At 65.7% G+C, this 57,671-nt stretch carries 51 protein-coding genes and 4 pseudogenes (1 of these 55 running past the window's edge); 22 read left to right on the top strand and 33 right to left on the bottom strand.

All coding sequences use genetic code 11. The features are described 5' to 3' along the window. The 7 genes and pseudogenes from WS69_RS18455 to WS69_RS33500 all read left to right on the top strand — a co-directional run. Positions 1–422, top strand: partial view of a M24 family metallopeptidase gene (locus tag WS69_RS18455; RefSeq protein WP_059472166.1) — the final stretch only. Its footprint begins 466 nt before the window's first position; the window shows 422 of its 888 coding nt (coding positions 467–888); its start codon lies beyond the left edge, outside the window; it ends in the stop codon at positions 420–422. Positions 423–472: 50 nt separating this feature from the next. Beyond that, a complete protein-coding gene (locus WS69_RS18450; protein ID WP_059472165.1) occupies positions 473–2,263 on the top strand; it encodes an SDR family oxidoreductase in 1,791 nt (596 codons plus the stop codon). A gap of 35 nt (positions 2,264–2,298) precedes the next feature. Beyond that, positions 2,299–3,207: a metal-dependent hydrolase gene (locus tag WS69_RS18445; RefSeq protein WP_059472164.1), complete on the top strand. Its 909-nt coding sequence runs from the start codon at positions 2,299–2,301 to the stop codon at positions 3,205–3,207. A gap of 583 nt (positions 3,208–3,790) precedes the next feature. Further along, positions 3,791–4,246 (top strand): annotated as a pseudogene (locus tag WS69_RS18440) (isocitrate lyase/phosphoenolpyruvate mutase family protein); the annotation flags it as partial. Next, positions 4,216–4,415 (top strand): annotated as a pseudogene (locus tag WS69_RS31455) (TauD/TfdA family dioxygenase); the annotation flags it as partial. The pseudogenes WS69_RS18440 and WS69_RS31455, both read left to right, overlap by 31 nt. A 656-nt stretch (positions 4,416–5,071) precedes the next feature. Further along, the gene (locus tag WS69_RS18435; protein ID WP_059472163.1) at positions 5,072–5,458 is read left to right on the top strand and encodes a DUF2917 domain-containing protein; all 387 of its coding nucleotides are present in this window, start codon (positions 5,072–5,074) and stop codon (positions 5,456–5,458) included. Between the two features lie 191 nt (positions 5,459–5,649). After that, complete coding sequence (locus WS69_RS33500) at positions 5,650–5,976, top strand: hypothetical protein (protein ID WP_156438230.1); 327 nt, start codon at positions 5,650–5,652, stop codon at positions 5,974–5,976. A 191-nt stretch (positions 5,977–6,167) separates the two neighbouring features. Here the strand turns inward: WS69_RS33500 and WS69_RS18425 are convergent, their stop codons facing one another. The 3 genes from WS69_RS18425 to WS69_RS18415 form a co-directional block, all read right to left on the bottom strand. Further along, entirely contained in the window at positions 6,168–6,452 is a 285-nt protein-coding gene (locus WS69_RS18425) for a hypothetical protein (RefSeq protein WP_059472161.1), read from the bottom strand. Between the two features lie 201 nt (positions 6,453–6,653). Continuing rightward, positions 6,654–6,866, bottom strand: coding sequence for a hypothetical protein (locus WS69_RS33495; RefSeq protein WP_156438229.1), 213 nt, complete (start codon positions 6,864–6,866; stop codon positions 6,654–6,656). Between the two features lie 453 nt (positions 6,867–7,319). Next, positions 7,320–7,802: an NlpC/P60 family protein gene (locus WS69_RS18415; protein ID WP_059472159.1), complete on the bottom strand. Its 483-nt coding sequence runs from the start codon at positions 7,800–7,802 to the stop codon at positions 7,320–7,322. A 372-nt stretch (positions 7,803–8,174) separates the two neighbouring features. On the opposite strand from WS69_RS18415, the gene WS69_RS18410 reads away from it, so the two are divergent. After that, entirely contained in the window at positions 8,175–9,476 is a 1,302-nt protein-coding gene (locus WS69_RS18410; protein WP_059472158.1) for an NCS2 family permease, read from the top strand. A gap of 792 nt (positions 9,477–10,268) precedes the next feature. On the opposite strand, the gene WS69_RS18405 is transcribed toward WS69_RS18410, so the two are convergent. The 3 genes from WS69_RS18405 to WS69_RS18400 form a co-directional block, all read right to left on the bottom strand. After that, a complete protein-coding gene (locus tag WS69_RS18405) occupies positions 10,269–10,556 on the bottom strand; it encodes a DUF1488 domain-containing protein (RefSeq protein WP_010108324.1) in 288 nt (95 codons plus the stop codon). A 176-nt stretch (positions 10,557–10,732) separates the two neighbouring features. Continuing rightward, positions 10,733–11,053: a hypothetical protein gene (locus WS69_RS34885; protein ID WP_156438227.1), complete on the bottom strand. Its 321-nt coding sequence runs from the start codon at positions 11,051–11,053 to the stop codon at positions 10,733–10,735. An 89-nt stretch (positions 11,054–11,142) separates the two neighbouring features. Further along, a complete protein-coding gene (locus WS69_RS18400; RefSeq protein WP_059472157.1) occupies positions 11,143–11,337 on the bottom strand; it encodes a DUF2964 domain-containing protein in 195 nt (64 codons plus the stop codon). 269 nt (positions 11,338–11,606) lie between these two features. On the opposite strand from WS69_RS18400, the gene WS69_RS18395 reads away from it, so the two are divergent. Further along, positions 11,607–13,559 (top strand): sigma-54-dependent Fis family transcriptional regulator, encoded by a 1,953-nt coding sequence (locus WS69_RS18395; protein WP_059472156.1) that lies wholly within the window; start codon positions 11,607–11,609, stop codon positions 13,557–13,559. Positions 13,560–13,706: 147 nt separating this feature from the next. Then, a complete protein-coding gene (locus tag WS69_RS18390; protein WP_059472155.1) occupies positions 13,707–14,003 on the top strand; it encodes a 2Fe-2S iron-sulfur cluster-binding protein in 297 nt (98 codons plus the stop codon). Positions 14,004–14,180: 177 nt separating this feature from the next. Here the strand turns inward: WS69_RS18390 and WS69_RS34880 are convergent. Beyond that, a pseudogene (locus tag WS69_RS34880) lies at positions 14,181–14,459 on the bottom strand (TonB-dependent siderophore receptor); the annotation flags it as partial. Between WS69_RS34880 and WS69_RS18385 the strand changes: the two are divergent. Continuing rightward, the gene (locus WS69_RS18385) at positions 14,440–14,595 is read left to right on the top strand and encodes a hypothetical protein (protein ID WP_231747163.1); all 156 of its coding nucleotides are present in this window, start codon (positions 14,440–14,442) and stop codon (positions 14,593–14,595) included. The pseudogene WS69_RS34880 and the gene WS69_RS18385 overlap by 20 nt on opposite strands. 60 nt (positions 14,596–14,655) lie before the next feature. On the opposite strand, the gene WS69_RS33485 is transcribed toward WS69_RS18385, so the two are convergent. The 7 genes from WS69_RS33485 to WS69_RS18350 form a co-directional block, all read right to left on the bottom strand. Continuing rightward, a complete protein-coding gene (locus WS69_RS33485; protein WP_156438226.1) occupies positions 14,656–14,841 on the bottom strand; it encodes a hypothetical protein in 186 nt (61 codons plus the stop codon). 37 nt (positions 14,842–14,878) lie between these two features. After that, on the bottom strand, positions 14,879–16,126 hold the full coding sequence (locus WS69_RS18375; RefSeq protein WP_059472152.1) for a peptidoglycan DD-metalloendopeptidase family protein: 1,248 nt from the start codon (positions 16,124–16,126) through the stop codon (positions 14,879–14,881). 729 nt (positions 16,127–16,855) lie between these two features. Further along, positions 16,856–17,557, bottom strand: coding sequence for an ABC transporter ATP-binding protein (locus WS69_RS18370; protein WP_059472151.1), 702 nt, complete (start codon positions 17,555–17,557; stop codon positions 16,856–16,858). Beyond that, complete coding sequence (livG, locus tag WS69_RS18365) at positions 17,557–18,330, bottom strand: high-affinity branched-chain amino acid ABC transporter ATP-binding protein LivG (protein ID WP_059472150.1); 774 nt, start codon at positions 18,328–18,330, stop codon at positions 17,557–17,559. Before livG ends, WS69_RS18370 begins: the two co-directional genes overlap by 1 nt. Beyond that, the gene (locus tag WS69_RS18360; protein WP_059472149.1) at positions 18,327–19,598 is read right to left on the bottom strand and encodes a high-affinity branched-chain amino acid ABC transporter permease LivM; all 1,272 of its coding nucleotides are present in this window, start codon (positions 19,596–19,598) and stop codon (positions 18,327–18,329) included. Before WS69_RS18360 ends, livG begins: the two co-directional genes overlap by 4 nt. Before the next feature lie 8 nt (positions 19,599–19,606). Further along, positions 19,607–20,533, bottom strand: a complete 927-nt coding sequence (livH, locus tag WS69_RS18355; protein WP_059472148.1) for a high-affinity branched-chain amino acid ABC transporter permease LivH — start codon at positions 20,531–20,533, stop codon at positions 19,607–19,609. Between the two features lie 195 nt (positions 20,534–20,728). Continuing rightward, the gene (locus WS69_RS18350; protein ID WP_059472147.1) at positions 20,729–21,844 is read right to left on the bottom strand and encodes a branched-chain amino acid ABC transporter substrate-binding protein; all 1,116 of its coding nucleotides are present in this window, start codon (positions 21,842–21,844) and stop codon (positions 20,729–20,731) included. Positions 21,845–22,710: 866 nt separating this feature from the next. Between WS69_RS18350 and WS69_RS18345 the strand changes: the two genes are divergently transcribed. From WS69_RS18345 to WS69_RS18325, 5 genes are all read left to right on the top strand, one after another. Further along, positions 22,711–23,955, top strand: coding sequence for an NAD(P)/FAD-dependent oxidoreductase (locus WS69_RS18345; RefSeq protein ID WP_059472146.1), 1,245 nt, complete (start codon positions 22,711–22,713; stop codon positions 23,953–23,955). Between the two features lie 44 nt (positions 23,956–23,999). After that, positions 24,000–24,572 carry a hypothetical protein gene (locus WS69_RS34875; RefSeq protein ID WP_059472145.1) on the top strand — a complete coding sequence of 191 codons (573 nt, stop codon included), beginning with the start codon at positions 24,000–24,002 and terminating at the stop codon, positions 24,570–24,572. A gap of 497 nt (positions 24,573–25,069) precedes the next feature. Then, entirely contained in the window at positions 25,070–25,360 is a 291-nt protein-coding gene (locus WS69_RS18335; protein ID WP_015603862.1) for a DUF3331 domain-containing protein, read from the top strand. 246 nt (positions 25,361–25,606) lie between these two features. Further along, the gene (locus tag WS69_RS18330) at positions 25,607–26,593 is read left to right on the top strand and encodes an oxidoreductase (RefSeq protein WP_059472173.1); all 987 of its coding nucleotides are present in this window, start codon (positions 25,607–25,609) and stop codon (positions 26,591–26,593) included. A 232-nt stretch (positions 26,594–26,825) separates the two neighbouring features. Beyond that, positions 26,826–27,137 (top strand): DUF4148 domain-containing protein, encoded by a 312-nt coding sequence (locus WS69_RS18325; RefSeq protein WP_059472144.1) that lies wholly within the window; start codon positions 26,826–26,828, stop codon positions 27,135–27,137. A 559-nt stretch (positions 27,138–27,696) separates the two neighbouring features. Here WS69_RS18325 and WS69_RS18320 read toward each other — a convergent pair. From WS69_RS18320 to WS69_RS18300, 5 genes are all read right to left on the bottom strand, one after another. Next, on the bottom strand, positions 27,697–28,641 hold the full coding sequence (locus WS69_RS18320) for an alpha/beta hydrolase (protein ID WP_059472143.1): 945 nt from the start codon (positions 28,639–28,641) through the stop codon (positions 27,697–27,699). A gap of 35 nt (positions 28,642–28,676) precedes the next feature. Next, positions 28,677–29,174, bottom strand: a complete 498-nt coding sequence (locus tag WS69_RS18315) for a thioesterase family protein (RefSeq protein WP_059472172.1) — start codon at positions 29,172–29,174, stop codon at positions 28,677–28,679. A 2-nt stretch (positions 29,175–29,176) separates the two neighbouring features. Further along, entirely contained in the window at positions 29,177–30,142 is a 966-nt protein-coding gene (locus tag WS69_RS18310; protein ID WP_059472142.1) for an L-carnitine dehydrogenase, read from the bottom strand. Positions 30,143–30,257: 115 nt separating this feature from the next. Continuing rightward, on the bottom strand, positions 30,258–31,187 hold the full coding sequence (locus WS69_RS18305) for a 3-keto-5-aminohexanoate cleavage protein (protein ID WP_059472141.1): 930 nt from the start codon (positions 31,185–31,187) through the stop codon (positions 30,258–30,260). A gap of 72 nt (positions 31,188–31,259) precedes the next feature. Then, positions 31,260–32,210: a choline ABC transporter substrate-binding protein gene (locus WS69_RS18300; protein ID WP_059472140.1), complete on the bottom strand. Its 951-nt coding sequence runs from the start codon at positions 32,208–32,210 to the stop codon at positions 31,260–31,262. A 267-nt stretch (positions 32,211–32,477) separates the two neighbouring features. Between WS69_RS18300 and WS69_RS18295 the strand changes: the two genes are divergently transcribed. The 3 genes from WS69_RS18295 to WS69_RS18285 all read left to right on the top strand — a co-directional run bounded on the left by WS69_RS18295 (position 32,478) and on the right by WS69_RS18285 (position 36,922). Further along, positions 32,478–33,422: a GlxA family transcriptional regulator gene (locus WS69_RS18295; protein ID WP_059472139.1), complete on the top strand. Its 945-nt coding sequence runs from the start codon at positions 32,478–32,480 to the stop codon at positions 33,420–33,422. Between the two features lie 465 nt (positions 33,423–33,887). Further along, a complete protein-coding gene (locus WS69_RS18290; RefSeq protein WP_059472138.1) occupies positions 33,888–35,591 on the top strand; it encodes a M36 family metallopeptidase in 1,704 nt (567 codons plus the stop codon). Between the two features lie 104 nt (positions 35,592–35,695). Next, positions 35,696–36,922 carry a M28 family metallopeptidase gene (locus WS69_RS18285; RefSeq protein WP_059472137.1) on the top strand — a complete coding sequence of 409 codons (1,227 nt, stop codon included), beginning with the start codon at positions 35,696–35,698 and terminating at the stop codon, positions 36,920–36,922. A 60-nt stretch (positions 36,923–36,982) separates the two neighbouring features. Here the strand turns inward: WS69_RS18285 and WS69_RS18280 are convergent, their stop codons facing one another. After that, a complete protein-coding gene (locus WS69_RS18280; protein WP_059472136.1) occupies positions 36,983–38,125 on the bottom strand; it encodes a porin in 1,143 nt (380 codons plus the stop codon). A 472-nt stretch (positions 38,126–38,597) separates the two neighbouring features. Between WS69_RS18280 and purU the strand changes: the two genes are divergently transcribed. Next, a complete protein-coding gene (purU, locus tag WS69_RS18275; RefSeq protein ID WP_059472135.1) occupies positions 38,598–39,473 on the top strand; it encodes a formyltetrahydrofolate deformylase in 876 nt (291 codons plus the stop codon). An 86-nt stretch (positions 39,474–39,559) separates the two neighbouring features. Here the strand turns inward: purU and WS69_RS18270 are convergent, their stop codons facing one another. From WS69_RS18270 to WS69_RS18220, 11 genes are all read right to left on the bottom strand, one after another. Beyond that, positions 39,560–41,215: an APC family permease gene (locus tag WS69_RS18270; RefSeq protein WP_059472134.1), complete on the bottom strand. Its 1,656-nt coding sequence runs from the start codon at positions 41,213–41,215 to the stop codon at positions 39,560–39,562. A gap of 179 nt (positions 41,216–41,394) precedes the next feature. After that, positions 41,395–42,258 (bottom strand): glycine betaine ABC transporter substrate-binding protein, encoded by an 864-nt coding sequence (locus WS69_RS18265; RefSeq protein WP_059472133.1) that lies wholly within the window; start codon positions 42,256–42,258, stop codon positions 41,395–41,397. A gap of 109 nt (positions 42,259–42,367) precedes the next feature. Further along, positions 42,368–43,528, bottom strand: coding sequence for a hybrid-cluster NAD(P)-dependent oxidoreductase (locus tag WS69_RS18260; RefSeq protein WP_059472132.1), 1,161 nt, complete (start codon positions 43,526–43,528; stop codon positions 42,368–42,370). Between the two features lie 19 nt (positions 43,529–43,547). Next, entirely contained in the window at positions 43,548–44,816 is a 1,269-nt protein-coding gene (locus WS69_RS18255; RefSeq protein ID WP_108034029.1) for an aromatic ring-hydroxylating oxygenase subunit alpha, read from the bottom strand. Between the two features lie 24 nt (positions 44,817–44,840). Further along, positions 44,841–45,626 (bottom strand): drug:proton antiporter, encoded by a 786-nt coding sequence (locus tag WS69_RS18250; protein ID WP_059472131.1) that lies wholly within the window; start codon positions 45,624–45,626, stop codon positions 44,841–44,843. After that, positions 45,623–46,795, bottom strand: coding sequence for an electron transfer flavoprotein subunit alpha/FixB family protein (locus WS69_RS18245; protein ID WP_059472130.1), 1,173 nt, complete (start codon positions 46,793–46,795; stop codon positions 45,623–45,625). The genes WS69_RS18250 and WS69_RS18245 overlap by 4 nt, the downstream gene beginning before the upstream one ends. Positions 46,796–46,799: 4 nt before the next feature. Further along, entirely contained in the window at positions 46,800–48,725 is a 1,926-nt protein-coding gene (locus tag WS69_RS18240; RefSeq protein WP_059472129.1) for a (Fe-S)-binding protein, read from the bottom strand. 2 nt (positions 48,726–48,727) lie between these two features. Next, positions 48,728–50,791 (bottom strand): NADH:flavin oxidoreductase, encoded by a 2,064-nt coding sequence (locus tag WS69_RS18235; protein WP_059472128.1) that lies wholly within the window; start codon positions 50,789–50,791, stop codon positions 48,728–48,730. Positions 50,792–50,846: 55 nt separating this feature from the next. After that, positions 50,847–51,380, bottom strand: a complete 534-nt coding sequence (locus WS69_RS18230) for a DUF5943 domain-containing protein (RefSeq protein ID WP_059472127.1) — start codon at positions 51,378–51,380, stop codon at positions 50,847–50,849. A gap of 123 nt (positions 51,381–51,503) precedes the next feature. Then, a complete protein-coding gene (locus tag WS69_RS18225; RefSeq protein ID WP_059472126.1) occupies positions 51,504–52,475 on the bottom strand; it encodes a dipeptidase in 972 nt (323 codons plus the stop codon). 54 nt (positions 52,476–52,529) lie between these two features. Then, positions 52,530–53,804, bottom strand: coding sequence for a serine hydroxymethyltransferase (locus WS69_RS18220; protein WP_059472125.1), 1,275 nt, complete (start codon positions 53,802–53,804; stop codon positions 52,530–52,532). A gap of 434 nt (positions 53,805–54,238) precedes the next feature. Here WS69_RS18220 and WS69_RS18215 point away from each other — a divergent pair, with 434 nt between their 5' ends. Continuing rightward, the gene (locus tag WS69_RS18215; protein ID WP_059472124.1) at positions 54,239–55,264 is read left to right on the top strand and encodes a GlxA family transcriptional regulator; all 1,026 of its coding nucleotides are present in this window, start codon (positions 54,239–54,241) and stop codon (positions 55,262–55,264) included. A 138-nt stretch (positions 55,265–55,402) separates the two neighbouring features. On the opposite strand, the gene fdhA is transcribed toward WS69_RS18215, so the two are convergent. Together fdhA and WS69_RS31435 are read right to left on the bottom strand one after the other, a co-directional pair. Then, positions 55,403–56,602, bottom strand: a complete 1,200-nt coding sequence (gene fdhA / locus WS69_RS18210) for a formaldehyde dehydrogenase, glutathione-independent (RefSeq protein ID WP_059472123.1) — start codon at positions 56,600–56,602, stop codon at positions 55,403–55,405. 284 nt (positions 56,603–56,886) lie between these two features. Further along, a pseudogene (locus WS69_RS31435) lies at positions 56,887–57,057 on the bottom strand (LacI family transcriptional regulator); the annotation flags it as partial. A gap of 177 nt (positions 57,058–57,234) precedes the next feature. On the opposite strand from WS69_RS31435, the gene WS69_RS35685 reads away from it, so the two are divergent. Further along, the gene (locus WS69_RS35685) at positions 57,235–57,462 is read left to right on the top strand and encodes a hypothetical protein (RefSeq protein ID WP_059472122.1); all 228 of its coding nucleotides are present in this window, start codon (positions 57,235–57,237) and stop codon (positions 57,460–57,462) included. Positions 57,463–57,671 lie beyond the last annotated feature (209 nt).

The following is a 57,671-nucleotide window of genomic DNA, read 5'->3' as shown; positions in this document are numbered from 1 at the left end:
AAGTCGCGCAGGAAGTCGACGCGCTGTGCCGCCGCCAGGGCGTCGAGCCGCGCCACAAGGCGTATCCGTTCAAGGTGCTCGCGCATCGCGTCGCGAAGCTGCACAAGCTGTCGAAGCCGCGCTTCGTCGCGCGCTTCGGCCTTAACTCGACGCGCAACCTGCTGCTCGAGCAGACGCGCGCGGGCAAGGAGCAGGGCTGGTCGCCGCTGTGGTCGATCGACGCACGCTCCGATCACGCGCCGACGCCCGGCCTCTGGGCGGTCGAGCCGCATCTCGGCTTCGCCGGCGTCGGCGCGAAGTTCGAGGAGCTGCTCGTCATCACTGACGACGACGCGTACTGGCTCGACGACGACCTGCCGCACGTGCGCCGCTGGCACGCGCGGCAGGCAAGCAAGCCGCTCGCGCGCGAACAGGCCGCGTGACGGCTCTCGCCGCGCGTATTCCCTCTCCGCCAACACAACAAGACACCACGATGCAGCCCCTCTCCGACGAAGCGCCGCTCGCGCTGTTCGAATCGGTCCACACCGAAACCGCCGTCCCGGCCGGCGACGTCACGCTCGCCGCGAAGACCTGGGGCGACGCGTCGCGCCCCGCCGTCGTGCTCGTGCACGGCTATCCGGACAACAGCAGCGTCTGGCGCCGTGTCGCGCCGCTGCTCGCGAAGTCGTACTACGTGATCGCTTACGACGCGCGCGGCGCGGGCCTGTCGACGAAGCCCACGCGCACGGCCGACTATCGGCTCGAACGGCTCGTCGACGATTTCGCAGCGGTGATCGACGCGCTCGCGCCGAACCGCGCAGTCCACGTGATCGGCCACGACTGGGGCTCGATCCAGGGCTGGGAGTTCGTCACCGAGCCGCGGCTCGCGGGACGCATCCTGTCATACACGTCGTGCTCCGGGCCGAATCTCGACCACGTCGGCTACTGGCTGCGCCAGCAACTCGCGCGCCCGTCGCCCGCTTCGGTGAAACGCCTCGGCGGCCAGCTCGTGCGCTCGTGGTATGTGTACCTGTTCCATCTGCCGTTCATCCCCGAGTTGAGCTGGCGCCTGTGGCTCGGCCGCGCGTGGCCCGCGCTGATGCGCAGGCTCGAGCGCACCGACGTCGGCCCGCGCCCGACGCAGACCGACGACGGCGTGCACGGCGTGCGCCTGTATCGCGCGAACTTCATCCGCCGCGTGTTCGCGCCGCGCGAGCGCTATGCGCACGCGCCCGTGCAGGTCGTCGTGCCGCTGCGCGACAAGTTCGTGAGCCCGGCGCTGTCGGCCGACATCGCGCGCTGGGTGCCGACCTACTACCGCCGCGAAGTCGCCCAGCGGCACTGGCTGCCGATATCGGACCCCGAACGCTTCGCCGCGCTCGCAAAGGAGCTGATCGAAGCGGTCGAGACGGGCACGGCGCCGCCCGCGCTCGCGCATGCGCGCCGCGCGAGCGGCGCCCGCCCGTTCATCGGCAAGCGCGTCGTGATCACCGGCGCGGGCAGCGGAATCGGCCGCTGCGCGACCGTCGAATTCGCGAAGCAAGGCGCGTCGATCGTCGCCGTCGACATCGACGAGCAAGCGGCCGAGCGCACCGCGCGCCTCGTGCGCCTGCTCGGCGCGGAAGCGCACGTGCGGCGCGTCGACGTCGGCTCGGCCGACGACATGGAAGCACTCGCGAACTGGGTCGGCAACGAGCTGGGCGGCGCCGACGTCGTCGTCAACAACGCGGGCATCGGCATGGCGGGCGGCATCCTCGACACGTCCGCCGCGCACTGGGAGCGCATCCTGCGCGTGAACCTGTGGGGCGTGATACACGGCTCGCGCCTGTTCGCGAAGCAGATGGCCGCGCGCGGCGCGGGCGGCCACATCGTCAACACCGCGTCGGCGGCCGCGTTCAGCCCGTCGCGCGACCTGCCCGCATACGCGACGACGAAAGCCGCTGTGCTGATGCTGAGCGAGTGCATGCGCGCCGAGCTCGCCGACCACGGCATCGGCGTGACGGCCGTCTGCCCCGGCTTCGCCGAGACGGGGATCATGGCGTCGACCCAATACGCGGGCGCGAAGAGCGCGCAGGACGAAGCACGGCTGCGCAAGCGCGCGACGAAGCTCTATCAGATGCGCGGCCTGAAACCGGAAACCGTCGCGAAGGCGATGGTCGATGCCGTGTTGCAAAACAAACCGGTCGTCGCGATAGGCGCGGAAGCGCATGCGATGCGTTTCGTGGGGCGCTTCATGCCGTGGCTCGGCCGGATGATCGCCCGCGTCAGCATGGCGTCGCACTGAGTGGCGAAACAGCCCCGACCTTGGAGGAGACACCGATGAACGCCCCCGAAAATCACTACCTGATCAAGGCGCGCCACGTCAAATTCGATTTCGCCAAGACACCGATCCAATGGATCGAAGGCGATCCGGAAAGCACGCACATCATCAACACGCTGAACCTGCTGTTCCCGGAAGGCGAGCTCTGGTTCTGCCGCGTGTACAACAAGGCGCTGCCGCTCATCACCGATCCCACGCTGTACGCCGACGCCGAAGGCTTCCTGCGTCAGGAAGCGGTGCATTCGCGCTCGCACGGCGGCGTGCTCAAGCATTACTACGAGCGGCACGGGATCGACACGAAGCCGTTCACGCGGCGGCTCAACTGGCTCTTCACGAAAGCGCTGGGCGAACGCCCGTTCGGCCTGAAGATCGGCCACACGCGCTTCTGGCTGCGCCAGCAGCTCGCGGTGATCGCGTCGCTCGAGCACTTCTTCGGCTATCTCGGCAACTGGGTGCTGCACGCGCGCGGGCTCGACGACGGCCGCGCCGATCCGACGGTCGTCGACCTGCTGCGCTGGCACGGCGCGGAGGAGGTCGAGCACCGGACCGTCGCGTTCGACATCTATCGGCATCTGGGCGGCAACTATGTGGAGCGCGCGTTCCACATGACGATCGTGGTCCTGATCCTGCTCTACTTCATCATGACGGGCGCGAAGTACATGTACGAGCGCGATCCGAGCACCGGCCGCTATCCGGGCTTCGTGCTCTCGTGGTGGCGCGGTTCGCGGCGCAACCATCTGCCGTCGTTCTGGAAGACGATCGGCGCGGCGCTCCGCTACTACCGGCCGAGCTATACGCCGCACGACGAAGGCTCCACCGAGGTCGCGCTCGAATATCTCGCGCGCTCCCCGGCCGCGCAGGCCGCCGCGCACGGCGGCAACTGGGGTTCGGAAAAGGCCGCGTCCTGATATGACCGCGGATGAAGGTTCCGCGCAGCCTGCGCGGGACCGTTCGGTTCACTTGCCGGGTGCTTCTGCTTCGTTCGGTTCGCCGAATCGCTCGCTTCGCTTCATGTCGGCGGCTTCGCCCGAGCCGTTCGCCGCACGGCTCGAACGGGCAGCCGGTTCGCTGTCTCCCGCCCTTCCATTTTTCCGACTTCCGGCGCATCGCGCCGCCGGCTCGGCATCCATTCGCCCCGCGCGATCGTGACCCGCATAAGAAACGGTTTCCGCATCGAACCATGCGCCGCCGTTCGAGAAAACGGAATCACGACGCGCTTGTTTTCATCGTGGTGCGACTGCACGCCCGGTGCACGGACGCGTGACTTTATTTCACGGAAGCCGGTTCGATATTGCCATCCAATCTTAATGAACTCTAACCACAAGAAAATAATTTAAATTATCCCCTCAAGAAAAGGAGAAAATCGTATCGACAATATAATTAATAAGCCAGCCGATTACCAGCGGCCAACGACATCGATCATTGAAGGAAAAACTGGCGTAGGGCCGGGCACTGCGCTTCATCGAAAGCCACAGCCCGATTTCCGCAACGATCAGTGAAAAGATTTATGTGGCGGACAAGGGCCCGCAATCCGAGTTCGACGGCTTCTGGTCCAGCTCACCGACCGATTCGACGCTGCGCGGTCGGCCCGACATCGAAATCCTCGACATCGCAAGCCGACTGTCGAACGTCCAGCACATTTTCGATGCCACGACCAAACCGCTCATCATCGATGGCAACACGGGCGGCAAGCCCGAGCATTTCGCATTGAATGTCCAATCGCTGGAACGATCCGTCGTATCGACCGTGATTATCGAAGACAAAACAGGATTGAAGAAAAATTCGCTGCTCGGCAACGACGCGATTCAGCATCAGGAATCGATCGACGAATTTGGCGAGAAAGTCCGCGCCGGCAAAGCGGCGCAGACTACCGACGATGTTCATATCATCGCCCGCATCGAAAACCTGATTCTCGAACGCAGCGACCGTATCTGTACCTCGGCCGCCGGCTGAACGCCGCCGTGGTCGGCTTGCCCGTCGACGAATCAGAAGCCTTCCTCGACGAACTGTGGCACCACACGCGGCTCGACGGCATCACGTGGACACGCATTGGGAAGTCGGCGACATCCTTATCTGGTTCTGGAACAATCGTTGCACGATGCATCGGCGCGACGCGATGATTCGAACCGTGGGCTGCGAACCGTTCGGCACAGAGCGGCGTTTTCGACGGGCAATTTGCTTCTCGTACCAGCAACGGCGTAGCGTTGCCGATCCGGCTACGATCGGCTGCCTTGTTGTCGCATCGATCCGAACAGCTCGCCATGCGCCTGCGTCTTCGATCCCGCGAAAGAAGCACACGCGATCGCCTCGTGCCGCCGAAATCTGTCGCCAATCTTCGGCCGACCTCGACCGGCGCCGATGCGACTCCAATGGCCGGCCTGAATGCGCTGCAAGCCGCCCTGCCGCTACGCAACGAATTCATTGCGGCGCCCTGAGGACTGCGCGTCGCACCGGCTCCGATCTCCGTGCAGGAAACCGGTCGCGCATGCATCGCTGCGCCGGCGGACGTCGCATCCACGGTAACCGCGTTTGTCTCAAGATTTTCGTTGACAAGCCAACGAAGGATCACCAAACTCATCGGCATGGATACGCGCAAGCACATCGTCGCAGCAGTTGCCCACCCGCCAGTGAATGCCCGTTGTGGCACATCACCGGGGGCGCTCGTGCGTTAGCTATCCACAACATCGGATGTCAAGAGGCCCCCGCCGGAAACGGTTGGGGCCTTTTTCATTGCGCTGCGCTCCTTCCGCCGGCTCTATTCAGGAGGAGAGGATGGACCAGGCAAACCGGTTGTTATTTCGTCCCGATCCGACGCTGTACGACGGATACGACGCGATCCAGTTACCGCGCATGACGCTTCACTTCGCGCTCGAGCCGAGCGCGATGATGACGTGGCTTGCGCGCAGCCATACCGAGATCCGCGTGCTGAGCTCGCGCGTGTGGCTCACGCGCTCGCGCAGCGTCGACGACTATTGGATGCAGCCCGGCGACGTCCTGCACGTGCCGCGCGGCGAGCGTATCTGGCTCGGCACCGACGGACCGTCGACGGCCGAGATCTCGCTCACGACTGCGTACGTGCGTCGGCGCGGCTGGATCGGCGGCGTACTCGGCGGGCTGCTCGACGCAGTCGCCGATCTGACCAGCCCGCGTCCGCGATGAAGCGCCGTGCGAGCGGATGGACGAGCATGTCGCGCCGGCTCGACGCGACAATTGCGCTCGCAGGCGCTTGGCCGTCAGTTGCTCCGATCGTCGCGCGGAGCAGCTGGCGCTGTGTGCAATCAGTAATGAAGTGCGTTATCGCCTGATCTGCATTTCGTGAAGTCGTCTCGACCTCAATCATCAGGATGACTATGCATATCGATGAAGCGAGCGCCGACATTTACAGGCGAGCACGGTTTCGGATCCGCACGATCGATGCCGGCAAGGCGCGTTGCGATGTCGGCGATCGCTCGCGCTCGCCGATCCCTTCTGATGGACGATGTGGCGTCGTCGAACGCACGGTGTCGACGTGTCGGGATGCAACCGGCCGAGATCTGCCGGCACGGGAAACGATCGCGATTGCAGTTCGTCCAGCCACCTCTTGTGGGACGGCCATGGTCGCGAACATCACGACGCCCAGCGACATCGCGACTACGTGCGATCGTCGCCAAGACGCGCCGACGCTGACGGGAAAATAATGAACGTCGCGTGGATCGGTTCCGCGCCTTCCCGGAACGGATCCACGCAACGCATGGGTTGAACGGCTACGCCGCCCGGATCGATGTGCGACGCAGCCGAAACGACGAGGACATGCGCGCGGCAAAGCGCACGCCGATGAAACCGCGACAGCCGGCCTGCGCCGCGCATCGCGAACCGCTCTTGCAACGCGTTACGTGCTCGCTGCGAGACGCGGACCCGACGCGCCGCGCACGGTCGCCGACGGCTCGTCGACGGTCTTTTGCACTTGCGCGCTCACCCACGGATCGATGCCCTGCTTCTGCACCTCTTCGAGAAACGAAACACGCGTGCGCCAATAGTCGGCCTGCAGCTTCGCGTCGATGACCCGCTGTTCGGCGGTGAACAACTCCATCCGTGCGGTCACGAGCATCGATGCGGCGCTCTTCTCGGGAGTGGGGGCGTGACGCAACGCCCATCGGCTGATCCAGTTCAACATGCTTGCCTCCGAATTGACGGACGAAATCACATGGTGCGCCACCCAACCATCAAAGCCCTGCCCCAGCACGCACCACTTCAGTTGCCACTGCGAAATGCGTCGACGCTCGCGCCCCCTCCCGGCATCCGGCGACACTCAGCGCGAGCATTGTCTCTATCCTAGATAGAGAATCGCGTTAAGGCGATGACGACTTGCATTCTTTTACACAACCCGCCTTATTGCAACACCTTTCAACCCGACAATATCCTGTTGATCATAAAGAAAAATATTCATCCCAATATGAATGGAAACGCTTATCTCCAAAATAGACACATATGTCGTCTGAATTGGACGGATTTCCGGATAGCCGTCGGTCGGCGGCGTATGTGCGGCGACGAAGCATCCTGTCGGCAAGCATGTATTTTTTCTTCTCATGCGATCCGCTCCGACATATTGCGGTCACGAAGCTGCCGAATTTGCTTTCCATGCAATCGGCACAGCGCCGCGCGAGCTCGGTGACGCGATTGCACGATTCGCATGCGTTCGTTCGAACATGATGCCGCACCGGCATGCACGACGATGGGGCGCCGCAACGCGAGCAATTGCTCGCCGTTACCGTAAGCGCGCGCACAACGCGGCATGCAGTCGGCCACAACGGGAAAACCCGGTCGTGCGTGTACCGAGCGTCGCGCAAATCCATTGCTTTCGAAGAAATTACGATCGGCGCCTCGAACGAGGCTCGCGACGATTAGCACACGAAGTCGTCATTTCTGCGCGCGATTCGTCGACGAGAAGCGAAACGCGCCGCCGCGACCGATGACGCTCATCGCAGTCACGGCATCGCCCGCAACGCGCGCGACGCTCATCGGCGGACTGCGATTCAGCCCGTCAGCCCGGCCCGCATTCGTCCGGCCACCGATACGCGAGCAGCCGCGAACGCGCATATGGGAGCTCGCGCACCGCGCCGCGTTGATTGCCGCCGAACAGATACATGTGCTCGTCGTCGTGCCGCAGATAAAAGGCGACATGCCCTTTCCAACTCGTCGGATGGGCGCGCGTCAATACGACGATGCACCCATAGGCTGGCTCGCTCAGCGCGCGGCCCCATTCGAGCCACGATCGCGCGAGCGCGGAGCCCGTTCCCGAAATCCCGACGCGCGCGAGACACCAGTTGATGAACGACGAACACCACGAGACCTTGTCGTCGTAGCCCACGAGATTCGTGCAGCCGTTGTACTCGACGATGCGCGGATTGCTCTCGCCGGGACCGAAGCGCCGCACGCCCGATTCCGCGAGCGCAACCGGCATCCATGCGGGATGGCCGGTGCCAGCGTTCTGTTCGCCGCGCGCGGGCGCGACGCCTTCTTGCATTCGAGCGATCAAGGTCAAGCTGTACTCTCCAGTCCGTGAACGGACGGCGCGTCGATGCTGGCGACGACGACGTTCGTTCGTCGACGCCATCCGCGCCGCGCGCGACATGCGAAAGCGGCAAGCGGCCATTTTAACGATCCTCGGACGAGCGCGCCGGCCTGCTCGAAGCCTCGACGTCCGCGCAGCGCGAATCGCCGCGAGCGCAACGACGAAGCGCGACCAATCTCCGCAAATATATCGTCCCGCCTATGTCCGCTATTACAATCCGCCGATAGCCACTCAATAGTGGCTGGTTACAGTACGTCCGCCTCGCGGGCAACACAACTCACAAAGCATTCAGCAACACGACTACTCGACCGGAGAATCGCCCACATGGAATCGCTCAAACGGTATTTCGGCTTCGCGGAAGCCGGAACCGACTTCCGCACCGAAATACTCGCGGGCGTCACCACGTTCCTGACGATGGCCTACATCATCTTCGTGAACCCCGCGATCCTCGGTGACGCGGGCATGCCGAAGGAATCCGTTTTCGTCGCGACCTGCCTCGTCGCCGCGCTCGCGTCGCTCATCATGGGCCTGTACGCGAACTACCCGATCGCCTGCGCGCCCGGCATGGGCCTCAACGCATATTTCGCCTACACCGTCGTCAAGGGCATGGGCTTCACGTGGCAGGCCGCGCTCGGCGCGGTGTTCATCTCCGGCTGTCTGTTCCTGCTCGTCACGCTGTTCCGCGTGCGCGAAGTGATCGTCAACGGGATTCCAAAGTCGCTGCGAATCGCGATTACGGCGGGCATCGGGCTCTTCCTCGGAATCATCTCGCTGAAGACGGCAGGCGTGATCGTCGGCAGCCCAGCGACGCTCGTCACGCTCGGCGACCTGCACAAGCCGACGACGATCCTCGCGATCGTCGGCTTCTTCGCGATCGTCACGCTCGATTACCTGCGCGTGCGCGGCGCGATCCTGATCGGCATCATCGGCGTGACGGTCCTGTCGTTCTTTTTCGGCGGCAACCAGTTTCACGGGATCTTCTCCGCGCCGCCGTCGATCGACGCGACGCTGTTCAAGCTCGACATCGGCGCCGCGCTGTCGACCGGCATCGTCAACGTGATCCTCGTGTTTTTCCTCGTCGAGCTGTTCGACGCGACGGGTACGCTGATGGGCGTCGCGAATCGCGCGGGGCTCCTCGTCCAGGGCAAGATGCATCGCTTGAACAAGGCGCTCCTCGCCGACAGCACCGCGATCGTCGCGGGCTCGCTGCTCGGCACGTCGTCGACGACCGCGTACATCGAGAGCGCATCCGGCGTGCAGGCGGGCGGACGCACCGGCGTCACCGCGATCACGGTCGCCGCGCTGTTCATCGCGTGCCTCTTCATCGCGCCGCTCGCGGGCGTCGTGCCCGGCTACGCAACCGCGCCGGCGCTGCTGTACGTATCGTGCCTGATGCTGCGCGACATGGTCGACGTGCAGTGGGACGACGCGACGGAAGCCGTGCCCGCGGCGCTCACCGCACTGCTGATGCCGTTCACGTACTCGATCGCGAACGGCGTCGCGTTCGGTTTCATCGCGTATGGCGGCCTCAAGCTGCTGACGGGCCACGCGAAGCGGGTGAAGCCGGTCGTCTGGATCATCGCGGCGGTCTTCCTGTTTCGCTACTTCTACCTCGGCGCCGAATAAGCGGCACGTTGCGCGGCGACGCGGCCGCGTCACATGATGTCATCGGCCGGCGACGCAAGATCGCAGAAGCCGTCGCAACGAAGGCGATCGTCGAACGGGAACGCCTCGCTCGGGCATGAACCCCTCACACGACAAACCGCCGGCGCGACTGCAACCCGCCGCCGAATCGTCCGCCCTATCCCGAGCCGCAAAACCACCATCGCGCGGCGATCGTCTTCACCCGTCGACCGAATGCGCACGCGCTTACGCATTCGCGACATTGCCGCGTGCAACAGCCAAGCCCGACGGATTCACAGCCGCGGAAAGAAGATCCGGCTGACGAGATTCCCCGAAATCGATTCTGCCGTAGTCGATTGACTCGACAGTCATAAAGCCACTCCCGGCTTTTGCCGATTCGGTCGTACCGGGATCGTCCGAAGTCAATGCGTTCGGAACGCTCCGAATGGAGTCGCGTGCGCTATGGATCGACTCGGCAATGGATGGCTCGACTGGCGAAATAAAACCGAAAGAATCCGTCACGACAGCGCAAGATTGTGGAAGACGCGGCGGTCAAGCACGTATGTTCGTAGCGACAATCGCTCACGCTGCCCGACCGTTCGACGCGCCTTCCCATGAACGCCGTCCGCTCGTTCGATGAGTCCGATGAACGAACCAGAGAGTCACATGAACCGGCGCACCCGACGTCCAACGCCAACGCGTACCGCAAGCATGCCGAACGAAATCGGACCGCCGACGCCAGCACAAAAAACAAGCGCTACCCCCAGGCAGCGCTCGTTCGCGACACAGCGCACTTTAGCGCCAGTTCGCCTCGTAAAATCGGACGTATCCGCTTCTCAGCACCACGCACTGCGCACGGGTTTCGGAGAGTAGCCGCCGTGCCGCGGCCTCGATACGGGGCCGGTGCGTGTCGAATGCGCCCACCATGTCCTCGAAACGCGGCGAAGCCGCGCCGAAATGGTCCTCGAGCGCTTCGGCGGTGATATGGCATTGAACCGGCTCGCCGTCGACCATCGCCATGAACGCGATCGTCAATTCGCGCCCCGAATATTCGGGGGCATCGTTCGTGAACTGGATCTGCATCGGAACCGCCTTTGCCGTAGCTCGAGAATGCAAGAAACCGCGTGCCGCCGGAAGCATTTGCCGACCGGAAGCGCGCGGGCTGGCCGGAGAGAATGTCTCGCGGCGAACGGCTCGCGCTCGCCTGATGCTCCGGTTGAATTCACTTTAGACGCTTTCCGGCACGACTCAAGATTTCGTCAAAAAACCCTGCGCGCGCGCATGCTGCGGCGCATTCTTCTGCCAATCAATGGGGGGACGGCTTGACTGCGCAGCAAAGCGGGCGATAAATCGTCATGCGAATCGAGCGCTGGATTCGACTGCGATTCGCCATGCCGCGCCGATCGCAAACGAGCCGAGTCGGCAGCCGTGTCGGCGTTCTGGCGCGAGGTTCGACGCTCGACCGGTTGCGCACAGATCCGCCATATCGTCGGAGGATTGGCGTCGTGCTCGCCGATGCTCGCGTCGCCGTCGAATCGCCCTCTGCGCCGACCGCGCGGCCGCATCTCGAACATGTCCAAGAGCGTCTGTCGCGCCGCCCAAGCAGCGAGCCGATCGGACCCCGCCACGCCGCGGACGCTCTCGCCGTCGCCGCGCCCGGGCCGCCCGCCTACTTCTGCTCATCCTTCGGCCATACGTTCAGCGCGACCACACAGGTCGTCACGCCGAGCGCGATCGCCGCCACGCCGTATCGCAGTGCGGCATCCTGGTCGAACAACAATCCGTGAATCGCCACGGCGATGCCGGCCAGCGAGACGAACGTCGCGATCGCCGCCAGCACCACTCTCAGTTCCGTCCGAACCATGATGATTTCCCCCGAACGGATGCATGTCGCGGCGCATGCCGAATGGCGGGGACCACACGTGTGTTCGGCGTCGGTCCCGGCGAGGCGCGGCGCGTGCGCGCCTTGTTTCCATCATTGCAGGCAGGGGCCCAAAAGCAAGGGAAATTCGATTTGCGGTCGCGCATCGCTCACGGCGCTTGTATGATGAGACGTGCCCGCGCCGCCACGTGAACCGCTGCGCCGGTCGAGCGGAGAACACACTCCGTCGGCGGGCCCCATGGAGACAAGTCATGCCGCAATCTTCCGTGCTGCCTGCCGCAGCGAGCCGTGTCGACCTGCTCGCGCAAGCGCATGCCCGCTCGCTATCGGTCGGCCTGCGCGCGTCCGAGCTGCCGGACTTCTCGCCGCTGTCGCGCACCGCGCTGCGCGAGCTGATCGGCGGCAGCCAGTCGCTGTACACGCACGCGCGTCCGGTGATGGACACGCTGCATACGCAGATTGCCGACACGCAAAGCCTCGTGCTCCTGACCGATCGCGACGGCGTGGTCCTGCACAGCATCGGCGACGACGATTTCGTCGAGAAGGCGAACCGGGTCGCGCTCTGCCCCGGCGTGTCGTGGGCGGAGGACGCGCGCGGCACCAATGCGATCGGCACCGCGCTGATCGCGGGCCAGGCGCTCGCCGTCCACGGCGCCGAGCATTTCCTGCGCGCGAACCACGTGCTCACCTGCTCGTGCGCGCCGATCGTCGATCCGTTCGGACGCATCCTCGGCGCGCTCGACGTGAGCGGCGATCCGCGCGGCTTCAGCCCGCATACGCTCGCGCTCGTGAAGATGTCCGCGCAGTTGATCGAGAACCATCTGTTTGCGAACCAGTGCGCCGACGCGCTGCGCGTGCGCTTCCATGCGCACGACGAATTCGTCGATTCGCTGTTCGCAGGCCTCGTTGCATTCAGCCCGAGCGGCGCGCTGATCGCCGCGAACCGCAGCGCGCAATTCCAGCTCGGCGCAAGCCTCGACGCACTGCAGCAGCGCGGCTGCGACGAACTGTTCGGCATGTCGTTCGGAAAGCTCGCGCAGCATGCGGCGCGCGAACCGCTCGCGTGCTTCACGCTGACACTCGCGACCGGCGTGCGGGTGCGCGCGCGCTGCGAATTCGCGGACGCGCAGCGCACGGCCGTCCCGGTGACCGGGCGCGCCTCGCCGTCCCGCATCGCCGAAGCGTCGCGCGAAGTCAATTCCGACGCGATCACGTTCGCGACGCTCGATACGGGCGACGCGCGGATGGCCGCCGTGCTGCAACGCGTCAGCAAGGTGCGCGGCCGCGACCTGCCGGTGCTCGTGCTCGGCGAGACGGGCACCGGCAAGGAATGGCTCGCGCGGGCGCTGCACCATGCGTCGCCGCGCCGCGACGGCCCGTTCGTCGCCGTCAACTGCGCGGCGCTGCCCGATTCGCTGATCGAGGCGGAGCTGTTCGGCTACGAAGACGGCGCGTTCACCGGCGCGCGCAAGCGCGGCAGCCCCGGCAAGATCGCGCAAGCGGACGGCGGCACGCTGTTTCTCGATGAAATCGGCGACATGCCGCTCGCGCAACAGGTGCGGCTGATGCGCGTGCTGCAGGAACGCGCGGTAATGCCGCTCGGCGGCGCACGGCCGGTGCCGGTCGACCTTCGGATCGTCTGCGCGACGCACCGCGACCTGCGCGCCATGATCGCGGCCGGCACGTTCCGCGAGGATCTGTTCTACCGGATCAACGGCCTCGCGGTGACGCTGCCGCCGCTTGCCGAGCGCTCCGACCTCGAAACGCTCGTCGCACGCGTGCTCGCACGGCTCGCGCGCACCGAGCCGATGCCGGCGGGCGTGTCGCCGGCGGTGCTGGCCACGTTTACGCGCTGCCGGTGGCCGGGCAATCTGCGTCAATTGACCAACGTGCTACGCACGGCGGGGATGCTCGCCGAAAGCGAAACGCAGATCGGCGTCGAGCATCTGCCCGACGATTTCTGGCTGGACTGCCCGGCGCTCGAGCAGGAAGCCGCGGCGCCGCACGCGGACGCAACCGCGACCGCCGCGTCCGTATCGACTGCGGCAACCGCGGCATCGCCGACGCTGCAGGACCATCAGGCCGCGCTGATCGACGGCGCGCTCGACCGGCATCGCGGCAACGTGTCGGCGGCCGCACGCGAACTCGGGCTCGCGCGCAACACCGTCTATCGGCATCTACGCAGGCGGCGGCCGAGCGCCTGAGCCGCCACAACCGGCGGTGCGCGCGCGATATCCGGCCCCCACGCGCGATGGCCACACCCGCAAGCGCGCCGGCGGGCGAAGTGCGCGGCCGCATCGGGTATCCTTGCGGCTCCTCGCTGGCGACGCCGCCTCTCCACCCACGATCGCATGAACGAATCAGAAGAACGTTCGCACCGAGTGCGCGTCGAGCCGCTCGGAGTCGGTTTCGACGCGCCCGAATCTCTGTCGCTGCTCGAAGCGGCAGGCTTCGCCGGCGTGTCGCTGCCGCGCTCTTGCCGCAACGGCACGTGCCGGACCTGCCTGTGCCGCCTGCGCGAAGGCTCGATAGCCTACCGGATCGACTGGCCAGGCGTGAGCGCCGAAGAGAAAGCGGAAGGCTACATCCTGCCGTGCGTCGCGATCGCGCAATCCGATCTCGTCATCGAGGTGCCGGACGCCGAATGAGCGAACGCGCGCGGCCGTCGCGGCGCAAACGCCCGCAGCCGACCGCGCGTGCCGCCCCCACCGCCCACGCGCCGTGCGCGCCGCCTGGCATCCGCATCGCCCGGTAGCCGGCCGAATTACGGAAAACGGTAACGAGTCAGGCGTCACGCCATCGCGTCGCCCGCCGGCCAATCCGTGCGCGCCGAGCGTAACGAGCGTCACATCTATTTCGGCGATGCCTTGAATCGAGCACGTATTCCGCTTGGCCCGGTCATCGAAGAAGCGGCGATCTTCATGCGCGGCGACGAGCCGCCCCCGCACCGTGCCCATTGGATTGAGCGGCTCGCCGATGTGCCGGCCTCCGCGCGATGGCGCCCCGCCGCCGACGCTTGCCGTCGCGCTCGCGGCACGGCGACTTCGTCGTCGCGCCGCGTTCGGCGCGGATCGCCGGACGCACGTGCCGGCTGCTTGCGGGCTGCGAATCGCCGCGAACTCGAAGCCGGAACGCGTGAACCAGGAGACGAACCTCGAGCCGTCGGGCACGCACATGCAGGCGGCGATCGAGCCGCGCGACGCCGCCGACGACCTCCGCAAGCTCGCGTCGATTCCGTAGGCAGTGCGCTGATCCGCACGAACGCGGCCCGCCCACGATAAGCCGCAAGCCACGGATCGCTCAAAAAGAGACCGGGCGATGCCGGTCCGGGTCGTCGTAGCGCGGCCGCAGCCTGGCTGCGCGTCCGCCGGCCCGGCCGATTTCGATCACATAGTCGCGAGGCACGATCTGCCGTGCATCGTGCGTGCTTCGCTCGGCAATCGACACCACCACGCTCTCGCCGCGAATCGTGCGGATGCGGTCCAAGTCCAGCGCGGCCGCAAGCGGCAACCGGTCGACGGCATCAATTGATGCAAGCCGACACGACCGGATCGTTACTCCCCGTATTGACGAATCCGTCCGACACCCATTGATTCGAGCCGAGCCGGTACCAGAGCCGCGTCGCGCCCCAGTTACCCTGCACCGTATCGCCGTACGCGTAGCATGCGAGCTGGACCGTCGCGCCGTTCGCCACGGTGCCGACGACCGATGCGGACAGCGACGGCGCACTGCGCAGATTCACGGGCCCCGGCGCCTGCACGGTCGCCTTCGCGGGCGGCGACGGCTCGACCGGCCCGCCGCTGTCTTCCGAACCATAATTGGTGAGGGACGCCTGCACGGACACGCGGCGCTGATTGCGGATCGCATAGCCCGAATACGCATTGCCGCCCTCGAAAAACTGCCAGCCGCCGATCGTCTTGCCGTTCACCGGCACGTCGCTGCCGCCCTGGCTCAGCGCAAAATGCACGTGCGCGCCTGTCGTCTGGCCGCCGCACGGCAAAGCGTTGCCGATTCGGCCGAGGTATTCGCCCTGACGCACGCGCGTGCCGCTGCCGGCCCGAGTCAGCTGGACCATGTGGTAATACGTGGTCGCATAGCCGTTGTCGTGGACGAGCTTGACGATCGCGCTGCCGTTGCGCTCGCAGCTCTTGTAGAGAACGCCGTCGCGAGCGGCGAGCACCTGGCCGTTGCCGCCGGAGAAATCGAGCGAGTTGAACGGACGGCTGTCGCCGCTCCAGCCGTGCGCGCCGCCTGTCCAGTACCAAGCGGCGCCTTGCTGCCACGGCAGCGCGAGCCCCGTCTGCCCCGGCGCGGCGTTCGGCTTCGGCGCGGTCGCCGCGCGGCCCGCGTTGAGGTGGGCCCGTTCCTCGTTGGCGAGCAGTTTCGCCGGCGCCGCGGCGGCAAGCGCATAGAACGTGTCGCTGCCTTCGATGCCGACGACCCATCGTTCTTTCACGCGCTGCGCGAGAAAGAGCTTCGTGACGGGATCGGCCGGCGTGCCGTCCGGGACGACTTGCGTCACGGTGCCGAGCACCCATCCGGCCTCCGGATCCGACTTGATCGATTCGACTACGTCGTCGCGCGCCGCCGCCGGCGCCGCCGGACCTCGCTTGCTAAGGCGCGACGAGAATGCATGTTGGACTGCATGCTGCAGGTCTGGTGCATCGACGGGCGCCGCAAGCGCGGCGCCGGACAGGCCGGCCGCCATCAGCGGTGCGGCAATGAAACGCTTGATCGAATCGGATGCACTACGCCAGACCATCGGGTTCATAAGAACGCCTCCCTAATCAATGAACGTCATCGCTTCGACGGGCAGGATCGACTGCGCTCCGAAGCGGCGTCGTCGATCGACATGACCGCAGCGATCCCACGGTGAACCTTGGCAGCTCGATTCGCATTCCTTAGCAGCTTGACCAAGCCGACAAAGTTCTTACGCCTCGTGAATCATAGTGATTTTTTTGTAAAAGTAAACCTTACTGGCGATAAAGCAGATAGATCGGCATATGTATTTATCGCATTGATTTATCGATATTAGCCCACGAAACGTTCACTAAAAGCTGGATTGTTTCAACGGCTAGCCCAGGAATTTTCCCAGGCCGAATAGAGATATAAAGGAGGAGTCCAAACAATATCGAGACAGCACGGCTTCACTCGCTCAGACTTGTCACTCGCGGCCTTTGACACTGTAAATTCCAGCGTTCTTCGCGACTTTCCTTCGAATTCTCCGCAAAATGCGCGGCGGCCACAGGGGGGCGATACAACTGCGGATGGAGCCTGATCAGCGCGACATCGGCTGCATTCGCACGCAGCCTGATAAAGTGCCATTCGAAATAAACGAATATGGCAATTGCATGAACTCGCGCGAATGGCGAGTTATGTGGGCTGAAGCACATTTACATGTGCTCGATGAATTCGAACGAATACGCAATATTCTGCTTTTCGGAGATGCGCATTCGTCCGTTTCTCGTTCCGCAGGCATCACGCTCGCAGAAACGCCGCATTACCCACCGAGATACGCGCTCCGGATCCGGTCGTTCTCCAGCAGGTTCGCGCCGGTGTCGGCGAGCACGACCCGCCCCGTTTCGAGCACATAGCCGCGATCGGCAACCTGCAGCGCCTTGTGCGCGTTCTGCTCGACGAGGAAAACCGTGACGCCTTCGCCGCGAATCGTCCGGATGATGTCGAAGATCTGCGCGATCACGAGCGGCGCGAGGCCGAGCGTCGGCTCGTCGAGCAGCAAGAGGCGCGGCCGGCTCATCAGCGCGCGGCCGATCGCGAGCATCTGCTGCTCGCCGCCCGACATCGTGCCCGCCCGCTGCGCTGCTCGCTCCTTCAGCCGCGGAAACAGGCGATACACGTGCTCGACGCCTTCGTCGATCTCATGACGGTTCGCGAAGAAGCCGCCCATCTTCAGATTCTCGAGCACGGTCAGGCTCGGGAACACGCGGCGCCCTTCCGGCGAGATCGCGAGCCCTTGGCGCATGATCTCGTGCGTCGGCATCGCGGTAATGTCGTCGCCCTCGAACAGCACACGCCCGCTCGACGCGCGCGGCGTGCCGCACACGGTCATCATCAGCGTCGTCTTGCCCGCGCCGTTGCTGCCGATCAGCGTGACGATCTCGCCCTTCTTCACCTCGATCGACACGCCCGACAGCGCCTCGATCGCGCCGTAATGCGTGTGGACCTTCTCCAGCTTCAGCATCACTCCTCTCCCAGATAGGCCTTGATCACGCGCGGATCGTTGCGCACTTCGTCGGGCTTGCCGATCATGATCGGCCGGCCGTGCTCCATCACCAGAATGCGATCCGAGACGCCCATCACGAGACTCATGTCGTGCTCGATCAGCAGCACCGCGACGCCGAACTCGCGGCGCAGACGGTCGATCAGCTGCTGCAGCTCGACCTTCTCCTGCGGATTGAGGCCCGCAGCCGGCTCGTCGAGCATCAGAAGGCGCGGGTTCGTGATCATGCAGCGCGCGATCTCGAGGCGGCGCTGATGCCCGTACGAAAGCGTGCCCGCGGGCCGGTTCGCGACCGCCGTCAGATTCATCCGATCGAGCCACACCGCCGCGCGCTCGAGCGCTTCGCGCTCCGCGCGGCGATACGCCGGCGTCGCGAAGAGGCCGTGCAGGAGCCCCGACTTCACCAGCCGGTGCTGGGCGACGAGCAGGTTCTCGACGACCGTCAGCGACTTGAAGAGCCGAATGTTCTGGAATGTCCGCACGAGCCCCTTGCGCGAGACCTGATGGCTCATCAAGCCTCCGATCGCGTGGCCGTCGAGCACGACGCGGCCCGACGTCGGCCGATAGAACCCGCCGATGCAGTTGAACACCGTCGTCTTGCCCGCGCCGTTCGGACCAATGATCGCGAACACCTCGTCGCGGCGCACGTCGAAATCGATCCCGTCCACCGCGAGCAGGCCGCCGAAGCGCATCTGCAGCGCGGCTACCTTCAGCATTTCCGTCGTCGCGCTCATTGCGGCAGCTCCACGTGGGGACGGCTCGCGGGCAGCAGGCCCTGCGGACGCCACATCATCATCAACACCATCACGAGGCCGAACATCAGCATCCGGTACTCGGCGAAGCCGCGCGCGATTTCGGGCAGCAAGGTCAGCAGGATCGCCGCGAGGATCACGCCGAGCTGCGAGCCCATCCCGCCCAGCACGACGATCGCGAGAATCAGCGCGGATTCGATGAACGTGAACGACTCGGGATTCACGAGCCCCTGGCGCGCCGCGAAGAACGCGCCGCCGATGCCGGCGAACGACGCGCCGAGCGTGAACGCCGACAGCTTGATGCGCGTCGGGTTGAGGCCGAGCGACCGGCAGGCGATCTCGTCGTCGCGCAGCGCTTCCCACGCGCGGCCCATCGGCATCCGGATCAGCCGGCTCGTCACGAACAGCGTGAAGCAAACGAGCACGAGCGCGATCAGGTACAGGAAGATCACGACGTGCTCGCCGCTGTACTCGAGCCCGATCAGCTCGTGGAACGTCTTCGCGCCCTCGACGCTCGCGCTTCTCGCCATCTCGAAGCCGAACACGGTCGGCTTCGGAATGCCGGAGATGCCGTCCGGGCCGCCCGTGATGCTCGTCAGGTTGTTCGCGAGCAGACGGATGATCTCGCCGAAGCCGAGCGTGACGATCGCGAGATAGTCGCCGCGCAGCCGCAGCACCGGAAAGCCGAGCAGGAAGCCGAACGTAGCCGACGCGAGCGCGGCGAGCGGCAGGCATTCCCAGAACGTCAGCCCGAAGTACTGGTTGAGGAGCGCATACGTGTAGCCGCCGACCGCATAGAAGCCGACATAGCCGAGATCGAGCAGCCCGGCGAAGCCGACGACGATGTTCAGGCCGAGGCCGAGGATCACGTAGATGAGCGCGAGCGTCGCGACGTCGATCGCGCCGCGCGAGCCGAAGAACGGCAACAAGAAGCCGATCGCGACGAGCGCCCAGACGATCGCGCGCTGCTGCCGCGCGCCGAGCGGCGCCGCCGCGGGCAGGCGCACCGCCGCCTTCGCACGCAGCAGCGCGGGCTTGAACAGCTGGAACAGGAACACGGCGGCAACCGCGATCCAGACCGGCCGCCAGTGCGCTTCGAGCACGACCTGATAGCCGTCGAGCTTCAACTGGAGACCGAGGATCGGCACCGTGAGGATCGCCGTCAGCACGGCGGCCGTCACCGCGTGCTTGAGCGACTGGACGGCCGGCGCGCCGGCCGTCGTGCGGACGGAAGTCATCGCTTGATTCATGGGCGGCCTCACACCTTTTCGATGTCCGACTTGCCGAGCAGGCCCGACGGACGGAACAGCAGGATCAGTACGAGGAGGCCGAAGGCCACCACGTCCTTGTACTCGGCGGGCATGTAGCCGGATGCGAAGGTCTCCGCGAGACCGAGCAGCACGCCGCCCAGCATCGCGCCGGGAATGCTGCCGATGCCGCCCAGCACCGCGGCCGTGAACGCCTTGATGCCCGCGACGAAGCCGATGTACGGATTGAGCTTGCCGATCGTGAGCCCGATCAGCACGCCGCCCACCGCGGCGAGCATCGCACCCAGCACGAACGTGAACGAGATCACGCGGTTCGTGTCGATGCCGAGCAGGTTCGCCATCCGCATGTCCTCGGCGCACGCGCGGCACGCGCGGCCCATCCGCGAATGCGAGATGAACAGCGTGAGCGCGATCATCAGCACGATCGTCACGCAGACGATCAGAAGACGCGCATACGGCACCGTCACGTCGAAGTCGCCGCCGACATGAATGTCGAACGCGCCGGAAATCAGCACGGGCACCGACATGTCGCGCGCGCCCTGGCCGATCTGCACGTAGTTCTGCAGAAAGATCGACATGCCGATCGCGGAGATGAGCGGCACGAGCCGCGGCCCGCCGCGCAGCGGCCGGTACGCGACGCGCTCGACTGCGAACCCATAAAGCCCGGTGACGGCGACCGATACGACGAGCGCCGCACCGAGCACGAGCGGCAGCGGATAGCCCGCCGACGCGCCGATCGCGGTCAGGGTGACGAGCCCGACGTACGCGCCGATCATGTAGATCTCGCCGTGGGCGAAGTTGATCATGCCGATGATCCCGTAGACCATCGAATAGCCGATGGCGATCAACGCATAGATCGCGCCCAGCGTGAGGCCGTTGACCAGTTGCTGGGCGAATTGCGGAAAGAATTCATTCATGCGGGAAGCTCCCGTTCGCGCCGACGCGCGTGCGTGCGCGGCCGCTCATGAAAGCGGCGGCGCACGCCGCGCACGGGCGTCCGATCTCGACACGCCCGCCGCGCCGCGGCCCGCTGCTCGCGCGGCGGCGCCGGGCCAATGCGCCCCGCCCCGCGCGAACGTGCGGCGGGGCGGACGGGCGGGCAGATACTCCGATTAGTTGGCGGCCGTCTTGGTCGCGTCCTTGTGCCACTTGTAGACGACGAACTTGAACGCCTTCAGGTCGCCCTGCGCGTCGTACGACACCTTGCCGATCGGCGTGTCGAAGCCGTGCTGGTGCATGTACGCGGCGACCTTCGTCGGATCGGTGGTCTTCGCGCCCGCGATCGAATCGGCGATGATCTTCACCGCCGAATACGCGGGCATCTGGAACGGGCCGTTCGGATCGCGCTTCTTGTCGGCAAACGCCTTCACGAGGGCCGCGTTGGCCGGATCGGCGGTGAAGTCGGCGGGCAGCGTGACGAGCATGCCTTCGGACGCGGGACCCGCGATCGCGGTCACGTCCTTGTTGCCGACGCCTTCCGGTCCCATGAACGCGGCCTTCACGCCCTGCTCGCGCGCCTGGCGCAACAAGAGGCCCATTTCCGGGTGATAGCCGCCGAAGTAGACGAAGTCGACGCCTTGCGACTTCAGCTTCGTGATGGTCGCCGAGTAGTCCGAATCGCCCGCGTTGATGCCTTCGAACAGCACGACGGGGATCTTCGCCGCTTCGAGATCCTTCTTCACGGACGATGCGATGCCTTGGCCGTACGACTGCTTGTCGTGCAGCACGGCAACCTTCTTCGGCTTGACCTTGTTGATGATGTATTGCGCGGCGGCCGGGCCTTGCTGATCGTCGCGGCCGATCGTCCGGAACACGAACTTGCGCTTCTTGCCTTCGGTGAGCTGCGGCGCGGTCGCGGACGGCGTGACCATCACGATGCCTTCGTTCTCGTAGATGTCGGACGCCGGAATCGTCGAGCCCGAGCACACGTGGCCGATCACGTACTTGATCTTCTGGCTGACGATCTTGTTCGCAACCGCGACCGCCTGCTTCGGCTCGCACGCGTCGTCCATCATCACTGCCTCGAGCTTGTTGCCGCCCGCGCCGCCGGCTGCGTTGATCTGCTCGATCGCCGTCAGCGCGCCGGCCTTGACCATGTCGCCGTACTGAGCGACCGAGCCGCTCATCGGGCCGGCAATGGCGATCTTCACGGTTTCCGCACGGGCCGCGGCGCCGGCGACGGCAAGCATCGCGGCAAGAGAGATGGACGAAAGACGGGACAGCATCATCAGGAGCTCCTCGATTATGTTTAGTCACACGGGCAAGGCGGCATGACCTGCGCAATCGAACAACACCCGTGGACGAAACGACTTGGAGCACGCCCGAGACGGATAGACGGACCTGCAGATGGAATAGCGCTTGCGGGGCCCGGCAGTGTCAGCCGCCGTCGCGAAAGACGGAGACCTTGGTTCGGAAAGACAACGTGATGCGTCTTGTATTGCGCAAGCGATTCGCCTGCCCCGCTTACCTAACCGCTCGTCGGACGGATCTGCCGACAGCCGTTGGCAAGGCAGCCGAAATTATAGGATCGTTTTTCATGCGTCTGACCAGAAATAGCTGACGAATCAGGGAAAATACGCAGTCCAACCGAGCGTGCAAGCTCCCGGTTGCGCCCGATTGCGACGTGTTGCACCGCAATCCAATTCAAGGTTCACGACGCATTTCGCGCGGTCATTTGGCGCAATTCATCTTTACATACGGGCGCTTGACGCGACGCTGCACCGCACCGTCGCGTGGGCCGAGCGAACTCGGAGACGGTCGCGACGACGGCGTGCGGCCCGACATCCAGACCGAGGTGCAACCGCATGGCCCGTCCGAACCGGCACGACGTCGATGCAAGGTTCGCCCACGAACGTGCATATGGCGGCACCTTCGTTGGGGCCATAGCAGGCGTTTTGATATTTCAATGAAATAATGCAATCGCGCGGCCGGCCAGACATTTCTTTCGATCGCCTGTCGAATCGGCTTGCCGTTTTCGGCGGTTCCGCGTCGGCCGGCCGCGCGCTTCGGTCGTCGTGCGACCGTGCGATCGCGCGACATTCATCTGGCGGGAATCCGTCCGCCATCCGCACTGCACATCACTGACACTCGCCTCATGGATTTCGACGTCATCGTTCTCGGCGCAGGCATCGTCGGCGTATCGGCCGCGCTGCACCTGCAGGATCGCGGCCGCCGGGTCGCGCTCGTCGATCGCGGCGCGCCCGGCGACGGCACGAGCTTCGGCAACGCCGGACTCATCGAGCGCTCGTCGGTCGCGCCGTATGCGTTTCCGCGCAGCCCGCTCGCGCTGCTGCGCTACGCGACGAACCGCTCGACCGCGCTCTATTGGCATCACGCGTCGCTGCCGTCGTTCGCGCCGTGGCTCGCGCGCTTCTGGTGGGAATCGTCGCCGCGCCGCCACGCGGCCGCCGCGCGCGATCTGCTGCCGCTCATCGAGCGCAGCGTCGCCGAGCACGACGCGCTGATCGCGCGCGCGAACGCGGGCGACCTCGTACGCGCGCGCGGCTGGATCGAGGCGTATCGCGCGCCCGCCCGCCTCGCGCATGCGACAAGCGACGCACTGCACAGCGCGAGCCGGCACGGCCTTCGCGTGGCGACGCTCGACGCGTCCGCGCTCGCCGCGCAAGAGCCCGCGCTCGGCCCGGGGTTCTGCGGCGCGCTGCACTGGCTTGACCCGAAGAGCGTCGTCGATCCCGGCGCGCTCGTCAAAGCGTACGCACGGCTCTTCGAGCGCAACGGCGGCGCGCTGCTCGAAGGCGATGCGGCGAGCATCGAGTCGAGCGGCGACGGCTGGCGCGTGCGCACGGCCGACGGCGTCGCGGCGGCGCGCGAGGTCGTCGTCGCGCTCGGCCCGTGGTCCGATACGGTGTTCGCGAAGTTCGGCTACCGGATTCCGCTGCGCGAGAAGCGCGGCTACCACATGCATTACGCGCCGCCCGACGGCGCGTCGCTGTCCGCGCCCGTCGTCGATCTCGAGCACGGCTACGTCGTCGCGCCGATGCGCAGCGGGCTGCGGCTCACGACGGGCGTCGAGATCGCCGCGCGCACGCTGCCGCCGACAGGCGTGCAGCTCGCACGCGCGGAACGCGTCGCGCAGCCGACGTTCAGGCTCGGCCCGCGGCTCGACCCCGAGCCATGGCTCGGCTTTCGGCCGTGCACGCCGGACATGCGTCCGGTGATCGGCGCCGCGCCGCGGCACCGCGGGATGTGGTTCGCGTTCGGACACAATCATCACGGGCTCACGCTCGGACCGATCACGGGACGCCTGCTCGCGGAGATGATGTGCGGCGAGCCGACCGCCGCGAACGTCGCACCGTTTCGCGTCGAGCGGTTTCTCTGATTCGAAGCGGATGCGAGCGCGAGCGAATTGGCCGCGGCCGGAAAATGTTCAACGCGCTCGCGAACACGTCGGCGCTCGACGACCATGCGCCGCGGACGCCGTGCTCCGGCGGTAGCGAGCCGCGCGACATGAATCGTCCGGCATGTCGTTCGACATGCGATGCATGGTCGATCCGCACGAAGCGTCAGATGATGCTTGATCCGCGCGTCCGGGGCGCGCGGTGCATCGGGCGACATTCGGCGAGCGACGAGCGTGCCGAGCAATGCATCGATCTCCATTACCGTCGAGCCTGCTCGACGAAGCGCGCTCGCCGAGCATCCGATGGCTGCGCGAAGACAATCGCCGCGCACATGCGATATCCGATACGCGACATGCGCCCGCCCCCCGATGCGCACCCGCCGCTCATCGATCGATTGATCCAGCAAATGCGATCCGCCGAACGAGACCGAGCATCGTCGCCGCATCCCGCTCCGTTTCTCGGCAACGAAGCAAATCCGACATTGCGCGGAATTGCGCAAACGATTTCGCGCGCTCGTCGAAACGCGGCACTTAATCGGTCATCGCACAATATGCAACCGACTAACCCGCCGAGAAATCACTGCATGTTGAACGAATAGCGCTTTGCAATTTTCACAACGAACATCGTCGCAACGATCAATGCAGCCGAATCGAACGCAGGATTAACCACAACGCAGTCGAACGCATCGGCGGCAAAACAATCGCACGATTCGCCTTTGCGTCGAAGCGACAAACCTTGACACGCAGTAAAACATCGTGACAAGACGCGCGCCGCCGCCACACATCCGCACATCGCGGCAGCCGGCCGCGAACGGCGCGAACGGCTCGCGGCGCGCCGCAGCGGGATTCGGGCGCCATTTCGCACCCGGTTCGTGCACCATTCGAGTGAACGACTGGGCACGCCACTTTTGCCTGCTAATGGAAATCGATTATTTCTAAATCGGCAAAAAGTAATTTGAGCCAGACAGGATGTTTTTTCCGCGCAAGCGCGCTTACATTTAGCGCACCCCTCTAATGGAAATCGCTACGGAATCGACGGAAAGCAGTTGCAATAACTGCCTAGGCCGATACCGCACGAGCTTTAGGAAACGGCAAAATGAAGTCCTCCAAATCCCAGCCTGTGCTCGATCCCGCTGACGTTCACGTCGAAATCCTCGAACGCTCCGACACGCTGCTCGTCGTCCGCTGGGTCGAACCCGGCCGCTGTCACTACGGCGAGCAACGCTGGCGCCGCCGCTTCGCGCAGCGCACCGGCACCTGCGCGCTGTCGCGCCAGGTGATTCATCGCGGCGACGAAGTGTTCCGCCCCGCTGAGCGTCCGGCGCCCGCCAATGCAGGCGCGATGATCTCCGCCGCCGAAGTGCTCGGCCATACGAGCGGCAAGTAACGCCACGATCCCGCCGCCGACGCGGCCGATGTCGCGCCGCGCCACGGGCGGTTAGAGCGGCGTCTCTAGCTTGCCCCTTGTTTTCGCCGGCTCGCGTCACTACCGTTACATCAATCAATGTAACGGTGTGTGAGGCGCGGACGACGGCGGCACCGCTGCTCCGATGCACCGGATCTAGGGTCCGTCCACGCAAAAAACGGGCTCGTGAACGCGCCGCCCCACGGCGTGCCACCGATGGAGACGAAGATGCATGCATGGAGCGCGCAACATGTGCTGCCGCAAGGCGGAAAAGTAGCAGTCGTCACAGGAGCCAACAGCGGTCTTGGCTGGCAGATCGCGGAAACGCTCGCCGCCAAGAGTGCGCAGGTGGTGATGGGGTGCCGGGATTCCGCGAAGGGCGAACTGGCCGCGCACACGATCCGCACCCGTTATCCGCGCGCGCGCATCGAGGTCGAGTCGCTCGATCTCGCCGATCTCGCCTCCGTCTGCCGTTTTGCCGATGCCGTCACCGACCGCCATGGCCGTGTCGACATCCTCTGCAACAACGCGGGCGTAATGTTCCTGCCGCTGCGCCACACGCGCGACGGCTTCGAAATGCAGATGGGGACGAACCATCTCGGCCACTTCGCGCTGACGGGCCTGCTGCTGCCTGCGCTGCGCGCGTCTCACCGCGCGCGCGTCGTGACGATGTCGAGCGGCTTCAACCGGCTCGGCAAGATCCGTCTCGACAACATGCTCGCCGAGCATGGCTACAACAAGTACCGCGCGTATTGCGACAGCAAGCTCGCCAACCTGATGTTCACGCTCGAGCTGCAGCGCCGCTTCGATCGCGCGGGACTGTCGATCCTGAGCGTCGCCGCGCATCCGGGCTATGCGGCCACCAACCTGCAATTCGCCGGTCCGACAATGGAAAACTCGCCGCTCGGCTCGTTCGCGATGCGTCTGTCGAACCGCTTCGTCGCGCAGCCGGCCGAGGTCGGCGCGCTGCCCGCGATCCATGCGGCGACGACGACCGACGTCGAGGGCGGCGCGTACATCGGCCCCGCACGCCTGTGCGAGACGCGCGGCTATCCGGCCGATGCGCGCATCCCGCACCAGGCGCGCGACGTGCAGGTGGGCGCCCGCCTGTGGGAGAAATCCGAACAACTGACCGGCGTGCGTTATCTCGACACACCGTCGCCCGGCTCGCGCCGCGGCCGATCGCGCTACGACGCGACGTTCCGCGCGCTCTGAAGCATTTCGCCAAGCCCAAGCTCGCCGCCTCGCCCGCTGCGGTTCGCAGCAAGTGGGCGGCTTTTTTTTATCGCCGCGACACCCTGCCGCTTGCCGTCTGTATTTTTTCATTTTTTGAAAAAATATTTCGCTAAAGCCAGCGTTTACCCGTAGGACCCCGAAGACTACGATGTAACCAATCGCTTAAGACATGGTGTCGAAAGCGAAGTCAATAAAACATTCGGAGGTTCTCATGAAATCGCTCGTTTATGCTGTCGTCGCCGCTTCCGCTCTTACCGCTTCGTTCGGTGCGTTCGCGCAATCCAATCAATCGCTGACCCGTGCGCAAGTGCGCGCGGAACTGGTCCAGCTCGAGAAGGCCGGCTATCACCCGGGCGTGTCGAGCCCGTACTATCCGGAAGACATCCAGGCCGCCGAAGCGCGCGCACAAGGCGCCGCCGACACGAGCGGCTACGGTGCGCAAGCCGCGCCTGTCGCGCACGTCGGCGCTCCGGCGGCGGCGGCTCCCCGCTCGCCGCGCGACTCGATCTACTTCGGTCAGTAAAGCAGTCGACAGACCGCGCGGCCGTGCCCAATCCGGCCGCCGCGCGATCTGAATCTCGCACGACGCGTCGGTCGCTCCGACCGATCGTCGCTCCCATTCAGGCCCCTAACCTCCGCCGCTCCATTTGGAGCGGCTTAGCCTGGGCGCCTGGCGCCTGGGCGCTTTTTCGGCTGAGGCGCAAGTCCACCGTTGCGGCGGATTCCACGAGTGGGAATAAAATCGATCCTTACAAAATATGTAAGGATCGATTTTTTTATTGCGGCTCGCCATCCGCGTCGCATTCACCGGCCGTATCAAACGTCGACGCAACCGCTGGCCATCGCATCGCGCTGCACGCACGCAGTTTCAAACACCTGTCCGAATTCCAATCGCGCCCCCGGTAGAGGCGCGTTTTTCGATTCGTGCCGTCATTGTCACGTCGGCAGGTACGCGTCTGCGTGTCGAGCGGCACGCAACGCATTCGCTTCGCTCGCAGTCTTTCCATTGCGAGGGAGAGGCGTTCTCCCCGGCCCCGCGCGTACTGCACCACGCGTTCGGCGCCTGCCGCGCTTCTCGCGCGTCACTCACCCGGCTCAAGCAGGAAATCGCAGACGATCCGATGCATTCGCGCGGCCTGCGGACTCGTGTCGAGCGCGCGCCAGCAGCCGTGAACGAGCCCGTCGCCGAGCCAAAAGCGCGCCGTGCCGCCCGCCGACCGGACGCGCTCGACATAGACGCGCGCATCGTCGCGCAGCGGATCGTGCCCGGCGCCGACCGCCAGCACGGGCGGCAAGCGGTCGAAGCCGTTCGCGTCGAGCGGCACCGTACCGTGTGGCGGCCCGGCATCGCCCCAGTAAAGGCGGCGGTACGTGTGGACATCGGCGAGCGTGAGCATCGGCGCGTGCGCCTCCGTCTCGCGTGCGGGCGATTGCGGCTCGAAACCGAGCATCGGATAGACGAGCGCGACCGCGCAAACGCCGCCGCCCGCGCCGCCGCCACCCGAACCGCCGTCGCGCAGCGCCGCAACCACCGACGCCGCAAGCATGCCGCCCGCACTGTCGCCCGCAAGCCGAAGCGGCAGCGCGATCGAATCGAACGGCAGCCGGCCGTCGAGCGCCGCGACGGCAACCTCCAGGCAATCGTCGAACGCGGCCGGCGCAGGATGTTCGGGCGCGAGCCGATAGTCGACGGCGATCACGTCCAGCCCCGTGTCCGCCGCGATCCGGGCCGTGACGAGCGCGTGGCTGTCGAGCGAACCGACGACGAAGCCGCCACCATGAAAGAACAGAACCGTCCCGCGCGCATCGGATCGCCGCGATCGGTAGCGCCGCAAGCCGATCGTGCGGCCGTCGGGCGCGACGAAGCGCGCGTCGGTCGTATCGACGTCCGCCGGCAATGCGAGCGTCCACGCCGCGGCGAACCGCTCGTAGCGCGCGCGCTGCTCCGCGATCGGGCGCGCCGCGACGTCATCCGGATACCACGCGGCGACGCGCGCGACGAACGCTTCGATTTCCGGTTCCAGCATCGCGTGCGTCGCCGGGCTTGTCGGTTCGCCGCGCGTCAGCGGCGCGCGGGCAGGCCGATCACGCGTCCCGCGTGAGCGGGCATGGGATACGCGCGCTGCAGCGCATGCAGCTTCGCGATCCGCTCGGCGACGTCGGCGTCGAACGGCGCCGCCTTCGGTCCGCTCGTGTCGACGTGCAGCAGCATCTGCTCGCTCGCCGACACCGCACCGTCGATCCCTTCCGCGAACATCTCGAGATACAGATGCAGCCGCTTCGCATCGTGCGCGAGCACGCGCGCATCGACCCGCACGCGCGTCCCCTCCTTGATCTCGTGCAGATAGTTGACGTGCGCCTCGAGCGTGTAGACAGAGCGGCCGCGCGCTCGGCGCGCCGCGTCGTCGAGCCCGATCGCGTCGAGCAGCGCATCGGTCGCGAAGCTGAAGATCAGCAGATAAAACGCATCGCGCAGATGCCCGTTGTAATCGACCCAATCCGCGAGAACCGCGTCGCGGTGGATCGTCAACGCCGTCGCTTGCGTCGCGGCCGTCATCATCGTCATTCCTCGTAGCGCATTCCGTGGCGCGCTTTCACCGCGGCGATCGCCGCGATCACTTCGGTGATGCACGCGTCCCGATAGCGCTCGAGCGCCTTGATGCTGCGCTGTCCTTGCTGCTCGGCCGTCCCTTCGACGACGCGGTCGATCAGCTCCTCGGTCAGTTGCGGCGCGACGAGCTTGGTCCACGGCAGCTCCAGCGCGGGACCGAACTGCTGCATGAAATGGCGCATGCCGGCGTCGCCGCCCGCCAGTGTATACGTGAGGAACGTGCCCATGAACGACCAGCGAATCCCCGCGCCGAACCGAATTGCGTCGTCGATCTCGCCCGTCGTCGCGACGCCTTCGTCGACGAGATGCAGCGCCTCGCGCCACAGCGCCTCGAGCAGGCGGTCCGCGATGAAGCCCGGCACCTCCTTGCGCACCTTGAGCGGCCGCATGCCGAGCGCGCGATAGACGTCGATCGCCGCGTCGACTGTCTCGGGCGCGGTGCGCGCGCCGCCCAGCACTTCGACGAGCGGCAGCAGGTAGACCGGGTTGAACGGATGTCCGACGATGCAGCGCTCGGGGTGATGCGCGCGCGCGTAGAAATCCGTCGGCAGCAGGCCGGACGTCGACGACGCGATGATCGCATCGGACTTCGCCGCACGGCTGATCTGATCGTGCAGCTCGAGCTTCAGCGCCTCGCGCTCGGGCGCGCTTTCCTGGATGAAGTCCGCATCGGCGACGCACGCGTCGATCGTCGAGACGAAACGCAGCCGATCCGGCGACGCGCCGGGCGCCAATCCGACGCGCTCGAGCGCGGGCCACGCGTTCTCGACGTTCGCGCGCAATTGCCGTTCCGCGCCGCCGGCGGGATCCCACGCAACGACGTCGAGTCCGTTCGCAAGCGCGCGCGCGACCCAGCCGCTGCCGATGACGCCTGCGCCGAGCGCCCCGAACGTGTTGATTTCGGTAATGACAGCCATGAACCTTCGATCCTTGAACGAGAAGATGATGACGCGAAAGGGCCGGTCCTGCGCGACACATGTGCGCGCCCGGCCGCTTCCGCCACGTTGCGCCGCATTGCGACGCGCTCGCGCGTTACGCGTATTCGGCGATCGCGCGCCGTTCGAGCAGACGCTCGCCGCGCGGCGGCAAGCCAAGCTTGCGGCGCCCTTCGGCGGGCGTCAGCACACGCCCGCCCAGGCGCTCGACGATCTCTCGCGCGCGCTCGACGAGCGCGCCGTTCGTCGCGTGCACGCCGCGGTCGAGCCACAGGTTGTCTTCGAGGCCGACCCGCACGTGGCCGCCGAGCAGCATCGCCTGCGCGACCATCGGCATCTGCATCCGGCCGATCCCGAAGCCCGCCCAGTGCGCGCCGGGCGGCAGATTGTCGACCATCGCCTTCATCGTGCCGGTGTCGGCGGGCGCGCCCCACGGAATGCCGAGGCAAAGCTGGAAGAGCGGCGGATCGTCGAGGAGTCCTTCCTTCAGCAACTGCTTCGCGAACCACAGATGGCCCGTGTCGAAGATCTCGAGCTCGGGCTTCACCCCGAGCGCCTGAATCCGCTTCGCGCCCGCGCGAAGCTGCGCGGGCGTCGACACGTAGATGTAATCGCCGTCGCCGAAATTCAGCGTGCCGCAATCGAGCGTGCAGATCTCGGGCAGCAGTTCCTCGACATGCATGAGGCGCGTCAAGCCGCCGACGAGGTCCGTGCCCTTGCCGAAGCGCATCGGATCCTCGCCCGCGCCGATCTCGAGATCGCCCCCCATGCCGGCCGTCAGATTGATGATGACGTCGACGTCGGCCGAGCGGATGCGGTCCACCACTTCGCGATACAGATTCGGATCGCGGCTGCCGCGGCCCGTCAGCGGATCGCGCACGTGGCAGTGCGCGACCGTCGCGCCCGCCTTCGCGGCCTCGATCGCCGCGTCGGCGATCTGCTTCGGCGTGACCGGTATCGCCGGATGCTTGCTGACCGTATCGCCTGCGCCCGTCACCGCACACGTCACAATGACTTCTTGATTCATCGCTGTCGCCTCGTTCAGATTCGGATGAGCATTGCCGTCCGGATGTCGGGCCGGCACGCCCGGTTCAGAGTTTCAGAGTCCCAGATAAGCCTTCACCGCGGACAGGCCATCCTTGCCGTCGTAGGTCTTCACACCGGCGAGCCATGCGTCGAGCACCTGCGGATTCTTCTTGATGTACGCCTTCGCGGCTTCCGTCGGCCTCACCTTGTTCATCACCGCCTGCATCAGCTGGTTTTCCAATTGCGTCGTGAAGCGCAGATTGCCGACGAGCTTGCCCGCGTTCGGACAACGCGTCATGTAGTCGGGCGCCGTCAGCGTGTACACGCGCGCTTCGCCGTAGTTCGGACCGAACGACGCGTCGCCGCCCGACAGATAGTTCATGCTGATCTGGATGTTCATCGGATGCGGCTCCCAGCCGAGGAACACGACCCACTTCTTGTCGCGGATCGCGCGGTCCACCGTGACGAGCATCCCGGCCTCGCTCGATTCGACGAGCTTGAAGCCGCCGAGCCCGTACTGGTTCGTGTCGATCATCTTCTGGATCGTCGCGTTCGCGCTGCTGCCGGGCTCGATCCCGTAGATCTTGCCGTCGAGCTCGGCGCGATGCTTCGCGATGTCGTCGAACGATTTCAGTCCGGCCTGGTACACATAGCTCGGCACCGCGAGCGTCGCCTTCGCGCCAGACAGGTTCGGCGGCTCGACGACCGAGATCGACTTCGAATCGAGGAACGGCTGAAACTGATGCTGCTGCACCGGCCACCAGTAGCCGAGCGATATGTCGAGTTGCTTGTTCTTCAGTCCGGCGAACGAAATCGGCACGGACGAGATCGTCGTCGTCGGCTTGTAGCCGAGACCGTCGAACAGCAGCGACGCGAGCGCCGTCGTCGACGTAATGTCGGTCCAGCCGATATCCGCGAAGCGCACGTTGCGGCATGCGGCCGAGTCCTGCGCGAAGGACGGCAGCGGCAGCGCGCATGCTGCGGCAAGCGCCGCGCCGAATACGAATGTCGTAATGGACTTCATGGTTGCCTCCCTGTTCGACGGATTCCGCAGGCGATTTCAAGGGGACGACGGAGCCTGCACCGTGGGCTCAAAGGTAACGGGCCATATTCGCGGCAAAGCGACCGACGGCGACCTTTTCTTGCCTGTTTGCGACTATGCGTAAAAACCATTAGATGGACGAACTGTCAGGCATGACGGGGCTTTTCCGGCATGCAGCGTGCAAGGCGGCTTGCCTGCTTGCGTCTTGCTTGCTACGCTCGTCCGATCGGTTCCGAAGCACATGCGTCCATGCCAGAAGCGTTCCATTTCCTGCTGATGCCCGGTTTCTCCGCGCTCGGTTTCATGTCGGCGGTCGAGCCGCTGCGCGTCGCGAACCGCTTCAGGCCGAGTCTGTACCGCTGGCGCATCGTCAGCGGCGACGGCGCGCCCGTCGTCGCGAGCAACGGCATTTCGCTGAACGTGGACGCGGCGTTCGCGCAGGTCGAGCACGCGCACACGATCTTCGTGATCGCGGGCTTCGATCCACTCGCGTGCTACACGCGCGCACTCGGCGACTGGCTGAAGCGCGAGTATCGGCGCGGCGCGACGCTCGGCGGCATCGACACCGGCAGCTTTGTGCTCGCGGAGGCGGGGCTCTTCGATGCGTCCCATGCGCTGACGCTGCACTGGGAAGCGCTCGCCGCGTTCCAGGAACGCTATCCGCACCTGAAAACGACGCAAGAACTGTTCGAGATCGACGAACGGCGCATCACCTGCGCGGGCGGCACCGCGTCGATCGACATGATGCTCGACCTGATCGGCCGCCGGCATGGCCCCAATCTCGCCGCGACGATCTCCGAGCAGTTCGTGCTGAGCCGGATCCGTCAGCGCTCCGATCGACAGCGCCTCGAGATCGCCGCGCGCTACGGCGTGCACAACCGCAAGCTGATCCAGGTGATCGGGACGATGGAACATCACATGGAAAGCCCGCTGCCGTCCGATACGCTCGCACAGGAAGTCGGCGTCACGCGCCGCCAGCTCGAACGGCTGTTCAGCTCGATCCTGGACGATACGCCGACGCGTTTCTATTTGCGTCTGCGGCTCGATCGCGCGCGCGAGCTTCTTCAGCAAACCGATATGACGGTCGCCACCGTCTGCGCGGCTTGCGGTTTCGAATCGCCGTCGCATTTTTCCCGCACTTATCGCGCGCAATTCGGCACAAGTCCGAGAAACGACCGGCACGCGCTGCGCTGAGCCAAACACGATGCCGCGCATAGGGCGATTGCGGCGGCGCGAAATCGTGCGCCGCCTTACTGTTTTCGCCTATCGAACCGCCCCTCGAAAATAATTAGAAATAAGATTGAAAATATTCTGTAACATGTTCTAAAAATAGATAGACAGACTAACGACGTGAAATTTCAGCGCGATCGTTTGTTTGCCGAATAGAAGCGCAGCATTCCAAATATTTATTCCGAGGGGTTTGTAATGACGATGCTCATTCAGCCATCGCAGCGCTTGCCGTTTGCTTCGCCCGCCGTTCTCTGGCGGTTCCCCGTCCCTCCACCCCGCATGCTTCGCGCGCGCTGATTTCTTGCGGCGCCGCATCCGCTGTAGCTCCGCCCGTTTGCATCGGCTCGTCGAGGCCGATGCACGGATCGGGTCGTCCCTGCGTTTCCCGTGGTTCGTTTGTTACCCAACCTTTGATGACGAGGACAGAACATGCAGACATCCCGTAAAGCGTTGCCGTTCGCACTGAGCCTGGCCATCGGCATCGGCGCCGCGCTGCCCGCGTGGGCCGATTCGAAGGCGCCGAACCCGCAAGAAGAAAGCCGGCGCGCGAGCCTCACGCGCGGCGTCGTGCCGCCTGTGGAGACGGCCGGCAAGACCGGGCAATTCCGCCCCGGCGCCGTCGCCGTCACGCTGGCGAGCCCGGCGTTTCACGCGAAGAAGGCCGACGCGGCGACGATGGCACGCGAATTCATCGCCACGCGCGCCGCGCAGCTCGGCCTCGACAAGTCCGCGCTCGCGAATCTCGTCGTCGCGGCCGAGCGCGCCGACACCGACTTCACCGTCGTCCGCTTCCAGCAGCGCGCAGCGGGGCTGCCGGTCTACGACAGCGACATCGCAGTCACGGTCGCGCCGGACGGCCGCGTGCTGTACGTCGCGAGCCAGGCGGTGAGCGGCGTCGCGGCCGTGTCGAGCAAGGCGCAGGCGGTCGACGAGCAGCAGGCGCTCGACCGTGCGCGCGCGTACCTCGGCGTGAGCGGCCTCGCGAGCGTGCAATCGCAGCTCGTCGCATTCGTCGACGACTCGGGCACGCATACTGCGTGGAAAGTGCGCGGCAAGCCGCAGGACAGCCTGCGCGGCGACTGGGAACTGATCATCGACGCGAACAGCGGCGAAGTGCTGCGCGCCGAAGACAAGGCCTCCTATGCAACGGACGGAAGCGGGCTCGTGTTCCTGCCGGATCCGCTGTCGTCGACCCAAAGCAGCTACGGCAGCACCGGTTTCAAGGACAACAACGACGCCGACTCGCCGCAACTGAACGCCGCGCGCGTGCGCGTGACGCTCAAGGATCTGACGCAAACGAGCGGCGGCTACAAGCTCTCCGGCCCGTATGCGTCTTGCGTCGATTTCGACGCGCCGCGCGACAATGCGTGCCCGGTGCAGTCATCGACGACCTTCGACTTCACGCGCTCGAACCTGTACTTCGAGGCCGTCAACGCGTACTACCACATCGATACGTTCCTGCGCTACGTGAACCTGACGCTCGGCATCAAGGCGCTGCCGTATCAGTACTCGGGCGGCGTCCAGTACGATCCGCACGGCCAATCCGGCGCCGACAACTCGTCGTACTCGTCGGGTTCCGGCCAGCTTTCGTTCGGCCAGGGCGGCGTCGACGACGCGGAGGACGCAGACGTCGTGATTCACGAGCTCGGCCACGGCATCCACGACTGGATCACGAACGGCGGGCTCTCGCAGGTCGAAGGCCTGTCCGAAGGCACCGGCGATTACCTCGCGGCCGCTTACAGCCGCGACTTCAATCAATGGAGCCCGTCCGACGCGCAGTATCACTGGGTCTTCAACTGGGACGGCCACAACGAGTTCTGGCCCGGCCGCGTGACGAACTACAACGTCGGCCGCACCTACTCGCAGGTCCGCAATTCCGCGATCCACACGGCCGGCCAGTACTGGGCGTCGTGCAACATGGTCGCGCGCGATGCGATCGGCGGCGTGGCGATGGACAAGGCGTTCCTGAAAGGACTGTCGATGACCAACGGCTCGACGAACCAGAAAGCCGCAGCTCAGGCGGTGCTGACCGCGGCGGCCGCGCTTGGCTACAGCAGCGCGCAGCTCAATGCGATCGGCGACGCGTACAACAAGAGCTGCACGTACGGCGTGACCGTGCCGCAGAACCTGTAACCCGTATAAGGAAGACGTAAGCGACAACGTACGCTGGGCGCGCGGCACGATCTGCTGCGCGCCTCCCCCCGCGACTGCATCTCCCTCACCCGAGGAGATCGACCATGTCCAAGCTCCAACACGTCGCCGCCGCGCTGTGCGGCGCCCTCTGCGTCTCGGCCGCCCACGCCGCGCCGGTGTGGATCACGCTTGCCGATCCCGCATTCCGCGAACTGCGTCTGATCGATCCTGCCGCGACGAGCCGCTACAGCGCGGCCGTCCCGACGGGAGACGCCGCGCGCACCGAGACCGTCCACGTCGCGCAAGTCGACGATTCGCTACTCGAATCGTTATCGCAGACGATACGCCGCGCACGCGGCCACGGTCCCGGCTTCTTCGTCCACGCGACCTACGATGAAGCGCGCGCGTCACTGCAGCCGGGCACGGTCAAGCAGGCGGCCGCGATCGATTACCCGATCACCAACTCGCAGCAGATCCGCAACTGGATCTCGCAGCTTCAGGCGAGCAACATCGTCAGCACGATCGTGTCGATGTCCGGCTTCACCAACCGCTATTACACGACGTCGCACGGCGTCGCGGCGTCCGACTGGCTCGCGCGGCAATGGAAACAGCTCGCTGGCTCGCGCGCCGACGTGACAGTCGAGCAGTTCACGCACGCCGGCTGGCCGCAGAAGTCGGTGATCCTGACGATCAAGGGCAGCGATCCGAGTGCGGGCATCGTCGTGATCGGCGGGCATCTCGATTCGACCGCCGGCCGCATGAGCGAGAACACGCGTGCGCCGGGCGCCGACGACGACGCGTCGGGCATCGCGAGCCTCACCGAAGCGCTGCGCGTCCTGCTCGCAAACGGCTATCAGCCGAAGCGCACGCTGAAGTTCATCGGCTACGCGGCGGAGGAAGCGGGCCTGCTCGGCTCGCAGGCGATCGCGAAGCAGTTCAGGGCGCAGAACGTGAACGTGGTGGGTGCGTTCCAGCTCGACATGACGAACTACAAGGGCGATCCGAAGGACATCTACCTGATCACCGACTACACGAATTCGACGCAGAACACGTACCTCGCGAATCTCGCGAAGACCTATCTGCCCGAGCTCGCGGTCGGCACGTCGCAATGCGGCTATGCGTGCTCCGATCATGCATCGTGGAATGCGCAGGGCTATCCGGCATCGTTCCCGTTCGAAGCGGATCAGAACGACAATCCGTACATCCACTCCGCGTACGACACGCTCGAGCGATCGGACCAGCAAGGCAATCATGCGCTGAAGTTCGGCAGGCTCGCGCTCGCGTATGCTGCGGAGCTGGGCGGCGGGCTGAGCGCGTCCGCGAAGCGGTAAGCGACATCGGAAGCGGCGCGCAAGACACGCCGCTTCCGGGTTGCCGAGCATCGCGATGCGTCAGAACGAATGCCGCATCCCGATGCGGACGTCGGCCTGCGTCTGAGTCGACGACGGCGTGAAGCTGTAGCCGATCACCGCGTCGACGCCGTTCGACGCGCGCAGATAATCGCCCGAGATATAGACGTCCGTGCGCTTCGACAGCAGGTAGTGCACGCCGGCCGATCCCTGATTCCAGTGATGGCCTTCGAAGCGCGTGTACTGGTAGCCCGCGACCAGGCTGAGTGCCGGCGTGAACTGGTACGAGCCGCCGCCTTCATAGACCTGCATGTGCGACGTGTTGCCGAAGCCCTTGATCGTCGAGTACGTGAAATTGCCGGACAGCGTCAGCTTGTCGAGCGTGTAGCTGCCGCCGACGCCGAACGTGCCCTGGCTGTCGACGTTCATCGGCGAATTCGCGAACAGATCGGTGATCTTGCCGGTGGCCGGGTCGACGCTGACGGTCGGCTGGCCGAGGAAGGTCTTCGTGCCGATCATCGCGTATGGATCGAACGCATAGATGCCGGACGGGTTGTTCAGGTGCGTGTACGCGGCGCCCACCGACAGGTTGCCCTGCGTGTAGTTCGCGCCCGCGCTCCATGCGCTGTTGCGGTGGAAGTCGCCCGCGACGTTGCCGAACGAATACATCGCGCCGAACTTGAAGCCGCTGAAATCGTTCGACAGGAACTTCACCGAGTTCGGCAGGCGGTCGCCGTTGAAGCGATCGAAGTCGCCCTGGTGGATCGCGTAGCCGCTCGCCCATGCGGAGATGTTGTTCAGGTAGACCATCTCCTCCGTCATGTCGAGCTGATTGCCGAACGAGAGCGTCCCCCAGTTGTTTTGCAATCCGACGTAAGCCTGGCGCCCGAACTCCGCGCCGCCGAAACCGAGCTGGCCATTGCCGAGCCTGAAACCGCTCTCGAGCACGAAGACCGCCTTCAGGCCGCCGCCGAGATCCTCAGTGCCCTTGAAGCCGATCCGGTTCCCGTACGACACGCCGTCGTCGAACTTGAAGACGTGCGAGCCGCCCGTATTGCTGGCATACGTCATCCCGGCGTCGAGAATCCCGTACAGCGTCACGCTGCTCTGCGCGTGGCTTGCGCCCGGCGCGATTCCGATCGCAAGCGCCATTGCGCTCATCACGGCCACATTCGATTTCGTCATTGTCGACACCCCACCCTGCCTGTTCGAGAGAAAATGGATTCCCGCCTTGCCCACGCGAATCCGCGACCATTTCTGAAACGACGCACCACTCCGACGACCGTTGCGCATCACGCACACAATCGGATGCCGTTGGCGAAAAATACAAACCCATTTTTCGCCCTACCCGTCTCCAGGCGACGTCGAATGGTCACGATGCGACCGTTGGGGTATGTGCGGAGGACCATGATCACCGCGCATCGAGCGCTGGCTCGCCTGGCACGGCTGGTTCGACGCGCATGGGCTCGCCGCGCCGCTGTTCCGCCGCTGGCTGCTCGACGCGTGCGCGTGACGCCGCACGCATTGGCGCGCCGATTCCAGCTGCGCGGCGCTTCGGTTCTATCCGCATCCGATCCGGCTTGATTAACTTGTGCATCGCCTCGGACGCCCGGCACCCGCGTCGCGCGCCGGGCGCTCATCGAGCCAGAGGAAACACATGTCCGTTCCCCAACGTCCCCATCAGTTCGTGCTGACGCTGTCGTGTCCGAGCGCGGCGGGCCAGGTCGCCGCCGTCGTCGGCCTGCTCGACCGGCATCGTTGCTACGTCGACGAGCTGACCGTCTTCGACGACGATCTCAGCGAGCGCTTCTTCGTGCGCTGCGTGTTCCATGCGGCGGACGCCGTCGATTCGCTGCGCCTCGATGCGCTGCGACGCGAGTTCGAGCCGATCGCCGCACGCTTCGGCATGCAATGGGCGATCCACGACGTCGCCGCGCGGCCGAAGGTGCTGATCATGGTGTCGAAGCTCGAGCATTGCCTCGCCGATCTGCTGTTCCGCTGGAAGATGGGCGAGCTGAAGATGGACATCGTCGGGATCGCGTCGAACCATCCGGATCTCGAACCGCTCGCCACGCAGCACGGGCTGCCGTTCCGGCATTTCCCGATCACGGCCGACACGAAGGCGCGGCAGGAGGCGCAATGGCTCGACATGTTCGGGACGAGCGGCGCCGAACTCGTGATTCTCGCTCGCTACATGCAGGTGCTCTCGCCGGAAACGAGCGCGAAGCTCGCGAACCGCGCGATCAACATCCACCATTCGTTCCTGCCGGGATTCAAGGGCGCGAAGCCATACCACCAGGCGCATGCGCGCGGCGTGAAGCTGATCGGCGCGACCGCGCACTTCGTCACCGACGATCTCGACGAAGGACCGATCATCGAGCAGGTGGTCGAGCGCGTCGATCACTCGTACCGGCCCGAGCAGTTGCTCGCCGTGGGCCGCGACGTCGAATGCATCACGCTCGCGCGCGCGGTGAAGGCGTTCATCGAGCGCCGCGTGTTCCTGAACGGCGACCGGACCGTCGTCTTCCAGTAGCGAGCGCAGCACGCGCTGCGGCTTCGCGGATTCGCTTCGGCCCGGATGCGGCGATGCGTCCGGGCATCCCGGCCTGCGCACGCGGCCTATCGAACCCAAGCGAAATAGTACGCAATCCAGATTGTCAGCGCGGCGGCTGCGAGCGCCGTATACGGCACCGCGTTCAGCCACGCGCTGCGCGGCGGCACGACGAGCTCCATGTCGCGCTGCATTTGCGCAGGGAAGCGGCCGCGATCCTGCCAGTAGTGGCGATAGACGAACACCGGCACGATCAGCAGCATCGCGATCAGACCGTTGCGCAACGTGCCCGCGCCTTGCAGATCCGCGCCCGCGCCGACGTACACGAGATTCGCATAACCGCAGATCGAGCCGAGCACGAGCAGCCACGTCGGGCAGCGGAACGGCCGCTCCCATTCGCCGCGATCCATCCGATGAATCCAGCCCGACTGCAAATTCAGGAAGACGAACAACATGTAGCAGACGTTCGAGATCGACAGCACCGTCATGTAGTCCGACATCAGCAGCAGCACGAGATTGAAGCCGAGATCGGTCCACATCGCACGCGTCGGCGCGCCGTGCTCGTTCACGTGCGACAGGTACTTCGGCAGCCAGCCGTCGACCGACGCCTGATAGAGCGTGCGCGACGAGCCCATCATCGACGTCATCACGATCAGCAGGATCGACAGCATCAGCATCACGACGACCGCGTTCGCGACCCATGCGCCGCCGCCGACGATGCGCGCCATCGCGGCCGCGACGCCCGTGCCGTCGCCGATGCGCGGATCGAGCATCGCCGCCGTGCCGAGCGCGCCCTGGAACGCCATCGGCACGAGCGTCATCACGATCAGGCACAGCACGCCCGACCAGAAGATCGCCTTTGCGGTGTCGCGGCGCGGATCGCGGAATTCGCGCGTGTAGCAGACGGCCGTTTCGAAGCCGTACGACGCCCACCCCGCCATGAACATCGCGCCGAGCGCCATCACGACGCCCTGCCCGTTCCAGCTGCCGAACGTAGCCGCCGTGAGATTGCCCTGCGCGTCGTGGCCGAGGGGCAAGAGCGGCAGGAGATTCGACATCGGCACATCGCCCGTGACGAACGGCACGATGCCGACGATGAGGAGCGGCGTCAACGACGCGATGCCGAGAATGCGCTGCGTACGTGCGGCTTTCGATGCACCGCTGTGCTGCAGCTTGAACGTGATCAGCAGCAGGATCGTCGCGATCACGAAGGTGGCGTTGACCCGCAGGGTCAGACCGGGCTTGATGAAGCCGAGATCGGCGAGCGTCCATTGCCAGTGCAGGATCGCTGCGTCCGCCGGGAACAGGCTGGTGAGTGCATAGCTTGCTGCGAGGCCGCAACCGAGCGCGAGCATCGGCGACCACGCGAGCCAATTGCACCATACGGAGACCGGAGCGATCAACTTGCTGTATCGCACCCAGCCGATCGCACCGTAAACCGATGCGCCGCCCGATTTATGGGGAAATAGCCCGGAAATTTCCGCATAAGTCGCGCTTTGAATCAATCCCATCGCGATCGCGGCGATCCACACCGCCCACGCGGGTTGGCCGACCGTCGCGCATACGCCGCCGATCGTGAACAGCACGCCCGCAGGCACGCCGCTCGTTACCCAAAATGCGTCCTTCCAACTGAGGCCACGATGCAGCGTGTGGCCTCTTTCTTCATGTGAGATGGTTGCCTCAATGTCGCTGGTGCTGCGCGCGCGCAGTCCTGCCTGACTCATCCAAAATCCTCCGGTGAAGACTCCGCACAAGGGCACATTCTAACAACACTGCGTTGTGCGAGTCGAAAAATGTCAAAAAACCAGCGGAAAAATCCGCTATTTTTGCTAATTAGTTCGGATGCCTTCGAATTTTTCACCACCCGCTCAAGCCCGCGTACGCGGGCCTGAGCAGACGATCTTCACTGCGCGGAGCCGACCCATTCGCCGACGCGATCGCCATGCGCGGCGATCCATGCATCGGCGGCCGCCGCAGGTTTCGATCCGTTCTGGATCGCGAGCATCACGCCGTCGATCTCGCCCGGCTTCCACTGAAACTTCTTCAGGAACGCGACGACCGGCTTCGCTTTCGTTTCGAGTGCCGGATTCACGACGCTGTCGACGTGCTCGGCTTCACCGTAGACCTTTTTCGGATCGTCGAGGAAACGCAGCTTCCACTTCGCGAACATCCAGTGCGGCGCCCAGCCCGTCACGACGACCGGCTTGTTCGCGTGAATCGAGCGCGCGAGCTCCGCAGTCATCGCGCTGCCCGAGCTCGGCATCAGCGAATAGTTCAGGCCATATGCCTTGATCGCGTCGTCGGTTTTGCGCATCACGCCCGCGCCTGCGTCGATGCCGACGACGCGGCCTGCGAAGTCGGCTTTTTCCGCGTTGAGATCTTCGATCGTCTTCGCCTTCACGTAGCTCGGCACGATGAGGCCGATCTTCGCGTCGGGGAAATTGGTGCCGAGATCGACGACCTTCGTCTTGAACTGATCCCAGTACGCGCCCTGCGTGACGGGCAGCCATGCGGACAGCGTCGCGTCGAGATCGCCGCGCGCGACGCCCTGCCACATCACGCCCGCCGCAACCGGCACGAGCTGCACCGGATAGCCTAGCTTCGTCTCGATGATGCGCGCGGCCACGTTCGACGTCGCGACGCTGTCGTCCCAGCCTTCGACGTAGCCGATCTTCAGCGTCGGTTTCGTATCGGCCCGCACCGGCGCGGCGGCGGCGAGCATCATCGACAGCAAGCCGCAGCCCATTAGTTTCACGAGGAATTTCATGATCGATCTCCTTGAGGTTGTCGAAAAGCGAAGGGCCTCTCCAGGTTCTTCAACCACAATTCCCCGGTATCGTTCTTTTGCGACACGTTCTTGCGCATCTGCGACGCGCTCACTTGTCGACGACGAGATCGGACAGCGGCTTGCTGCAGCAGAGCAGCACCATCCCCTGATCGATTTCGCGTTGACGAATGCCGCCGTTGTGCTTCATGTCGACCTCGCCGGACACGAGCTTCACCTTGCAGGTGCCGCACATCCCCTGCGTGCACGACGCGGGCAGGCGCACGCCCGAGCGGCGCGCGGCATCGAGCACGTGCTGATCCGCTCCGCATGCGATCTCGCGGTTGCTCTTCGCGAACGCGACCGTGTATTGGCGCACTTGCGCATCGCTCGCGGCATCGCCCGCCGCATCGACCGACGCCGCGTCGCCGTCGCTCACCTGCGTTTCGCTTTCGGCGGGCGTCTCGAACGAGAAGCTCTCCTCGTGATAGCGGCTGCGATCGAACCCGGCTTCGTCGAGCATGTCGCGCACCGCCTTCATGTACGGCGCGGGTCCGCACGTGAAAATTTCGCGTTCCTGAAAATCCGGCGCGATCAGCTTCAGCATCGGCAGCGACAGGAAGCCCGTCACACCGTGCCAGTTCGTGCGGGCGCCGAGCCGCTCGCAGACGAACGCCGTGCGGAAGTTCGCATGCGTCGACGCGATCAGGTCTAGCTCGCGCGCGAAGATGATGTCGTCCGGCGTGCGCGCACTGTGGACGAACACGATATCGCGATCTTCGGCGAGATCGTGATGCGCGCGGCTCATCGACATCAGCGGCGTGACGCCCGAGCCCGCAGACAGGAATAAGTACTTGCGCGCCGGATGCCGCGCGCACGTGAACTCGCCCGCCGGGCCGAGCACGCGCAGCGGCGCGCCCGGCTGCAGGTTGTCGTGCAGCCAGTTCGACACCTTGCCGCCCGGCACGCGCTTGACCGTGATCGAGATCGTGTGCGGCCGCGCGGGCGACGACGAGATCGTATAGCAGCGGTTGATCGTTTCGCCGTCGATGTCGAGCTCGAGCGTGACGAACTGCCCGGGCTCGAACGAGAACGCGCGCCCCTGTGGCGAGCGAAAGAAGAAGCTCTTCACGTCGTGCGTTTCCTGCCGCACGTGGCAGCAGACGAGCGTCTCCTCGACGTCGCTCGTCCAGCGCTCCGGCAGCGCCTGCCAGAACGCGGGACGCGTCACGCGGCTGTCGGCCGGCTCGAAATTCGCGGCATCTCGCATCATGTTGCGCTCCGTCGGCGTGCTATGCGCCGATATGCGCGGCCAGGCGGCCGACGTACCACTCGCAGAATTTCTCGACGAGTCCCTCGGTGAACGGCGAATACGGGCCCGGCTCGTACGCGGTGCTCGCCGCGCCGCGCTGCGAGAATTCGACGAGCGCGCGATCCTGGTCGTTCGTCGCGTTCCAGACGGCCGTCAGGTTCTTCACGTCATAGTCGATGCCTTCCTTCGCGTCCTTGTGAACGAGCCATTTCGTCCGGACGAGCGTTTCGCCCGCCGACAGCGGAATCACCATGAACGTGACGATGTGGTCGCTCATGAAGTGATGCCATGAATTCGGCTGCGTCCAGAACGATAGTCCGCCGAGGTCCGCGCGACGGAATTCGCCGAGCAGCTTCTTCGACGCGACCTTCGCGTCGAGCGTCTGCGATTCTCCGCTACGATCGAGCGGCAGCCGCTGCGTGCGGAAGCCCGTGACGTCGGTCAGGCGCTCCACTTCGACGGACGGCAGGTTCAATGCTTCCCACTGTGCGGCGCGCTCGACGCAGGTGCGCTCGAACGCAGCCATTCCTTCGGCGTTCGCGGGCGACGGCTGATACCCGAAGCCGTATTCGTACAACGAAATGGTCAGCTCCGGATGGTTCGCGACGCAGTGATAGCACTCGCGATTGTTCTCCATCGTCAGCTTCCAGTTGCCTTTCTCGATGATGTCGACCTGCGCGGCGATCTTCGTGTTCGGCAGATCGTGCGGCAGCAGATACGGCTCCATCGCCGCGCGCATCGTCGCGAAATCGGTCGGCGGCTCGTCGGCGAGGCACACGAACAAGAGTCCCGCGAGATTCTCCAGGTGCACGGGCTTCAGGCTGTGCTTGCAGCGATCGAACTTCTCTCCCATGTGCTCGGCGAACATCAATTGGCCGGTCAGGTTGTACGTCCAGCTGTGATACGGACACACGATGTTGCCGACCGAACCCTTTTCCTCGTTGCACAGGCGCGCGCCGCGATGGCGGCAGACGTTGTGGAACGCGCGAATCTGCATGTCGTCGTCGCGCACGATCAGGATCGAATCGGCGCCGAGCTGAACCGTCACGTAATCGCCGGGCTCGGGCACGTCCGGCTCGACGCCCACCTGAATCCAATGCCGCCGGAAAATCGCGTCCATGTCGAGCGCAAAGATCTCGTCGCTCAGATAGAACGGGGCCTCGAGGCTGTAGCCCGCCTTGCGCCGCGCCACGAGCGCGCGGATGTCTGCCGATACTTTCATCGTGTGCTCCGGATTCCTTGCATCCATGGTGTTGTTGCCGACAGGCATCGTTCAGTAATCGATGAGCTGATGCTCGCGCAAATACGCGAGGATCACTTGTGCTTTTTCGACCGAACTCCCTTCAATTACGACGTTTCCGCCGTGGCTTTCTGTCGTCGTCGCAGACAGCATCCGAGCGTGGCCTGAGCGCTTGTCGGTGGCCGCGAGCTTCACCGGCTTGCGCTCGGCCGCGCGCGTCGTCCATTGCGCGGCATCCGCCGACGCATGCGTCGCGACGTGCGTCGCGCGCACCTCGCCCGCGCGCAGCCGCGCGTATGCGTAGCGCGGCTGTGCGTTCGCGAGCGGATGCACGGCGACGACGGCGGGCAGCGCCGCGTCGACGCGCCGGCGAACGCCTTTCGGCAAGAATTGCCGCAGCGTCGCGCGCCCGGCGTCGACGCTCACGTCGACCGCCGCGCCGGCGAACCGCCAGCCAAGCGCAGCCGCGACGCGGTACGGCAGCATCCCGGTGTCGTACGCGCCTTCGGCGCGCGTGCCGGTGAGCACGAGATCGTGGCCGCGCACGCGTTCGGCGAGCGCAGCGGCCGCATCGTCGCCGGCCGCGCATGCGAGCACTTCGACGCCGGCCGCGCCGAGCGCGAGGTAATCGGCGAGCGCCGGATTGCGCGGGTCGCCCGCATGGATCACGTCCAGGCGCGCGCGATGCTCAGCGGCCAGTGCGCGGCCGATTTCGAGCGCGGCCGCGTCGTTGCGGCTGTAGCGCGACGCGCCAGACACCGGATGGCGCCCGACCGACACGAGCACCGCGATGCTTCCGAGCTTTCGATTTGCATTCATGCTGCGGCTCCCACGTATTCGGTCTCTTGCGATGCGGCGCTCGATCGCACATGCGCGGCGCGAGCGGCGTTCACCTCGTCGATCAGCGCGGCGATCGTCGCCTGTGCATCACCGACGATCGTCAGGTTCGCGCGCTTGGCGATCGGCGCGCTGCCGTCGAGATTCACCGCGATCACGTGGCGGCACTCCTTGATCCCCTGAAGATGCTGGACGGCGCCCGAGATCCCGAACGCGATGTAGACACTCGCATCGACCGTCTTGCCGGTCGCGCCCACCTGCTTGTCGCGCGTGAAGTGGCCGTTGTCGACCGCGACGCGGCTCGCGCCGATTGCCGCGCCGAACGTTGCGGCGAGCGTCTCGAACGCGGCGACGTCGGTCACGCCGTTGCCCGCCGACACGATGAAATCCGCTTCTTCGAGCGCGACCTGCGCGGCGTCGATCTCTTCGAGGCCGAGATCGCGATAGTCGCCGCCGGCGAACGAGCGTGCGTCCGGCGCGCCGTCGAGCGTGCGCTCGCGCGCCGCGCCGACGAACGGCAGCTTCGGCTCGACCGCGTTAGGCGCGAGCAGCACGACGTCGGGCAACGCGCGTGTCGCGAAGCCGCGCTTCGCATCGGCGTACGCACCGACGTGATCCGCCGCGATCTCGACGACGTTCGTCGCGACGCTCGCGTTCGTCGCCGCTGCGTAGCGGCGGCCGAGATCGCCGTCGCCCGTCGCGTTGTCGGGAATGAACAGATGCTGCGGCGACAGCGCGACCGCGCACGCGCGCAGCGCGTCGAGCTCGCGCTCCGGCGCGAACGCTCGGCAGTCGAAGCCGCGCAGCACGATCAGTGTGTCGGCGCCGAGCGCGCCCGCGTCGTCGTTCAGTTCTCCGAACACGACGAGCGCGACTTCGGTTTGCGCATCGGCGAGCAGCGCGGCGGCGGCAAGCGTCTGACGCGCATGGTCGTCGAGCGCGCCGCGCTCGCTGTGCGCGGCAACAAGGAAGACACGCGCAGCTTCCCGCACGACGCGCACCGGCTTCGCGGCCGACGCGCCGTGTGCGTGCGGCGCCCACTGCGCCGCGTCGCCGGATGCACTGCCCGTCTCGCCGAGCGTGATGCGTTTCAGGCCCGCCGCGGTGACGACGAACGGCCGGCGCGGATCGATTCGTTTGAGCGTGGTCATCGGGTCACTCCAGCGAGGCGGCGACGAGTTCGGCGACGTCGAGCACGTCCGGCCGCGGGCCGACGACACCTTCGAGCATCGCGGTGCAGTTCGGACAGCCGACCGCAACGACCTCCGCGCCCACCGCGCGCGCGTCGGCGATGCGGATGTCGGGGATCCGCTGCTTGCCCGGGACGTCCGTGAGCGGTGCGCCGCCGCCACCGCCGCAGCAACGGCCGCGCATCCCATGGCGCTCCATCTCGACGACCTGGATGCCGATCGTCTTCAGCAGCTTGCGCGGCGCTTCCGTCTCGCCGTTGTAGCGGCCGAGATAGCACGGATCGTGATAGGTGATGCGCTTCTCGCGCAGCGCTTCGGCCGCCTGCGGCTTGATCTTCCCGGCCGCAACCAGCTCGGCGACGAAGGTCGTGTGATGCTTGACCGTGTAGCGGCCGCCGAGCGCGCGATACTCGTTGCGCAGGCTGTGCATCACGTGCGGGTCGGCCGTCACGATCTGCTTGAACGACAACGTGCCGAGCGCGCCGATCAGGCGTTTCGCCATCTGCTGGAACGTCGCTTCGTCGCCGAGCCGGCGCGCGACGTCGCCCGTGTCCGTTTCCGCGCGGCCAAACACCGCGTAATCGACGCCCGCGTGATTCAGCACTTTCACGAGCGCGCGCAGCGTGCGCTGATAACGCATGTCGAATGCGCCTTCGCCGGCGACGATCAGGACATCGACAGGACGCCCCGGCTGCGCGACGGGCGCGCTCAGGTCGACTGACCAGTCGTAGCGCGCGGCGGTGTCGTAGCCGCCCATCGTGCCCGTCTCGCGCAGATTCGCGAGCACGTCCGCGCCCTTGCCGGGTACTGCGCCGTGCACGAGCGTCTGGTTGCGACGCATGTCGACGATCGCGTCGACGTGCTCGATCAGCATCGGGCACTCCTGTACGCAGGCGCGGCACGTCGTGCACGACCACAGCGTGTCGGCCTCGATCAGCGAAGACACGATCAGACGCTGCGGATCGCCGCCGTGCTGGCCGACCGGAATCCCGGGCGTCGGGCTGCCCGCGTACGCCGCGTCGGTGCCGCCCGCCATCCCGACCACGAGATCCTGGATCAGCTTCTTCGGATTGAGCGGCTGGCCGGACGCGAACGCGGGACACGCGGCTTCGCACTTGCCGCACTGCACGCACGCATCGAAGCTCAGCAGCTGATTCCAGCGGAATTCGGCCGGCTTCGCGACGCCGTACTCGTCATGCTCGACATCGGACGGCTTCAGCGCGGTCGGCGGCATCGCGACGCCGTTGTCGGCGTACGGCTCGCGCGTCGCCGCAAAGCGCTCCTGACGCGGATGGAACGCGAGATGCAGCAGACCCGCGATCGCATGCTTCATCGGCCCGCCCTTCGCCGCGCCGACCGTCATCGCAAACGCGCCGACGCCGATCAGCACCGCGCACAACACCGCGAACGCGCCCGACATCGCGGCGGTCGGCACGAGCATGAACAGCACGAGACCGAGCGCGAACGCGCCGAGCAGCCAGGGCAGCGTATTCCACGGGCCGCGCGACAAACGCGCGGGCACGTTCTTCGCATGACGACGGCGCCACACGAACACCGCGCCGACGAGCATCGCGAGCGCCGCGACAAAGATCAGCTTGTCGAGCCACGGCGAATAGATCGCGAGCCCGTAGTTGACGAACACGAGCGCGAGCGCGGCGATCCCGCCGCCCGCCGTCGCGACGTGTGTCTTCGCGATATACGGATCGCGCGCGACGACGTGATGCAGATCGACGAAATAACGCTTCGGAATCGCAAACAGATTCGCGAGCCCGAACACGCCGGGTGCGGTCGCGCGGCCGAGCCGCCAGTACGACGAACGCTTCGCGACGGCGAACGCGAGGCCCGCGACCGACAGCCACAGCAACGCGGTAATCAGAAAGGCCGGATTCATCGTCAGAAATCCTTCACGAGACGCAGCGCGTCGTAGATCGCACCATGGATGTTGTGCATCGAAATACAGTCGCCGACGCGGAACAGCAGGAAGCGGCCGTTGCCGAGCGCCTCGGACAGGCACGGCTGCGGCTCGGCGGCGAACAGCTTGTGCACGTCGATCTGGCCGCGATTGACCGATTCCGGCTTCAGCTTCCAGTACAGCGCGTCGTTCGGCGTGACGCCGTTCTCGATCACGACCTGATCGACCGCACGCTCCTCCTGCTCCTCCGTGTATTCGTTGCGCAGCACCGCGATCTTCCTGCCGTCCTCTTCATAGACGCGATCGAGCCAGTAGTTCGGCGTGTGGATCACGCCCTGCGCATAGAGACGCCGGTAAAAGATCGGGAATGTCGTGCCGCCGCAGTCGTCGGCGACCTTCACGTCCGGCGTGACGATCTCGACCTTCGAGCCGCGGCTCGAGATGAAATCGGCGACGCCCGCGCCCGCATGCGTGCTGACGCCGTCGTAGACGAGCACGTTCTGCTTCGGCTCGACGCGGCCCGACAGGATGTCCCACGAACTGACCGCGAGTCCTTCGGCGACGCCCCAAGCCGGCACCTGCTGCGTGAAGCTCGAACCGCCCGTCGCGAGCACGATGATGTCCGGCTTTTCGGCCATGATCATCTTCTCGTCCGCTTCGACGCCGAGACGCCGATCGACGCCGAGACGCTTCGTCTCCATGTCGAACCAGCGCACGATGCCCGCCATCTGCTCGCGCTGCGGCGCCTTTGCGGCGAGCATGATCTGTCCGCCGACTTCATGATGCTTCTCGAACAGCACGACGTCATGGCCGCGCGAACGCGCGACGCGGGCCGCTTCGAGTCCGGCCGGCCCCGCGCCGACCACGGCGACCTTGCGCTTCGGCCCGCGCGACTTCTCGATCACGTGCGGCATCGTCGCCTCGCGCGACGTCGCCGCGTTCTGCACGCACAGCACGTCGAGGCCGTTGTACTGGCGGTCGATGCAATAGTTCGCGCCGACGCACTGCTTGATCTCGTCCTCGCGTCCGTCGCGGATCTTGATGACCATGTGCGGATCGGCGATCTGCGCGCGCGTCATGCCGACGAGATCGACCATCCCGTTCGCGAGCAGGCGCTCGGCCTGACCGGCATCGCGAATGCTCTGCGCGTGCATCACCGGAATCTTGACGACCGACTTGATGCCCGCCGCGAGATGCACGAACGGCTCGGGCGGCAGCGCCATCGGCGGCATGCAGTTCGCGAGCGTGTTGTGCGTGTCCGCGCCCGAGCCGATCACGCCGAGGTAATCGATCAAGCCCGTCTCGGACATCGCCTGCGCGATCTCTTTCAATTGCTCGTGATCGAGGCCGTCTTCATGGAACTCGTCGCCGCACATCCGCAGTCCGACGCAAAAATCGCGGCCGACCGCCTCGCGCACCGCCTTCAGCACTTCGACGCCGAAGCGCAGCCGGTTCTCGAGGCTGCCGCCCCATTCGTCAGTACGGAAGTTCGTCCGCGGGCTCCAGAACTGGTCGATCAGATGCTGGTGCGCGGCCGAGATCTCGATGCCGTCCATCCCCGCATCCTTTACGCGCTTCGCGGCCGCGGCGAAATCGCCGATGATCCGGCGGATTTCCTCGACCTCGATGATCTTAGCGTTGCCGCGGTGCACCGGCTCGCGCACGCCCGACGGCGACATCAGGTGCGGCCAGTGCTCGCCGTGAAAGGCGGAGCGTCGGCCCATGTGCGTCGCCTGGATCATGATCTTCGCGCCGTGCCGATGCATCGCTTCGGCAAGCCGCGACAGCGGATCGACGATCTTGTCGGTCGACAGGTTCACCGATTTCCACCAGCCCTGCGGGCTGTCGATCGATACCGGGCTCGACCCGCCGCACACGGCGAGGCCGACCCCGCCCTTCGCCTTTTCCTCGTAGTAGCGAATGTAGCGATCGCCGGGCAGCCCGCCCGGTTCCGCGTACACCTCCGCGTGCGCGGTGCTGACGATCCGGTTGCGCAGCGTGAGCTGGTTCAGCGTCAAGGGTTTGAACAGATGGGGATAGCGCATCGCGGGCGACCTCTGGCGTTCTCGTAAGCGTGACGTTGGCGTGGTGGATGTCGTGTCAGTGCGAAAGCGGCGACACTTCGAACACGCAATGGTCGTGGCCTTCGGCCGCGCATTGCGCTTCCTTCGATTGCGCGCGCGGCGCGCCCGAGCCTGCCCGCGCCGTGTCGTTGACCCAGTCCATCGCGCCCGCGAACCAGCCGGCGAACATGTAGCAGAGCTTGCCTTCCTTGCCCGGCTGCGCGAGCACGAACGACGAGTGGCGCAGTTCGATCTTCGCGCGCGCGTTCGCCGGATCGGCCTCGATGATCGAGAACAGCCCCCAGCCGCGCTGCGACAGGCGCTTCAGGTAATGCTCGAACACCGCCATGCCGGCGATCCCGTGCTGCTTCGCCTCCTTGTCGCACCAGTGGTACGCCGACTTGTAGCCGGCCTGGTAGAGAATGTCCGCGTAGACATCGCGGCCGAGCGCCGCTTCCACCGCCGTATGGTTGTTCGTGAAGAAATGGCGCGGCACGTACAGCATCGGCAGCGCATCGGTGGTCCAGACGCCGGTGTTCGGATCGACGTCGATCGGCAGTTGCGGTTGCATCGTGTGACTCCGTGGGGTAAAACGCGCGGCGTCTTCGCGCACGCGCGGCATCGTCCGCGCGCCGTCGCTCGTCGAGCGGGCGCGTTCTGAATCGAATCGGTTGAAAGCGAAGAAAGCGGACGTCTACGCGCCCCAGACCTCCTTGAACACGCGCACCCAGTTCTCGCCCATGATCTTGCGGATGCGCGACGCTTTCCAGCCGGCGCGCTCCATTGCGGCCGTCAGGTTCGGGAATTCGCCGATCGTACGGATTCCTTCCGGGTTCACGACCTTGCCGAAATTCGTGAGCCGGCGGTATCGGCCCTTGTCGTGCGTGAGCCAGTCGAAGAAATCGACGCTGAAGCCTTGCGTGAAGTCGGTGCCGATGCCAACCGCATCCTCGCCGATCAGGTTCACGACGTAATCGATCGCTTCGATGTAGTCGTCGATCGTCGCGTCGATCCCGCGCTTCAGGAACGGCGCGAACATCGTCACGCCGACGAAGCCGCCCGCATCGGCGATCTCCTTCAGTTGCGCGTCGCTCTTGTTGCGCGGATGCTCTTTCAGGCCGGACGGCAGGCAGTGCGAATAGCAGACGGGCTTCTTCGAGAACGCGATCGCCTCCGACGATGTGTTGCCGCCGACGTGCGACAGATCGACCATGATCCCGACGCGGTTCATCTCGGTGATCACTTCTCGGCCGAAGTCCGACAATCCGCCGTCGCGTTCGTAGCAGCCGGTGCCGACGAGATTCTGCGTGTTGTAGCAGAGCTGAACGACGCGCACGCCCATGTCGGCGAACGCCTCGACATAGCCGAGGTTGTCCTCGAACGCATGCGCGTTCTGGAAGCCGAGGATCACGCCCGTCTTGCCTTCCCGCTTCGCGCGGAAGATGTCGTCGGTCGTGCGCACGAGCGTCAGCAGTTCGCCGTTGTCGCGGATCTGCTTCTTCATCAGCGCGATGTTGTCGACCGTCTTCGTGAAGTTCTCCCACACGGACACCGTGCAGTTCGCGGCCGTCACGCCGCCTTGATGCATGTCTTCGAACACCGAGCGTTCGAATTTCGAAATGTTCAGGCCATCGATGATGATGCTGTCCTGATGCAGCGTGCTCATGGATTCTCCAGTCTGGTCTGCGCGTGGGTCGGTCGTCGTGCTGAGGCGCGGCGCTCAGTAAATCGGGAAGCGCTCGCAGAGCGCGAAGATCTCGCGGCGCACGCGCTGTTCGGTCGCGCGGTCGCCTTCCGGGTTCGCGCGCAGCGCGTCGAACACCTCGAGAATCAGCCGGCCGACCTCGCGGAACTCCGCGACGCCGAAGCCGCGCGTCGTGCCGGCCGGCGTGCCGAGGCGGATGCCCGACGTGATCGTCGGCTTCTCGGTATCGAACGGGATGCCGTTCTTGTTGCAGGTGATGCCCGCCCGCTCGAGCGCCTGCTCGACCTGCGCGCCCTTCAGGCCCTTCGGACGCAGATCGACGAGCAGCAGATGGTTGTCGGTGCCGCCCGTCACGAGATCGACGCCTCCCGCCTTCAGCACTTCGCCGAGCGCCTGCGCGTTCGCGAGCACGTGGTCGATGTAGGTCTTGAAGTCGTCGGCCAGCACCTCGCCGAACGCGACCGCCTTGCCGGCGATCACGTGCATCAGCGGACCGCCCTGCAGGCCGGGGAACACCGCCGAGTTGATCTTCTTCGCGATGTCTTCGTCGTTCGTCAGCACGAAGCCGCCGCGCGGTCCGCGCAGCGTCTTGTGCGTCGTCGACGTGACGACGTGCGCGTGCTCGACCGGATTCGCGTGGCGGCCCGCGGCGATCACGCCGGCGATGTGCGCCATGTCGACCATCAGCTTCGCGCCGACCGAATCGGCGATCGCGCGAAAGCGTGCGAAGTCGAGCTTGCGCGGATACGCGGAGAAGCCCGCGATGATGAGACTCGGCTTGTGCTGCTGCGCGAGCTCCTCGATCTGGTCGTAATCGATCAGCATCGTGTCGCGGTTTACGCCGTACTGGACCGCGTTGAACCACTTGCCTGACAGCGCCGGCTTCGCGCCGTGCGTCAGGTGCCCGCCCGCGTCGAGCGACATGCCGAGCACCGTATCGCCCGGCTTCGCGAGCGCGAGCATCACCGAGCCGTTCGCCTGCGCGCCGGAGTGCGGCTGCACGTTCGCATAGCCGGCGTTGAAGATCCGCTTCACGCGATCGATCGCGAGCGCCTCGACTTCGTCCGCGAATTCGCAGCCGCCGTAATAGCGCTTGCCCGAATAGCCTTCCGCATACTTGTTCGTCAGCACCGAGCCCTGCGCCTCGAGCACCGCGCGCGACACGATGTTCTCCGACGCGATCAGCTCGACTTGCGACTGCTGCCGCTCGAGTTCCTTGAGGATCGCGCCGCGCACGGACGCGTCACGCTCGGCGAGCGATTGCGAGAAGAAAGGATTGGCGTTCGACATAGGGCGTCTCGTCACTGGATTTTGAGGGGCGCCGGGGCGGGCTCGAAGGCCCGCCGCACGGCGTTTGGGCGTCCCGCCGCAGCGGCTGCCGACGGCTCTATTCTTGTCGTTCGGATTTTTCGCCGATTGATGAATTCAGACGCTTTCTTTCCCTTTTCCGACATGTTCGTCACTTTTGAACAAGTGACCGATCGTGCGTTTTTTGCGTCGGCGGTCCCGGGCTCCCGCACGCCGTCCGGCACTGGCGAGGTGCCGCCGCTGCACCCGCGCTGCGCAGCCGCTCCCGGTTGCGGTGCGGTGCAGCGAAACACAGCCGACAGGCAATCGCGCCGATCTAGGGTTTAGCCGTATGGCACGCTTGTTGCGCTCGATTTCACAATACGCAAGCCGAGCGCCCCGGCTGCATCAAGACCAGATTCAAGGAACGCCTCCCCATGTCGCCCGACCGCACCGCGTCGCTGTCTCATTTCGCGTTCATGCCGCTGCCCAATTTCACGATGATCGCGTTCACGAACGCGATCGAAGTGCTCAGGATGGCCAACTACCTGAGCGGGCAGCCGCTGTACCGCTGGTCGATCATCAGCCCGGAGGGCGGCTCGGTCAGCGCGAGCAACGGGCTCTCGGTCGACACCGGCCCGGCCGATTGCGCCGGGCAGCCGGACATCGTGTTCGTCTGCGGCGGCGTCGACGTGCAGCACGCGACGCGCCCCGAGCATCTCGCGGCGCTGCGCCGCTTCGCGCGCGCGGGCGTCGCGCTCGGCAGCCTGTGCACCGGCACCTACGCGCTCGCGAAGGCGGGCCTCCTCGCCGGCTATGCATGCGCGATCCATTGGGAGAATCTCTCCGCGCTGAAGGAAGAATTTCCGGACACCCGCTTCCTGAAAGAACTGTTCGTGATCGACCGCGACCGCGTGACCTGCACGGGCGGCGTCGCGCCGCTCGACATGATGCTGAACCTGATCGCCGCACGAATCGGCACCGCACGCGTCACGCAGATCGCCGAGCAATTCATCGTCGAGCACGTGCGCGACACGAGCGCGCAGCAGCGGATGCCGCTCGTCGCGCGGCTCGGGTCCGCGAACAAGTCGCTGTTCGAAGTGATTTCGCTGATGGAGAACAACATCGAAGAGCCGCTGTCGCGCGAAGAGCTCGCGCGGCTCGCGAACATGTCGCAGCGGCAGTTGCAGCGCCTCTTCCGCGAGCATCTCGGGATGACGCCGACGCATTACTACCTGATGCTGCGCCTGCGCCGCGCGCGCGAGCTGCTGCTGCAGACCGATATGTCGATCATGCACATCACGATGGCGTGCGGCTTTCAGTCCGCGTGCCACTTCAGCAAGAGCTATCGCGACGCGTTCGGCACCGCGCCGACGCGCGAGCGCCGCAAGCAGGTTGCGCCGCTCGCGCAACCTGCGATGGCGAGTGGCGCGCCCGTGCCGTCGATGTTGCTGCACGCCTGAGCGCGCCGCGCGACCGTTGCGGCGCGCGTCTGCTTCGCATGCTTCGGAACCCGAAACGAACGGCCCGCCGGGTCCCCAGACCGGCGGGCCGTGCTGGTTTTCCGGCGCGGCGCCGATCGCGCCGCGCCTGCGCGTGCATCAGGCGGCGTTCAGCATGCCGTGCGGATCGATGACGAACTTGCGCGGCGCGCCGCCGTCGAACTTCTTGTAGCCCTCCGGCGCCTGGTCGAGCGAGATCACCGACACGTTGACGATCTTCGCGATCGGCAGCCGGTCGAACAGGATCGCCTGCATCAGGTTGCGGTTGTACTTCAGCACCGGCGTCTGGCCCGTGAAGAACGTATGCGACTTCGCCCAGCCGAGGCCGAAGCGGATGCTCAGGCTGCCGTGCTGCGCGGCCTTGTCCTTCGCACCCGGATCGTCCGTCACGTACAGGCCCGGAATGCCAATCGCGCCGGCGGGCCGCGTGATTTCCATCAGCGAATTCAGCACCGTCGCGGGCGCCTCCTCCGCGTGGCCGGACGAGCCGTGACCGTGCGCCTCGAAGCCGACGCAGTCGACCGCGCAATCGATCTCCGGCTTGCCGAGGATCTGCTCGATCTGCTCGCCGAGCGTCGCGTCCTTCGACAGATCGACGACCTCGAAGCCCATCGCCTTCGCATGCGCTAGACGCTCGGCGTTCATGTCGCCGACGATCGTGCAGGCGGCGCCGAGCAGGCGCGCCGACGCGGCGGCCGCCATCCCGACGGGGCCCGCGCCCGCGACGTAGACGGTCGAGCCGGGCTTCACGCCGGCCGACACCGCGCCGTGATAGCCCGTCGGCAGGATGTCGGACAGGCACGTGAGATCGCGGATCTTCGCCATCGCCTGATCGCGGTCGGGGAATTTCAGCAGGTTGAAGTCAGCGTACGGAACGAGCACGTATTCGGCCTGGCCGCCGATCCAGCCGCCCATGTCGACATAGCCGTACGCGCCGCCCGCGCGCGACGGGTTCACGTTCAGACACACGCCCGTGTGCTGCTCCCTGCACATCGCGCAGCGGCCGCACGCGACGTTGAACGGCACCGACACGAGATCGCCGATCTTCAGCGTCTCGACGTCGCGGCCGGCCTCGATCACCTCGCCCGTGATCTCGTGACCGAGCACGAGCCCGACGGGCGCCGTCGTGCGGCCGCGCACCATGTGCTGATCGGAGCCGCAGATATTCGTGCTGACCACCTTCAAGATCACGCCGTGGCCGATCGCGCGGCCGCTCGGATCGACCATCTTCGGATAGTCGATCTTTTGCACCTCGACCTTGCCCGGTCCCTGATACACGACACCTCGGTTGCTGCTCATCGCATTGTCTCCATGTCTCGTTGGCGGTGCGCCGCGCGTCGCCCGGGCCGCGCGTTCGGGCGCGTCGGACGGGCTTGCAGCGAGCTTTTCGAGGGTAGTCCGCGAGCCGGGGGGCCGAGCGTCCAAAAACCGACATCGGCTTGACTGCGGCCGACATCGAACGAAGCGGCGATGGTGGCAAGGGTGTCGACGGCGGTGCGGCGTTGCGCGCACAGGGCGTCGCGCAGTGCAGCGTGCGGCCACGCGTGGATGGGCCGCGCCCCCGCCCCGCGTCAGGCCGCGCATCAACCGCGTGCCGGCCCGTCCGTATCGCCCGGCTCGACGACGGGCGACGCGAGCCGATGCGCGACACCGGCCGGATCCGCGATGATGCCGACCATCAGCTCGGCGGCGATCGCCCGGCCTGATGCGTACCCGGTCGGCTGCAGCACCGTGGCCGCCCGGTGCTGAAACACGATGTCGCGCGGCTCACTGTCGTGCGCGACAAGCCGAGCGCCTCCGACAGCGCTTTCAGATTCACCTTCACGATCTCCCCTCGAACGGGCTCCATCCGTTCGGCCGGCGACCGCGCCGGTCATCGTTTCTCGAAACCAGTTTGAATATTCGGCACAGAGCAAGTTTCCCTCACGAACTTGCCGATTCTCGATATCGAAACGCACTCGCTCGCCGCGCTCAAGGAAAGCACCGAACAGTGGAAACTGCTGGAGGTCGAATCTGCGAAGGACACGCACCTGCTTCGTCAGCGACTCGGCCAATCCCGCGGAAATATCCGGCAAGGACTGGGGCTGGTTGCATTTCAACCTCAACGCACGCGCTCGATCGAACCGGATGCGCAACCGCCCGCGATGCGGAGATTGTGACGAAAAACGCGCGCCGCAGCTTGAGCCGACATTCGCACTGCGTCACTGCGTCGCTCCAAAGCCGGCGCGACAAGGTACTCGCCAGTTGTCGTCTCGAAACTTGACGACGTGGGGTGAATCGTGAACGTCATCGCGATGGGCCCGACGCGCATCCATCGCTCGCCCGATCGATCGACGCCCGCAACGCCGGTTCACCTCCCCCCGTCATT

Origin of the sequence: Burkholderia sp. BDU5, assembly GCF_001522845.1 — a bacterium.
In the GTDB taxonomy this organism is placed as follows: Bacteria; Pseudomonadota; Gammaproteobacteria; order Burkholderiales; family Burkholderiaceae; genus Burkholderia; species Burkholderia mayonis.
The sequence above is the reverse complement of the archived record's forward strand: the minus strand, read 5'-3'. Positions and strand labels throughout refer to the sequence as shown.

Coding starts and splice junctions, on each gene's coding strand:
- WS69_RS18450 (WP_059472165.1), top strand. CDS start 473: ATGCAGCCCCTCTCCGACGAAGCGCCGCTCGCGCTGTTCGAATCGGTC.
- WS69_RS18445 (WP_059472164.1), top strand. CDS start 2,299: ATGAACGCCCCCGAAAATCACTACCTGATCAAGGCGCGCCACGTCAAA.
- WS69_RS18435 (WP_059472163.1), top strand. CDS start 5,072: ATGGACCAGGCAAACCGGTTGTTATTTCGTCCCGATCCGACGCTGTAC.
- WS69_RS33500 (WP_156438230.1), top strand. CDS start 5,650: ATGCATATCGATGAAGCGAGCGCCGACATTTACAGGCGAGCACGGTTT.
- WS69_RS18425 (WP_059472161.1), bottom strand. CDS start 6,452: ATGTTGAACTGGATCAGCCGATGGGCGTTGCGTCACGCCCCCACTCCC.
- WS69_RS33495 (WP_156438229.1), bottom strand. CDS start 6,866: ATGAGAAGAAAAAATACATGCTTGCCGACAGGATGCTTCGTCGCCGCA.
- WS69_RS18415 (WP_059472159.1), bottom strand. CDS start 7,802: ATGCAAGAAGGCGTCGCGCCCGCGCGCGGCGAACAGAACGCTGGCACC.
- WS69_RS18410 (WP_059472158.1), top strand. CDS start 8,175: ATGGAATCGCTCAAACGGTATTTCGGCTTCGCGGAAGCCGGAACCGAC.
- WS69_RS18405 (WP_010108324.1), bottom strand. CDS start 10,556: ATGCAGATCCAGTTCACGAACGATGCCCCCGAATATTCGGGGCGCGAA.
- WS69_RS18400 (WP_059472157.1), bottom strand. CDS start 11,337: ATGGTTCGGACGGAACTGAGAGTGGTGCTGGCGGCGATCGCGACGTTC.
- WS69_RS18395 (WP_059472156.1), top strand. CDS start 11,607: ATGCCGCAATCTTCCGTGCTGCCTGCCGCAGCGAGCCGTGTCGACCTG.
- WS69_RS18390 (WP_059472155.1), top strand. CDS start 13,707: ATGAACGAATCAGAAGAACGTTCGCACCGAGTGCGCGTCGAGCCGCTC.
- WS69_RS18375 (WP_059472152.1), bottom strand. CDS start 16,126: ATGAACCCGATGGTCTGGCGTAGTGCATCCGATTCGATCAAGCGTTTC.
- WS69_RS18370 (WP_059472151.1), bottom strand. CDS start 17,557: ATGCTGAAGCTGGAGAAGGTCCACACGCATTACGGCGCGATCGAGGCG.
- livG (WP_059472150.1), bottom strand. CDS start 18,330: ATGAGCGCGACGACGGAAATGCTGAAGGTAGCCGCGCTGCAGATGCGC.
- WS69_RS18360 (WP_059472149.1), bottom strand. CDS start 19,598: ATGAATCAAGCGATGACTTCCGTCCGCACGACGGCCGGCGCGCCGGCC.
- livH (WP_059472148.1), bottom strand. CDS start 20,533: ATGAATGAATTCTTTCCGCAATTCGCCCAGCAACTGGTCAACGGCCTC.
- WS69_RS18350 (WP_059472147.1), bottom strand. CDS start 21,844: ATGATGCTGTCCCGTCTTTCGTCCATCTCTCTTGCCGCGATGCTTGCC.
- WS69_RS18345 (WP_059472146.1), top strand. CDS start 22,711: ATGGATTTCGACGTCATCGTTCTCGGCGCAGGCATCGTCGGCGTATCG.
- WS69_RS34875 (WP_059472145.1), top strand. CDS start 24,000: ATGTTCAACGCGCTCGCGAACACGTCGGCGCTCGACGACCATGCGCCG.
- WS69_RS18335 (WP_015603862.1), top strand. CDS start 25,070: ATGAAGTCCTCCAAATCCCAGCCTGTGCTCGATCCCGCTGACGTTCAC.
- WS69_RS18330 (WP_059472173.1), top strand. CDS start 25,607: ATGCATGCATGGAGCGCGCAACATGTGCTGCCGCAAGGCGGAAAAGTA.
- WS69_RS18325 (WP_059472144.1), top strand. CDS start 26,826: ATGAAATCGCTCGTTTATGCTGTCGTCGCCGCTTCCGCTCTTACCGCT.
- WS69_RS18320 (WP_059472143.1), bottom strand. CDS start 28,641: ATGCTGGAACCGGAAATCGAAGCGTTCGTCGCGCGCGTCGCCGCGTGG.
- WS69_RS18315 (WP_059472172.1), bottom strand. CDS start 29,174: ATGATGACGGCCGCGACGCAAGCGACGGCGTTGACGATCCACCGCGAC.
- WS69_RS18310 (WP_059472142.1), bottom strand. CDS start 30,142: ATGGCTGTCATTACCGAAATCAACACGTTCGGGGCGCTCGGCGCAGGC.
- WS69_RS18305 (WP_059472141.1), bottom strand. CDS start 31,187: ATGAATCAAGAAGTCATTGTGACGTGTGCGGTGACGGGCGCAGGCGAT.
- WS69_RS18300 (WP_059472140.1), bottom strand. CDS start 32,210: ATGAAGTCCATTACGACATTCGTATTCGGCGCGGCGCTTGCCGCAGCA.
- WS69_RS18295 (WP_059472139.1), top strand. CDS start 32,478: ATGCCAGAAGCGTTCCATTTCCTGCTGATGCCCGGTTTCTCCGCGCTC.
- WS69_RS18290 (WP_059472138.1), top strand. CDS start 33,888: ATGCAGACATCCCGTAAAGCGTTGCCGTTCGCACTGAGCCTGGCCATC.
- WS69_RS18285 (WP_059472137.1), top strand. CDS start 35,696: ATGTCCAAGCTCCAACACGTCGCCGCCGCGCTGTGCGGCGCCCTCTGC.
- WS69_RS18280 (WP_059472136.1), bottom strand. CDS start 38,125: ATGACGAAATCGAATGTGGCCGTGATGAGCGCAATGGCGCTTGCGATC.
- purU (WP_059472135.1), top strand. CDS start 38,598: ATGTCCGTTCCCCAACGTCCCCATCAGTTCGTGCTGACGCTGTCGTGT.
- WS69_RS18270 (WP_059472134.1), bottom strand. CDS start 41,215: ATGAGTCAGGCAGGACTGCGCGCGCGCAGCACCAGCGACATTGAGGCA.
- WS69_RS18265 (WP_059472133.1), bottom strand. CDS start 42,258: ATGAAATTCCTCGTGAAACTAATGGGCTGCGGCTTGCTGTCGATGATG.
- WS69_RS18260 (WP_059472132.1), bottom strand. CDS start 43,528: ATGATGCGAGATGCCGCGAATTTCGAGCCGGCCGACAGCCGCGTGACG.
- WS69_RS18255 (WP_108034029.1), bottom strand. CDS start 44,816: ATGGATGCAAGGAATCCGGAGCACACGATGAAAGTATCGGCAGACATC.
- WS69_RS18250 (WP_059472131.1), bottom strand. CDS start 45,626: ATGAATGCAAATCGAAAGCTCGGAAGCATCGCGGTGCTCGTGTCGGTC.
- WS69_RS18245 (WP_059472130.1), bottom strand. CDS start 46,795: ATGACCACGCTCAAACGAATCGATCCGCGCCGGCCGTTCGTCGTCACC.
- WS69_RS18240 (WP_059472129.1), bottom strand. CDS start 48,725: ATGAATCCGGCCTTTCTGATTACCGCGTTGCTGTGGCTGTCGGTCGCG.
- WS69_RS18235 (WP_059472128.1), bottom strand. CDS start 50,791: ATGCGCTATCCCCATCTGTTCAAACCCTTGACGCTGAACCAGCTCACG.
- WS69_RS18230 (WP_059472127.1), bottom strand. CDS start 51,380: ATGCAACCGCAACTGCCGATCGACGTCGATCCGAACACCGGCGTCTGG.
- WS69_RS18225 (WP_059472126.1), bottom strand. CDS start 52,475: ATGAGCACGCTGCATCAGGACAGCATCATCATCGATGGCCTGAACATT.
- WS69_RS18220 (WP_059472125.1), bottom strand. CDS start 53,804: ATGTCGAACGCCAATCCTTTCTTCTCGCAATCGCTCGCCGAGCGTGAC.
- WS69_RS18215 (WP_059472124.1), top strand. CDS start 54,239: ATGTCGCCCGACCGCACCGCGTCGCTGTCTCATTTCGCGTTCATGCCG.
- fdhA (WP_059472123.1), bottom strand. CDS start 56,602: ATGAGCAGCAACCGAGGTGTCGTGTATCAGGGACCGGGCAAGGTCGAG.